Origin of the sequence: Erwinia sp. MYb416 (genome assembly GCF_037479575.1) — a bacterium.
GTDB classification, from domain to species: Bacteria; Pseudomonadota; Gammaproteobacteria; order Enterobacterales; family Enterobacteriaceae; genus Erwinia; species Erwinia rhapontici.
Map to the genome: position 1 here is coordinate 1832808 of NZ_JBBGYT010000438.1, position 56719 is coordinate 1889526.

The 56719-nt window shown below is 54.9% G+C and carries 56 protein-coding genes, 6 pseudogenes and 1 riboswitch (2 of these 63 only partly in view); of the genes and pseudogenes, 32 read left to right on the plus strand and 30 right to left on the minus strand.

All coding sequences use genetic code 11. The annotated features are described in order from the left end of the window. The 3 genes in view from WH277_RS18320 to WH277_RS18330 are tightly spaced (at most 24 nt apart) and all read right to left on the minus strand, a layout consistent with a single transcriptional unit that may run on beyond the window. Nucleotides 1-697, minus strand: partial view of an ABC transporter ATP-binding protein gene (locus WH277_RS18320; protein WP_133842057.1) — the 5' portion only. Its footprint begins 122 nt before the window's first position; only the first 697 of its 819 coding nucleotides appear in the window; its start codon is at nucleotides 695-697; its stop codon lies off the left edge, out of view. Beyond that, nucleotides 694-1509 (minus strand): ABC transporter permease, encoded by an 816-nt coding sequence (locus tag WH277_RS18325; RefSeq protein ID WP_339506220.1) that lies wholly within the window; start codon nucleotides 1507-1509, stop codon nucleotides 694-696. Before WH277_RS18325 ends, WH277_RS18320 begins: the two co-directional genes overlap by 4 nt. 24 nt (nucleotides 1510-1533) lie before the next feature. Then, complete coding sequence (locus WH277_RS18330; RefSeq protein WP_339506222.1) at nucleotides 1534-2592, minus strand: putative urea ABC transporter substrate-binding protein; 1059 nt, start codon at nucleotides 2590-2592, stop codon at nucleotides 1534-1536. Nucleotides 2593-2647: 55 nt separating this feature from the next. After that, nucleotides 2648-2746, minus strand: a riboswitch (guanidine-I (ykkC/yxkD leader). Between the two features lie 271 nt (nucleotides 2747-3017). Between WH277_RS18330 and WH277_RS18335 the strand changes: the two genes are divergently transcribed. After that, nucleotides 3018-4292 carry an MFS transporter gene (locus WH277_RS18335; protein WP_339506224.1) on the plus strand — a complete coding sequence of 425 codons (1275 nt, stop codon included), beginning with the start codon at nucleotides 3018-3020 and terminating at the stop codon, nucleotides 4290-4292. A 118-nt stretch (nucleotides 4293-4410) separates the two neighbouring features. On the opposite strand, the gene WH277_RS18340 is transcribed toward WH277_RS18335, so the two are convergent. From WH277_RS18340 to WH277_RS18350, 3 genes are read right to left on the minus strand one after another with little or no spacing between them, the layout of a single operon-like run. After that, a complete protein-coding gene (locus tag WH277_RS18340) occupies nucleotides 4411-4806 on the minus strand; it encodes a hypothetical protein (RefSeq protein WP_212815410.1) in 396 nt (131 codons plus the stop codon). Between the two features lie 31 nt (nucleotides 4807-4837). Beyond that, nucleotides 4838-5470, minus strand: a complete 633-nt coding sequence (locus tag WH277_RS18345) for an NAD-dependent dehydratase (protein WP_339506227.1) — start codon at nucleotides 5468-5470, stop codon at nucleotides 4838-4840. 1 nt (nucleotide 5471) lies between these two features. Then, entirely contained in the window at nucleotides 5472-6134 is a 663-nt protein-coding gene (locus WH277_RS18350) for an NAD(P)H-binding protein (protein WP_133842051.1), read from the minus strand. Between the two features lie 154 nt (nucleotides 6135-6288). On the opposite strand from WH277_RS18350, the pseudogene WH277_RS18355 reads away from it, so the two are divergent. The 4 genes and pseudogenes from WH277_RS18355 to WH277_RS18370 form a co-directional block, all read left to right on the plus strand. Then, nucleotides 6289-7521: pseudogene (locus WH277_RS18355) on the plus strand (MFS transporter); the annotation flags it as partial. A gap of 3 nt (nucleotides 7522-7524) precedes the next feature. Then, nucleotides 7525-8526 carry a sugar phosphate isomerase/epimerase family protein gene (locus tag WH277_RS18360; protein ID WP_339506418.1) on the plus strand — a complete coding sequence of 334 codons (1002 nt, stop codon included), beginning with the start codon at nucleotides 7525-7527 and terminating at the stop codon, nucleotides 8524-8526. Further along, nucleotides 8519-9670, plus strand: coding sequence for a Gfo/Idh/MocA family protein (locus WH277_RS18365; protein ID WP_212812709.1), 1152 nt, complete (start codon nucleotides 8519-8521; stop codon nucleotides 9668-9670). Before WH277_RS18360 ends, WH277_RS18365 begins: the two co-directional genes overlap by 8 nt. A 124-nt stretch (nucleotides 9671-9794) precedes the next feature. Continuing rightward, entirely contained in the window at nucleotides 9795-10772 is a 978-nt protein-coding gene (locus WH277_RS18370; RefSeq protein WP_159336650.1) for a LacI family DNA-binding transcriptional regulator, read from the plus strand. A 426-nt stretch (nucleotides 10773-11198) separates the two neighbouring features. Here the strand turns inward: WH277_RS18370 and WH277_RS18375 are convergent, their stop codons facing one another. The 3 genes and pseudogenes from WH277_RS18375 to WH277_RS18385 all read right to left on the minus strand — a co-directional run. Then, nucleotides 11199-12059 carry a sugar phosphate isomerase/epimerase family protein gene (locus tag WH277_RS18375; protein WP_374760121.1) on the minus strand — a complete coding sequence of 287 codons (861 nt, stop codon included), beginning with the start codon at nucleotides 12057-12059 and terminating at the stop codon, nucleotides 11199-11201. A 223-nt stretch (nucleotides 12060-12282) separates the two neighbouring features. Beyond that, nucleotides 12283-13470: an aminotransferase-like domain-containing protein gene (locus tag WH277_RS18380; RefSeq protein WP_133842045.1), complete on the minus strand. Its 1188-nt coding sequence runs from the start codon at nucleotides 13468-13470 to the stop codon at nucleotides 12283-12285. Between the two features lie 125 nt (nucleotides 13471-13595). Continuing rightward, nucleotides 13596-14638: pseudogene (locus tag WH277_RS18385) on the minus strand (MFS transporter); the annotation flags it as partial. Nucleotides 14639-14734: 96 nt separating this feature from the next. Between WH277_RS18385 and WH277_RS18390 the strand changes: the two are divergent. Then, nucleotides 14735-14944 carry a YdgH/BhsA/McbA-like domain containing protein gene (locus WH277_RS18390; RefSeq protein WP_133842043.1) on the plus strand — a complete coding sequence of 70 codons (210 nt, stop codon included), beginning with the start codon at nucleotides 14735-14737 and terminating at the stop codon, nucleotides 14942-14944. A gap of 72 nt (nucleotides 14945-15016) precedes the next feature. Here WH277_RS18390 and WH277_RS18395 read toward each other — a convergent pair whose 3' ends face one another. The 3 genes from WH277_RS18395 to WH277_RS18405 form a co-directional block, all read right to left on the minus strand. Next, on the minus strand, nucleotides 15017-16978 hold the full coding sequence (locus tag WH277_RS18395) for a methyl-accepting chemotaxis protein (RefSeq protein ID WP_339506232.1): 1962 nt from the start codon (nucleotides 16976-16978) through the stop codon (nucleotides 15017-15019). Between the two features lie 190 nt (nucleotides 16979-17168). Further along, nucleotides 17169-18422 (minus strand): enolase C-terminal domain-like protein, encoded by a 1254-nt coding sequence (locus WH277_RS18400; protein ID WP_339506234.1) that lies wholly within the window; start codon nucleotides 18420-18422, stop codon nucleotides 17169-17171. 88 nt (nucleotides 18423-18510) lie between these two features. Further along, a complete protein-coding gene (locus WH277_RS18405; RefSeq protein ID WP_171148474.1) occupies nucleotides 18511-19218 on the minus strand; it encodes a FadR/GntR family transcriptional regulator in 708 nt (235 codons plus the stop codon). 260 nt (nucleotides 19219-19478) lie between these two features. Here WH277_RS18405 and WH277_RS18410 point away from each other — a divergent pair, with 260 nt between their 5' ends. The 6 genes and pseudogenes from WH277_RS18410 to WH277_RS18430 all read left to right on the plus strand — a co-directional run bounded on the left by WH277_RS18410 (nucleotide 19479) and on the right by WH277_RS18430 (nucleotide 25189). Next, a complete protein-coding gene (locus WH277_RS18410; RefSeq protein WP_339506236.1) occupies nucleotides 19479-20246 on the plus strand; it encodes an SDR family oxidoreductase in 768 nt (255 codons plus the stop codon). A gap of 62 nt (nucleotides 20247-20308) precedes the next feature. Continuing rightward, nucleotides 20309-21610, plus strand: coding sequence for an MFS transporter (locus WH277_RS18415; protein WP_133842038.1), 1302 nt, complete (start codon nucleotides 20309-20311; stop codon nucleotides 21608-21610). After that, complete coding sequence (locus WH277_RS18420; RefSeq protein ID WP_339506238.1) at nucleotides 21607-22977, plus strand: MFS transporter; 1371 nt, start codon at nucleotides 21607-21609, stop codon at nucleotides 22975-22977. Before WH277_RS18415 ends, WH277_RS18420 begins: the two co-directional genes overlap by 4 nt. Then, nucleotides 22964-24010, plus strand: coding sequence for an L-idonate 5-dehydrogenase (gene idnD / locus WH277_RS18425; protein WP_212812717.1), 1047 nt, complete (start codon nucleotides 22964-22966; stop codon nucleotides 24008-24010). Before WH277_RS18420 ends, idnD begins: the two co-directional genes overlap by 14 nt. Before the next feature lie 115 nt (nucleotides 24011-24125). Continuing rightward, nucleotides 24126-24611 (plus strand): annotated as a pseudogene (locus WH277_RS28780) (TetR/AcrR family transcriptional regulator); the annotation flags it as partial. A 101-nt stretch (nucleotides 24612-24712) separates the two neighbouring features. After that, nucleotides 24713-25189 (plus strand): nuclear transport factor 2 family protein, encoded by a 477-nt coding sequence (locus WH277_RS18430; RefSeq protein ID WP_133842034.1) that lies wholly within the window; start codon nucleotides 24713-24715, stop codon nucleotides 25187-25189. A 72-nt stretch (nucleotides 25190-25261) separates the two neighbouring features. Here WH277_RS18430 and WH277_RS18435 read toward each other — a convergent pair whose 3' ends face one another. After that, entirely contained in the window at nucleotides 25262-26110 is an 849-nt protein-coding gene (locus WH277_RS18435) for a DMT family transporter (RefSeq protein WP_339506241.1), read from the minus strand. Between the two features lie 178 nt (nucleotides 26111-26288). Further along, nucleotides 26289-26750 (minus strand): GNAT family N-acetyltransferase, encoded by a 462-nt coding sequence (locus tag WH277_RS18440; RefSeq protein WP_339506421.1) that lies wholly within the window; start codon nucleotides 26748-26750, stop codon nucleotides 26289-26291. Between the two features lie 111 nt (nucleotides 26751-26861). Here WH277_RS18440 and WH277_RS18445 point away from each other — a divergent pair, with 111 nt between their 5' ends. The 5 genes from WH277_RS18445 to WH277_RS18465 all read left to right on the plus strand — a co-directional run bounded on the left by WH277_RS18445 (nucleotide 26862) and on the right by WH277_RS18465 (nucleotide 30829). Then, on the plus strand, nucleotides 26862-27440 hold the full coding sequence (locus WH277_RS18445) for a helix-turn-helix domain-containing protein (protein WP_133842031.1): 579 nt from the start codon (nucleotides 26862-26864) through the stop codon (nucleotides 27438-27440). A gap of 76 nt (nucleotides 27441-27516) precedes the next feature. After that, on the plus strand, nucleotides 27517-29289 hold the full coding sequence (locus WH277_RS18450; RefSeq protein WP_339506245.1) for a DUF2157 domain-containing protein: 1773 nt from the start codon (nucleotides 27517-27519) through the stop codon (nucleotides 29287-29289). A gap of 35 nt (nucleotides 29290-29324) precedes the next feature. Continuing rightward, entirely contained in the window at nucleotides 29325-29720 is a 396-nt protein-coding gene (locus WH277_RS18455) for a DUF4401 domain-containing protein (RefSeq protein ID WP_339506247.1), read from the plus strand. After that, nucleotides 29713-30243 carry a GDYXXLXY domain-containing protein gene (locus WH277_RS18460; protein ID WP_339506249.1) on the plus strand — a complete coding sequence of 177 codons (531 nt, stop codon included), beginning with the start codon at nucleotides 29713-29715 and terminating at the stop codon, nucleotides 30241-30243. The genes WH277_RS18455 and WH277_RS18460 overlap by 8 nt, the downstream gene beginning before the upstream one ends. A 52-nt stretch (nucleotides 30244-30295) precedes the next feature. Beyond that, nucleotides 30296-30829, plus strand: coding sequence for a hypothetical protein (locus WH277_RS18465; protein WP_249412495.1), 534 nt, complete (start codon nucleotides 30296-30298; stop codon nucleotides 30827-30829). Nucleotides 30830-31014: 185 nt separating this feature from the next. Here the strand turns inward: WH277_RS18465 and WH277_RS18470 are convergent, their stop codons facing one another. Next, a complete protein-coding gene (locus tag WH277_RS18470) occupies nucleotides 31015-32223 on the minus strand; it encodes an MFS transporter (RefSeq protein ID WP_339506253.1) in 1209 nt (402 codons plus the stop codon). Between the two features lie 103 nt (nucleotides 32224-32326). Here WH277_RS18470 and WH277_RS18475 point away from each other — a divergent pair, with 103 nt between their 5' ends. After that, nucleotides 32327-33235, plus strand: coding sequence for a LysR family transcriptional regulator (locus WH277_RS18475; protein ID WP_339506255.1), 909 nt, complete (start codon nucleotides 32327-32329; stop codon nucleotides 33233-33235). A 75-nt stretch (nucleotides 33236-33310) separates the two neighbouring features. Here WH277_RS18475 and WH277_RS28785 read toward each other — a convergent pair. Beyond that, nucleotides 33311-33442, minus strand: a pseudogene (locus WH277_RS28785) (pyridoxamine 5'-phosphate oxidase family protein); the annotation flags it as partial. A 280-nt stretch (nucleotides 33443-33722) separates the two neighbouring features. Beyond that, nucleotides 33723-34325 (minus strand): LysE family translocator, encoded by a 603-nt coding sequence (locus WH277_RS18480; RefSeq protein ID WP_159336640.1) that lies wholly within the window; start codon nucleotides 34323-34325, stop codon nucleotides 33723-33725. 400 nt (nucleotides 34326-34725) lie between these two features. Here WH277_RS18480 and WH277_RS18485 point away from each other — a divergent pair, with 400 nt between their 5' ends. Next, nucleotides 34726-35109, plus strand: coding sequence for a SecDF P1 head subdomain-containing protein (locus WH277_RS18485; protein ID WP_339506258.1), 384 nt, complete (start codon nucleotides 34726-34728; stop codon nucleotides 35107-35109). A 164-nt stretch (nucleotides 35110-35273) separates the two neighbouring features. On the opposite strand, the gene WH277_RS18490 is transcribed toward WH277_RS18485, so the two are convergent. The 4 genes and pseudogenes from WH277_RS18490 to WH277_RS18505 form a co-directional block, all read right to left on the minus strand. Further along, nucleotides 35274-35882: a flavin reductase family protein gene (locus tag WH277_RS18490; protein WP_212812725.1), complete on the minus strand. Its 609-nt coding sequence runs from the start codon at nucleotides 35880-35882 to the stop codon at nucleotides 35274-35276. Between the two features lie 22 nt (nucleotides 35883-35904). Then, nucleotides 35905-36345 (minus strand): SRPBCC family protein, encoded by a 441-nt coding sequence (locus WH277_RS18495; protein WP_133842023.1) that lies wholly within the window; start codon nucleotides 36343-36345, stop codon nucleotides 35905-35907. Nucleotides 36346-36386: 41 nt separating this feature from the next. Continuing rightward, nucleotides 36387-36866, minus strand: a pseudogene (locus WH277_RS18500) (nuclear transport factor 2 family protein); the annotation flags it as partial. Nucleotides 36867-36920: 54 nt separating this feature from the next. After that, entirely contained in the window at nucleotides 36921-37304 is a 384-nt protein-coding gene (locus WH277_RS18505; protein WP_339506260.1) for a nuclear transport factor 2 family protein, read from the minus strand. Between the two features lie 239 nt (nucleotides 37305-37543). Here WH277_RS18505 and WH277_RS18510 point away from each other — a divergent pair, with 239 nt between their 5' ends. From WH277_RS18510 to WH277_RS18525, 4 genes are all read left to right on the plus strand, one after another. Beyond that, complete coding sequence (locus WH277_RS18510; protein ID WP_339506423.1) at nucleotides 37544-38083, plus strand: TetR/AcrR family transcriptional regulator; 540 nt, start codon at nucleotides 37544-37546, stop codon at nucleotides 38081-38083. A 64-nt stretch (nucleotides 38084-38147) separates the two neighbouring features. Continuing rightward, on the plus strand, nucleotides 38148-38729 hold the full coding sequence (locus WH277_RS18515) for a TetR/AcrR family transcriptional regulator (RefSeq protein WP_339506262.1): 582 nt from the start codon (nucleotides 38148-38150) through the stop codon (nucleotides 38727-38729). A 54-nt stretch (nucleotides 38730-38783) separates the two neighbouring features. After that, on the plus strand, nucleotides 38784-39887 hold the full coding sequence (locus tag WH277_RS18520) for an alkene reductase (protein ID WP_339506264.1): 1104 nt from the start codon (nucleotides 38784-38786) through the stop codon (nucleotides 39885-39887). A gap of 54 nt (nucleotides 39888-39941) precedes the next feature. Beyond that, nucleotides 39942-40685 (plus strand): SDR family oxidoreductase, encoded by a 744-nt coding sequence (locus WH277_RS18525; protein ID WP_159336629.1) that lies wholly within the window; start codon nucleotides 39942-39944, stop codon nucleotides 40683-40685. Nucleotides 40686-40839: 154 nt separating this feature from the next. Here WH277_RS18525 and WH277_RS18530 read toward each other — a convergent pair whose 3' ends face one another. Further along, nucleotides 40840-41427, minus strand: coding sequence for a TetR/AcrR family transcriptional regulator (locus WH277_RS18530; protein WP_133842017.1), 588 nt, complete (start codon nucleotides 41425-41427; stop codon nucleotides 40840-40842). 134 nt (nucleotides 41428-41561) lie between these two features. Between WH277_RS18530 and WH277_RS18535 the strand changes: the two genes are divergently transcribed. Next, nucleotides 41562-42758, plus strand: a complete 1197-nt coding sequence (locus WH277_RS18535) for an MFS transporter (protein WP_339506267.1) — start codon at nucleotides 41562-41564, stop codon at nucleotides 42756-42758. A 48-nt stretch (nucleotides 42759-42806) separates the two neighbouring features. On the opposite strand, the gene WH277_RS18540 is transcribed toward WH277_RS18535, so the two are convergent. Continuing rightward, a complete protein-coding gene (locus WH277_RS18540) occupies nucleotides 42807-43637 on the minus strand; it encodes an MBL fold metallo-hydrolase (RefSeq protein ID WP_167864915.1) in 831 nt (276 codons plus the stop codon). 161 nt (nucleotides 43638-43798) lie between these two features. On the opposite strand from WH277_RS18540, the pseudogene WH277_RS18545 reads away from it, so the two are divergent. Continuing rightward, nucleotides 43799-44437: pseudogene (locus WH277_RS18545) on the plus strand (LysR family transcriptional regulator). 120 nt (nucleotides 44438-44557) lie between these two features. Here the strand turns inward: WH277_RS18545 and WH277_RS18550 are convergent. Next, entirely contained in the window at nucleotides 44558-44860 is a 303-nt protein-coding gene (locus tag WH277_RS18550) for a putative quinol monooxygenase (protein WP_227534522.1), read from the minus strand. A gap of 466 nt (nucleotides 44861-45326) precedes the next feature. Between WH277_RS18550 and WH277_RS18555 the strand changes: the two genes are divergently transcribed. Further along, on the plus strand, nucleotides 45327-45512 hold the full coding sequence (locus tag WH277_RS18555; RefSeq protein WP_171148455.1) for a hypothetical protein: 186 nt from the start codon (nucleotides 45327-45329) through the stop codon (nucleotides 45510-45512). A gap of 18 nt (nucleotides 45513-45530) precedes the next feature. Here the strand turns inward: WH277_RS18555 and WH277_RS18560 are convergent, their stop codons facing one another. Continuing rightward, nucleotides 45531-45992, minus strand: a complete 462-nt coding sequence (locus WH277_RS18560) for a DUF1295 domain-containing protein (RefSeq protein WP_339506273.1) — start codon at nucleotides 45990-45992, stop codon at nucleotides 45531-45533. A 140-nt stretch (nucleotides 45993-46132) separates the two neighbouring features. Here WH277_RS18560 and WH277_RS18565 point away from each other — a divergent pair, with 140 nt between their 5' ends. Next, nucleotides 46133-46474: a TetR/AcrR family transcriptional regulator gene (locus WH277_RS18565; protein ID WP_339506275.1), complete on the plus strand. Its 342-nt coding sequence runs from the start codon at nucleotides 46133-46135 to the stop codon at nucleotides 46472-46474. Nucleotides 46475-46499: 25 nt separating this feature from the next. Here the strand turns inward: WH277_RS18565 and WH277_RS18570 are convergent, their stop codons facing one another. From WH277_RS18570 to WH277_RS18590, 5 genes are read right to left on the minus strand one after another with little or no spacing between them, the layout of a single operon-like run. Continuing rightward, nucleotides 46500-47288, minus strand: coding sequence for an ABC transporter ATP-binding protein (locus tag WH277_RS18570; protein WP_339506276.1), 789 nt, complete (start codon nucleotides 47286-47288; stop codon nucleotides 46500-46502). Nucleotides 47289-47300: 12 nt separating this feature from the next. Continuing rightward, nucleotides 47301-48332, minus strand: coding sequence for a FecCD family ABC transporter permease (locus WH277_RS18575; RefSeq protein WP_166653695.1), 1032 nt, complete (start codon nucleotides 48330-48332; stop codon nucleotides 47301-47303). Then, nucleotides 48325-49314 (minus strand): FecCD family ABC transporter permease, encoded by a 990-nt coding sequence (locus WH277_RS18580; protein ID WP_159336623.1) that lies wholly within the window; start codon nucleotides 49312-49314, stop codon nucleotides 48325-48327. Before WH277_RS18580 ends, WH277_RS18575 begins: the two co-directional genes overlap by 8 nt. Next, nucleotides 49311-50228: an ABC transporter substrate-binding protein gene (locus WH277_RS18585; RefSeq protein WP_227534525.1), complete on the minus strand. Its 918-nt coding sequence runs from the start codon at nucleotides 50226-50228 to the stop codon at nucleotides 49311-49313. The genes WH277_RS18580 and WH277_RS18585 overlap by 4 nt, the downstream gene beginning before the upstream one ends. After that, a complete protein-coding gene (locus WH277_RS18590; protein ID WP_192933168.1) occupies nucleotides 50218-52314 on the minus strand; it encodes a TonB-dependent receptor in 2097 nt (698 codons plus the stop codon). The genes WH277_RS18585 and WH277_RS18590 overlap by 11 nt, the downstream gene beginning before the upstream one ends. Before the next feature lie 457 nt (nucleotides 52315-52771). On the opposite strand from WH277_RS18590, the gene WH277_RS18595 reads away from it, so the two are divergent. The 5 genes from WH277_RS18595 to WH277_RS18615 all read left to right on the plus strand — a co-directional run. Beyond that, nucleotides 52772-53167, plus strand: a complete 396-nt coding sequence (locus WH277_RS18595; RefSeq protein ID WP_208868825.1) for a (R)-mandelonitrile lyase — start codon at nucleotides 52772-52774, stop codon at nucleotides 53165-53167. 125 nt (nucleotides 53168-53292) lie between these two features. Then, nucleotides 53293-54222 (plus strand): LysR family transcriptional regulator, encoded by a 930-nt coding sequence (locus WH277_RS18600; RefSeq protein WP_339506280.1) that lies wholly within the window; start codon nucleotides 53293-53295, stop codon nucleotides 54220-54222. A gap of 203 nt (nucleotides 54223-54425) precedes the next feature. After that, complete coding sequence (locus WH277_RS18605; protein ID WP_133842008.1) at nucleotides 54426-55496, plus strand: Gfo/Idh/MocA family protein; 1071 nt, start codon at nucleotides 54426-54428, stop codon at nucleotides 55494-55496. Further along, the gene (locus WH277_RS18610; RefSeq protein WP_171148448.1) at nucleotides 55496-56338 is read left to right on the plus strand and encodes a sugar phosphate isomerase/epimerase family protein; all 843 of its coding nucleotides are present in this window, start codon (nucleotides 55496-55498) and stop codon (nucleotides 56336-56338) included. Before WH277_RS18605 ends, WH277_RS18610 begins: the two co-directional genes overlap by 1 nt. Next, a protein-coding gene (locus WH277_RS18615; RefSeq protein ID WP_339506283.1) for an alpha/beta fold hydrolase crosses the window boundary here: on the plus strand, nucleotides 56331-56719 show its 5' end (the start). It continues 397 nt past the right edge of the window; only the first 389 of its 786 coding nucleotides appear in the window; its start codon is at nucleotides 56331-56333; the stop codon falls past the right edge of the window. Before WH277_RS18610 ends, WH277_RS18615 begins: the two co-directional genes overlap by 8 nt.

Here is a 56719-nt window from a genome sequence, read left to right on the forward strand (position 1 = left end):
AGGTCACGCGCGCTCCCCATGCGTTGGGCTCATGGGGGTCGATGCGGACTTTGTCGAACACCAGCAGGCGGGTGCCGAGGTTGAAGCCTTCTGACAGGTCGTGGGTGACCATAAACACCGTCAGCTGAGTTTCCTGCCACAGCGAGAGCAGCAGACTGTGCATATCCTTGCGAATGCCGGGATCGAGCGCGCCGAACGGTTCATCCAGCAACAGAATGCGCGGGCGCATAATAAAGGCCTGGGCGATCGCCAGCCGCTGTTGCATGCCGCCGGAGAGCTGGGCCGGATACTTCTCCAGTGCATGCCCCAGTCCAACCCGCTCCAGCATCTCAGCGGCCTGTTCACGTGCCGCTTTTTTACGCCGTCCAAACAGACGCCCGAGAAACGCTGCCTGCGGCAGTTCCAGCCCGATGGCGACGTTATCCAGCACATTCAGATGGGGGAACACGGAGTAGCGCTGAAACACGACGCCACGGCTGGCGTCCGGCTCTGGCGTCAGCGGCTGGCCTTCCAGCAGGATGGTGCCTCGACTCGGTTTCTCCTGGCCCAGTAGCAGGCGCAGAAACGTCGATTTCCCGCAGCCAGAGGCCCCGACCATGGTGCAGAACTCCCCTTCGTTAATGCTCAGGTTGAGGTTCTCCAGCACCACGTGGTTGCCGTACTCCTGCCAGATATGGTTGATATCGATAAAACTCATGATTTTTCTCCCTGTGCCCAGGGCAAGCACAGCCGGTTAAGGTGGCGCAGCCCGAGGTCCATCAGCCACGCCAGCAGCGTGATCCAGATGACGTACGGCAGAATGACGTCCATTGCCATGTACCTGCGCACCAGGAAGATGCGGTAGCCCAGCCCGGCGGTGGATGAGATGGCTTCTGCGGAGATCAGGAACAACCAGGCCGATCCCAGCAGCAGGCGCAGTGAGGTCAGCAACCGGGTTAACAGCTGCGGTAAGACCACCCGCAGCACCACTGTCCAGCTGTTGGCCCCGAGGGTCTGCGCCTTAATCAGGATCTCCACCGGAATTTCCCGCGCCCGCTGCTCAAGGTCACGCGCCAGCATGGGTGTAATCCCAATGACGATCAGCATAATTTTCGACAGTTCATCGAGGCCGAAGACGATAAACAGCACCGGGAGGATCGCCAGCGGCGGGACCATCGAGACCACCGTCATAAACGACGACAGCGGCGATCGCCACATAGGGAAAACCCCGGAGGCGATACCAAAGCACAGCCCCAGCAGTGAGGCGATGCCCAGCCCGATCAGCAGCCTGCCGAGACTGACGGCGGTGTCCATCCACAACAGGTATTCGCCACTGCGTTTATCCGGGGTAAATGCCATCCGCCAAACCGCATCGGCCATCTGCCCCAGTCCCGGTAACAGCTTGTCGTGGGGGTTGGCCTCCAGCCGCACCGCAGAACCGATAAAGTACGCGGCGATCACCAGCACAAAGGGCAGCAGAATCAGCATCAGGTGCAGGCCCTTTTCAGGGTGTCGATTAATTTGCCGCATCGTTTGGCCTCCTCAGAGTGATGATCACAGCGTGCCGGCAGCCGCCATCTTCAGATAGCTGTCGTCGAAACGCAGTTTGATATTGCTGTTGTCGCCCAGGGTCACGTTGCCGGGGAAGCTCATGCCGATGAAATCCGCACTCTGCGCGCCATCGCCGAGCAGGCCTTTTTCAAAGGAGAAGTTCGCCACACGCTGCATGGTTTTCGCCAGTTCGGCATCGGTGACAAACTTCAGGTTGTCGGCCGGGGTGTAAAACAGATGGGTGGTTTTGAGCTGGGCCTGATAGCCGCTGAGATCGGTACCGGAGGCGACGGCCATCGCGCTCAGCGCGTCTTTATCGCCCGCTTTCATCTGCGCCATCATTTCATACCAGGCACCCGTCAGTGCTTTACCCAGTGCCGGGTTATCTTTCAGTACTGCGCTGTTCACCACCATCATGTCGATCAGCTCGCCGGGCACCTGTGAAGACTCAAACACTTCGCTGGTGTTGGGGGTGTTTTTGATCACCGACAGCTGCGGGTTCCAGGCGACAGCGGCCTGCACGCCCTTGGTGGCGAAAGCAGAGACAATATCGGCATCCGAGGTGTTAACCACCGTAACGTCTTTTTCCTGCAATCCGGCTTTTTCCAGGCCGCGTACCAGCAGGTAATGCGATACCGACAGCTCAGGCAGATAGACCTTCATGCCTTTCAGGTCGTTCAGCGTTTTGCCTTTCCCCTTCAGCACCACACCGTCGTTGCCTTCGGAATAGCTGCCCAGGATCAGCGCGGTGGAGTCCACGCCACCGGCGGCGGGAATGGTCAGCGCATCCATATTGGTCATCGTGCAGCCGTCAAACTGTCCGGCGGTGTACTGATTGATGGATTCGATATAGTCGTTGAGCTGAGTGACGTGGATTTTAATGCCGTATTTCGCCGCCCACTTATCGATGATGCCGGAAGAGGCAATCTGGCCCCATGGCATCCAGCCTGCGTAAATGGTCCAGCAGACATTGAACTCTTTCTTAGGGGCGGCCTGGGTAGGAACGCTAACCAGCGCGGTGACGCTGAGAAGGCAAATGCTGAGGATGTGGGAAAATTTCATTGTAACCTCGGTGTTGGCGGATAATACGGGGCAGCGCTACACCAGTGGTGTTGCTGTCTCCCGGGCTTTTATCCCGCCGTGTAACCCCAACCGAGGTCGCCAGCTCTCGGACCAGTCATCCACGTCGTGGACCGGAACCCTAGCCTGCTATTGTGTTCAGTGATCGGTATAACGCTGCTGCTTGGAAAAGATAAAGCAAGAGTTATGCCAGGAGGGTTTTCACTGCAAAACAAGAGGTTATTAATAACGCGTGAACGCTCACGTTCGTTTATGGGGCATCATTTTCTGGCAGACTGCATCAGAAGTGTGCATCCCGATACTGACACCCGGTCATCACTTCCCGTTAAAACAATGCATTGTCGGTAACGGTTTGCCTGTCTACCCTTGCAGTACGCTGTTTTATTCATCATAAGGTGCTGAGAACCATGACACAGTCTGAATCTGTCCGCAGAAAGGCGCTGATTGCCGGTGCCGTCGGCAACTTTATCGAGTGGTATGAGTTTGCCGTGTATGGCTTTCTCGCCACGGTGATTGCCCGTAACTTTTTTACCTTACAGGGCGAATCTGAACTGACCGGGATCATCCTCACCTGGGCCTCCTTCGCTATTGCCTTTTTCTTCCGGCCGCTGGGGGCGATTGTTTTTGGTCGCATCGGCGACAGAATTGGCCGGAAACCCACGCTGATCGCGGTGCTGATACTGATGACGCTGGCGACAGCGGCGATAGGCCTGGTGCCTGTTTATGCCTCTGTCGGTCTGGCTGCTCCACTGATTATTACTCTATTGCGCATTCTTCAGGGCCTGTTTGCCGGGGGTGAGTACGGCGGCGCCGTGTCACTGATGACCGAGTTTGCGCCAAAAGGGAAAAGAGGGTTATACGGTGCATGGCAGTCGCTGACCGTGGCCTTTGGCCTGCTGGCCGGGGCGGCGATGGTGGCGGTGCTGACGGCAACCCTGAGCAGTGAGGCGCTGCACAGCTGGGGCTGGCGCATTCCCTTCCTGACGGCGCTGCCGCTGGGCCTGGTGGCGCTCTGGCTGCGGATGCAGCTGGAAGAAACACCCACCTTCAGCAAGGCCAGCGTTGAGCACCGCGCGCCAGGCGGCCGACTGGTGTTACGGGTGATCCTGCTCGGTATCGGCCGGGTAATGGTGTGGTCAGCAGCGGGCTACACCTATCTGGTGGTGATGCCAACCTATTTACAGTCAGTGTTGCATACCGGGCTGAATCAGGCGCTGGTGATTGCCGTGCTCTCCAATATCGGCTTTGCCCTGACGATTTTACCCGCCGGGATGCTCAGCGACCACCTCGGTCGTCGTAACGTGATGGTGTTTGCCAGCGTGATGTTACTGATTTTCGCCTGGCCTTTGCTGAAGGTATTGCAGATGCCCGATATCGGCTTGTGGGTGAAGTGCCTGGTGGTGCTGTTTGCCGGAGGACTGGTGGGACTGCTGGCCGGGCCGGGGCCTGCGATGTTGTCTGAGATGTTCCCTACCCGGGTGCGCTATACCGGACTGGGGCTGGCCTATTCGCTCTCCAATGCAATCTTCTCCGGTTGCGCCGGGTTGATTATCAGCGGCTTGATCAAGCAGACCGGCAACAACGACATCCCGGCATTTTATGTGATGGCGACTGCGGTGATCAGCATCGCTGCGCTGATGACACTGCGGGGGGACGATCACCGGCGAGAGCTGGATGAGTGACTGACGGGCAGATTTTTTTGATGGCGCCACGGAAGGAACTCCGGGGGTGCCATCCAGCCCATCTCTCCTCTGGAAATATCATGATAATGACGCTGACCGGTTTCAAACGTTTTACTGATTACTTATCTTTAAGAAACCACCTGGATAGTTTTTTCTTTTCAAACAAAACACATAGCAGGATAAAACCATAGCCAGCCAACCCTGAAATGAACATCAATAATACCCGGAGAGGGTTAGTTTCGTACCAGGCATAAAACATCAATATAAAAATAAAAGTCATAACGGCAAGTGAAAACGTAACTTTCAAGAAAGATGAGACGAAAATAAACGGCATAACAGCATATTGCATATAAAACTTAACAAATCCCAAAGTCACACCTCGGCTTCGCGGCCGATAATGTTCCATATACCACTGATACCCCAGTTGATGGACGACAACGACAACCAGGCAGCCAGTCAGTGAGAAAAGAATTTTAAAAGCGAGGATTTTGTTTTTTCCAGTGACTAAATTCATATTTCCATTTCCATTTTTTCTCACCCTGCCCTCAGTCCGATAATGCCGCCGCCGGGACAATATGCACGCCTTTCCGTGGTGTCAGCGCCGCGTCCAGCAGCGCACGCGCAATATTCTGTGCCGGATTAAGGCGCATCCGTTTTGGCAGCAGCGGCCCCGCCACCCGCAGGAAGCTCATCATCAGTGCCTCCATCGTCCGCGCTTCCTCACGCTCTCCGCCAATCAGGCCCGGGCGCACCAGCGTCAGTGAATCAAACCCGAGCTGCGCAAGATCGCGCTCCAGCTCCCCTTTGACCCGATTGTAAAAAAAGCACGACGCGATAGAAGCACCGGTAGCCGAGTTCAGTACACAGGTCTGAACACCCTGCGCTTTTGCCTGACGCGCAATCGCCAGCGGGTAATGGTAATCAACCCGCTTAAATGCCTCACGCGTTTGTGCCTTTTTCATGGTGGTACCTAACGTGCAGACCATTGCATCGGCCTGCCACCAGGGTTCGTTCCACGGCAGGCTGTCAAAATTGACCACCGGGGCCAGCAGTTTAGGATGTGCAGGCAGCGCCCGCCGTACCGGAGCCACTACCGATGTGACGCGTTCATCTTGCAGTGCCAGGCGTAAAACCTGTCCGCCTACCAGTCCCGTTGCTCCTGCCAGCAATAACTTCATTTTATGCTTCCCCGGCCAGACGTCCGATAGCCGGATCCACCGGCGTATCGCCGTCGGTCAGTTCAATAAGCTTGTGCGACACCTGCGGCTGTTCAACCAGCGCCACCAGCGCGGCGGCGACGTTATCGCGCGATATATTCCCGTAAGGGATCGCCAGCCCGGCATTCACGCGGCCCGTTCCGGCCTCGTCAGTCAGCGTGCCAGGGCGCAGGATCACCCAGTCAAGGTCGCTGGCGGCGAGATGGACATCGGCCTGTTTCTTCACTGCCATGTAATATTCAAAGGTCTCTGAAATTGTCTTAGCGCGCCCGGCTTCAGGAAAAGCGGACACCAGCAGAAAACGTGAAACGCCCGCCTGCTGCGCCGCCGCCACGGCCAGCTCCAGTCCTTTACCATCGATGGCCTGCGTGGTTTCCTTCCCTCCTTTCCCCCCCGCACCGGCGGTAAATATCACGCTGTCGCAGCCGCGCAGTAACTCGCTGAGCCCGGCCACGGTCAGCCGTGTCAGGTCCCCCGGCGCGCTTTGGGCACCGAGCTTTTGCAGTTCTTCACCCTGTTCGGGATGGCGGTGAAGTGCCACCGGCTGATGCCCGCGCTGTGCCAGCTGGCTGACCAGACGGCGGCCCACATTGCCTGCCGCACCAATAATAAATACCTTACTCATTGCGATCTCCAGATCATGAACCAGCCTCAATCTTAGCTGATTGATTGTGACTCGCCTCGCACTTCGCAGCAATGCCACAGGAAAGCATAAAAGTAATCGATTACATTGTGCGTGAGATTAATTGTAATCGATTACTTTATGAAGGGGTCTGACGATGGTTTCTTCCGTTGAGCATGCAGGCGTTGCGGGCAGTAAACAGGTTTTACTGGTGCCACGCCTGGCATTAATGATGTTTTTACAGTTCTTTATCTGGGGCACCTGGTCGGTGACGCTGGGCCTGGTGATGACCCAACATAACCTTGGGACGATCATTGGCGATGCCTTCTCCGCCGGGCCGATTGCCTCGATCCTCTCGCCGTTTGTCCTGGGGATGATCGTTGACCGTTTCTTCCCCTCGCAGAAAGTGATGGCGCTGCTGCATCTGGCGGGTGCTGTGATCCTGTGGTTTGTGCCCGGCGCGCTGGAAGCACAAAACGGTTCGCTGCTGATTGTGCTGCTGTTCGCTTATACGCTGTGCTACATGCCGACGCTGGCACTCACCAACAATATTGCGTTTCACAGTCTGAGCAACAGTGAGAAAAGTTTCCCTGTGGTGCGTGTGTTCGGCACCATCGGCTGGATTGTTGCCGGGATCTGCATTGGCGTCAGTGGGATTTCCGCTAGCGTGATGATCTTCCAGCTGGCTGCCGCCTGTTCGGTGCTGCTGGCTGCCTACAGCCTGACGCTGCCGCACACCCCTGCTCCGGCCAAAGGCCTGCCGTTCCGGGTACGGGACCTGTTCTGTGCGGATGCCTTCAGCCTGCTGAAGCAGAGTCACTTCCTGATTTTCGCTCTCTGCGCCACGCTGATCTCTATCCCGCTGGGCACCTATTACGCCTTTACCGCCACCTTCCTTTCCGATGTCGGTATCCAGGATGTCAGCAGCGCGATGTCCTTCGGTCAGATGTCGGAAATCGTCTTTATGCTGATTATCCCGCTGCTGTTCCGCCGGCTGGGGGTGAAATACATGCTGCTGATCGGCATGGTGGCGTGGTTCGTGCGCTACATGATGTTTGCTTATGGCGTGAGCGATGAAGCGCGCTGGCTGTTGTACGCCGGGATCCTGCTGCACGGGGTCTGCTACGACTTCTTCTTTGTTATCGGTTTTATCTACACCGACCGCGTGGCCGGCACCCAGGTGAAAGGCCAGGCGCAGAGCCTGATTGTGATGTTCACCTACGGCATCGGCATGCTGCTGGGTTCGCAAATCTCCGGCGCGCTGTACAACCATCTGTTCACGGCGGGGAGCCCGCATGCACTGAGTGACTGGACGACGTTCTGGTTAATCCCGGCCGTTGCCGCGCTGGTGATCGCCGTGATCTTCCTGTTCTCGTTCCGCTACAAAGAACCAATGAAGACATTAAAAGGCCCGGGTTTGTTCCTGTCACAGTTTATCGGCCAGGATGCGCCCTTTAATACGCTGGATAACCTCGCACAGTGGGCGGCGGATTTAGGTTTCAAGGCGTTGCAGATCCCCTGTAATCACCCGCACATTTTCGATGTGGAAAAAGCGGCGAACAGCCAGAGCTATTGCGATGATATTCGTGAACGCCTGGCGGCATACGGGCTGACGATCAGCGAGCTGTCCACCCATCTGGAAGATCCCCGCGCCCGCCAGCAGTGGGCCACTGGGGTACTGATGCAGGCGGCGCAGGCGTCTGCCCGCCTGGGGCTGACGGCGCACGCCACCTTTTCCGGTGCACTGGCCTGGCCCTATTTCTATCCGTGGCCACCGCGTAAAGCCGCACTGATTGATACCGCGTTCAGCGAGCTGGCCGTGCGCTGGAAGCCGATCCTCGACGTTTTCGACCATCACGGAGTGGACGTCTGCTACGAGCTGCATCCGTCAGAAGATCTGCACGATGGCATCAGTTTTGAGCGTTTCCTCGCCGCAGTGGACCACCATCCGCGCTGCAATATCCTGTTTGATCCCAGCCATATGCTGCTGCAACAGATGGATTATCTGGCCTTTATCGATATTTATCACAGCAGAATTAAAGCTTTTCACGTCAAGGATGCGGAGTTTACCCCATCAGGGCGCAGCGGCGTTTATGGCGGCTACCAGACATGGATTGAGCGCGCCGGGCGCTTCCGTTCACCTGGCGACGGGCAGATCGATTTCAAGGCCATTTTCAGCAAACTGGCGCAGTACGGCTATGACGGCTGGGCGGTGCTGGAGTGGGAGTGCTGCCTGAAAGACGCCGCCACGGGCGCCCGCGAAGGGGCCCAGTTTATTGCTCAGAATATTATTCCGGTCGCCGACCGCGCGTTTGATGATTTCGCCGCTACCGGCGAGTCCGATACCGCCATTCGTTCGATGCTGGGCATCACAGGAGTCAACTCACATGATTAAAGTGGGCATTGTCGGGTCGGGCTTCATTGGCCCGGCGCATATTGAGGCGATCCGTCGCCTTGGTTTCGTTGAGGTGGTCGCACTGTGCGACAGTTCACTGGTGGTAGCGCAGGAGAAAGCACAGCAGTACAACGTGCCTTTTGCCTATGGCGATGTGGCCGAACTGCTCCAGCATCCGGGGCTGTCGGTGGTGCACAACTGCACGCCAAACCATCTGCATGCGGCAATCAACCGGCAGATTCTGCTGGCGGGAAAACACGTCTTCTCCGAGAAGCCACTCTGTATGACGGCCGCCGAAGCACGCGAACTGGTGACGCTGGCAGAACAGGCGGGCGTGGTGCATGCGGTGAGTTTTGTCTATCGACAGTTCGCGATGGTGCAGCAGGCGGCCAGTATGATCCGTCATCAGCAGGCCGGGCGTATTTTTGCGGTTCACGGCAGCTATTTACAGGACTGGATGCTGCATGACACGGACTTTAACTGGCGTATTCTGCCGGATAAAGGGGGCGTGTCGCGCACCGTGGCGGATATTGGTTCGCACTGGTGCGATACCCTGCAATTTGTCACCGGGCGTAAAATCAGCGCCGTTATGGCGGATTTCGCCATCGTTCATCCAAGCCGGAAAGCCAGCCTTAGCGACGGCAGCACCTTCACCTCGGGCAAGGCAGCGGAAGACTATCAGGAGGTGGCGGTGGAAACCGAAGATTTTGCTTCTGTCCTGCTGCGTTTCGACGACGGCAGCAAAGGCAGCATGACGGTATCGCAGGTCAGCGCCGGACGTAAAAATCGCCTGGCGTTTGAGATCAACGCCAGCAAACTCTCCCTGGGCTGGGATCAGGAAGCCCCGCAAACGTTATGGCTCGGCCAGCGCGACGGGCCGAATCAGCGTCTGTCGGACGACCCCTCTTTGCTGAACCCGGATGTCGCCGCGACGGCGCATTTCCCCGGTGGGCATATCGAAGGCTGGCCAGATGCCTTTAAAAACATGATGCTTAACTTCTACCGTTACATTCAGGCGGGCAAGCAGCCGGGCACCGATGTCGGCAACTTTGCCACCTTCCACGATGGCGCGAATATCATGTTCATTATTGACGCGATGGTTCAAAGCCATCAACAGCAGCGCTGGATCACCGTCCAGGACTGACGCTCTCCCGGTCACGGTTTCCCGTGGCCGTTCATCCGTTGAATTCAGCCGTTTCCCGAAGTGTGTTACCCTGTTTTTTCAATAGTCAACATGGTCAACATGGTCAGCAGGAAGGCTTATCAGGATGTCGATCCAAAAAATTGCCCGCCTCGCCGGGGTGTCTGTCGCCACGGTATCACGCGTGATGAACAACCTCGGCTCGGTGAAACCGCAGAATCGGGAGCGCGTGCTCAACGCGATCAAAGAGAGTAACTATCAGCCGAATCTGCTCGCCAGACAACTGCGTACTGCACGCAGTAATATGCTGCTGGTGATGGTGTCGAATATTGCCAACCCGTTCTGTGCCGACGTGGTAAAGGGCATTGAAGCCGAAGCGGAGCGCAACGGCTACCGCATTTTGTTGTGCAACTCCGGCTCCGATATCGCCCGCTCCCAGTCCAGCCTGAGACTGCTTTCCGGCAAGATGGTTGACGGCGTGATCACGATGGATGCCCTTTCCGCCCTGCCTGAGCTGACCACCCTGATTGGTGATTCACCGTGGGTGCAGTGTGCGGAGTACGACGAGGCATCCGCGGTATCGAGCGTGGGCATTGATGATCATCAGGCATCCCGCTTTGTCGCCGGAGAGTTTATCCGCCGCGAACGTCAGCATCTGGCGATGATTAATCACGATCTTACGTATAAATACGCTAAACAGCGTGAACAGGGCTACCGCGCGGTGCTGGAAGAACAGCATCTCGCGCCTCCCGCCGTGGAATACGCCAGTGAGTTAAGCTATCAGGCAGGGAAAGAGGCCATGACTCGCCTGCTGCAACAGTCACCGCGTCCTGATGCGGTGTTCGCCGTCTCCGATACGCTGGCCGCCGGGGCTATCCGTGCGCTGGATGAAGCCGGTCTGCGGGTGCCGCAGGATGTGGCGGTAATGGGATTTGATGGCACGGAGCTGGGGCATATGACCTCGCCGCCGTTGTCGACGATTGAGCTGCCCTCACAGGACATTGGCCGCGAGGCGGTGAGTTTGCTGCTGAAGAAGATTAATGAGCCGCTAAGCCCGGCGCAGAAGACCACGTTACAGTGGCGGTATGTGGCGCGGGGATCGTAAATTTCAGCCCAACGTCTTAAGGTCAAGGGCATTTCGCTTTTGTTTTTTGGTCTGTCTTTGATTTTTCTTTTGATGTTGACCTTTTGAGCGGCAATTAAGCCTCGCCGAAGGAGAGCGGATTTCCAGGATGAGCCAACAGGACGTTGGCGAGAGGGCGTGCCGGGACAGGGATGTCACGTCACACCCGCTCCGGCCGGAAAGTCGATTGACTGAGGGAACCCGCTGTAAGCGGGCGATGCGCCTGCCGCAAGCCCGGGTCCCCAGGGTGGTGGCGATTGACCACCCTGGGTCGCTCAGCCCGCGAAGCGGGAAAGCGAAACGCCCTGGACCTGGACCTGGACCTGGACCTGGACCTGGACAATAGTACAAATCAACTCCGTGTGACGGGTCGACCTAAACGGATGGTCGACCAAAAAAAGATAAAAACTACTTCTCCAGCGGAGACAGCGCCCCCACCAGATACTGATTCGCCTGACGGATAATCGACTGCGGATCCTTCGGCAAATCATGCTCTACAATAAACCAGCGCGTATCGGCTTTCACCGCTGCGGGCAGTACCTCGTTCCACGCCAGCAGACCTTCCCCCGCCGGGGCAAAATTCATCTCGTCGTTACGAATGCCGATACCGGCATTATCCTTGGCATGAATGGCGTAAATACGCCCCTGATATTTCTTCAGCAGACGCACCGGATCCTGACCGCCGCGTGATATCCATGCCACATCGAGTTCAATTTGCAGGTTTGCTGGTGTGCTGTTATCAAACAGAATTTCCAGCGCGGTCTTACCACCATACTTTTTCATTTCGAAGTCATGGTTATGGTAAGCCAGCACCATGCCCTGCTTTCTCACCTGACTGCCGAGCGCATCCAGCTCGTGCGCCAGCTTTTTCCAGCCTGCGGCAGAGTCCGGGCGATCCGGGATTTGCAGGTACGGCACCACCAGCACCTTATTGCCCACCGCTTTATTAAACGCGATGATTTCAGCGGCGTTGCTGCGCAAATCGGCTAATTGAACATGGTCAGATGTGACCTTAAGCTGATATTTCTCCAGCAGCGTTTTCATCTCATCGGCGCTGACGCCCTGCGTTCCCACCAGCTCCACCGCGCTGAACCCTGATGTCTGCGCCACAGCAAATTGCTGCTCCAGCGTACCCACGTTTCTCAACGTGTACATTTGCAGCGCGAGATGCTTTTTGGCTGCGGCGTCATCGGCCAGCACAGGATGAATCGCGCCCAGCGTCAGTGCGCCAATGAATAACGTAGAAGTCACTGCTTTTACCAGCTTCATAACGGTTCCTTAGTGGTCAGTAATCGGAATGTCAGTCTCTTTTCTGTGTGTAATCGATTACTTTATCTATTAACCATTTTGTAATCGATTACTTATGCTAACGAGTATTCTGATAACAGAGCAAGTGGCACCGGTTGCAGACCGCTAAATTAGACGGGATTTATGAAGCAGATCACAGATAATGCGGAGCCAAACCCTGTTCAGCTCCGCATTCAACAGCAGATTAGAGGTGTTTCTTCAGCAGATCGGCCAGCGCCGTCATACCTTTGATGATCTTCTCATCACTGTGGGTGGAATAGCTGAAGCGGGCAAAATTGTCACGCTGCACGGTCGGGAAGAACGTTGCGCCCGGCACCCAGACCACTTTGGCTTCCGGCACCGCGTGTTCCAGCATAAATTTCGCCGTATCAAACCCGTCCGGGAACTCCATCCAGGTAAACAGGCCACCGTCAGGATCGGTCCAGCTGATCCCCTGCGGGAATTCGCTTCTGACCACCGAGAGCATGGTTTCCTTTTTACGCAAATACTGCGCTTTGATGGTCTGGATATGGTCATCAATATTGTGTCTTTCCAGATACATCGACACCGCCGCCATATTCAGCGTGCTGCACTGCGTATCGGCGGCCAGCTTCAGCAGCCCCAGCTTTTCAGTGATCTCAGCAGAAGCCACCGACCAGCCCAGGCGCAGACCCGGTGCAAGGATCTTCGAGAAGCTACCGAAGTAGATCACCCGTCCTTCCGTATCCATGCTTTTCAGCGTGGCGACTTTGTCGCCCTGGTAACGCACTTCGCGGTACGGCGAATCTTCGAGGATAATAAAGTCATACTGATTCGCCAGCTGGATCAGATGCTGACGACGTGCCAGTGACAGGGTGATCCCGGTTGGGTTATGGAAGTCCGGCACGGTATACAGCAGCTTAATCCGCTGCCCGGCCTTGAGTTTTTCTTCCAGCACCTCGGTCATCAGCCCCTGCTCATCCATCGGGATGGCCAGATAATCTGGCTGACAGGTATTAAAGGCGATCAGCGCCCCGAGGAAGGTGGGTGCTTCGGTAGCCACCAGGTCGCCAGGGTTGATCAGCAGTCTGGCCGCCAGATCCAGCCCCTGCTGGCTTCCCTGCAGGATCAGAACATTGTCTTCTTCACAAACGATGCCGTCTGCTGCCATACGCTGCGCGATCTGCTGACGCAGCCTGGGCATCCCGGTGGAATGGGTGTATTGCAGAGACACTTCGCCAGGCCCTGACAGCAGTTCAGCAAAAATATCCTGCAATGCCTTTGCCGGGAACAGGCTGGAATCCGGGTAACCGCCGCCGAATGAAATAATCGACGGATCTGCACCGAACTGGAGCAGTTGCCTGATTGCCGAAGGCTTCACGCCCTCCATTCTGTCAGCGTAACGCGTGGTCATGTTCCGTATTCTCTTTATTGGTATTGGGCTGGAAATCACGTTATGAGAAATTGGCATAAGCTGTCAATTAATTAACTTTTTATTTCAATCTGATGCCGGCGTTTAACACGCAATATTCCAAAAGTTTAGCCGTGACCGGCATCAGGATCGCTTTCCAGCTTCTGCCTGCGTCTTAAATGCGGGAACAGCGTCATCCAAAGCCCCACCACCACCAGCGTGCCGACACCGCCCAGCACCGCAGCGGGAACTGCCCCCATCAGCGCGGCCAACATCCCGGACTCAAACTCGCCAAGCTGGTTTGAGGTGTTAATAAAGATACTGTTCACCGCATTGACGCGGCCACGCATATCATCAGGGGTATCCAGCTGCACCAGCGCCCCACGGATCACCATGCTGACCATATCAAACCCACCCAGCGCGGCCAGTGCCAACAGCGAGAGCCATAGCTGGCTGGAGAGTGCAAAAATCAGCGTGGCGACGCCAAATCCAGCCACCGAACCAAACATGATCATGCCGACGTTTTTCTCCAGCTTGTTACGGCTGAGCCAGATACCGACCAGCAGCGCACCCACTGACGGCGCACCGCGCAGCATTCCCAGTCCCCAGGGGCCGGTATGCAGAATATCTTTGGCGAAAATCGGCAGCAGCGCGGTCGCACCACCCAGCAGCACGGCAAAAAGATCGAGGGAAATCACCCCCAGCACATCGCGCCGCTCACGGATAAACTTCACCCCGGCAAACAGCGTCTTGATATTGGCGGGCAGGCGCGGCTGCGGCGCACGAATAAAGCGGATGTAAGCAATCATCACAATCGACAGCAGATAGAACGCAGCGGCCACGCTGTATACCACATCCGGCCCGGCAACATACAGCAGCCCGCCCAGCGTAGGACCAATAATCACCGCACTTTGCCCGCTAACGGCCGCCGCCGCCGTGGCGCGTGCCAGCATCGCAGGCGGCACCAGCGAAGGCAGCATTGACTGCATCGCCGGGCCTTCAATGGCTTTTGCCACAGCTCCAGCACCTGCCCGAACAGCACAATCCGGCGACGGTCGTACTGATCCGCCAGATGCCCGGCCGGTAATGCCAGCAGCACCGAGGGCAGAAACTGCATCAGACCGATCATCCCCAGCGCCATTGCACTGTTAGTGATGGCATAGATTTGGCAATAAATTCCGATTTAAGTTTATTATTAGCAGGCGTAGTATTTATCACATCGAGACAGAACGTCTCAACTTACATAAAATACTCTGAGGAATTAACCATGAAATCCATCAAAACTTTCGTAGCAGTTGCCGCTCTTTCACTGATCTCTTTCGGTAGCTTTGCACAGAGCGTGACCGCCACTGGCTCTACCCTGTCGGCCGCTGAAGCGCAGATTGCCGCTCAGGCACAGCAGACAGGCAGCAGCTACAAAATCATCGAAGCCAACTTCAACAACGGCGTGCATATGACCGCCGAACTGACTAAATAAGTCACGCACCACTGAATTAAGCCCATAAAAAAGCCCCTTTCGGGGCTTTTTGTCGTTATTAAGGTGACACTGTCACGCTTTCGTTACCACCAGTTTCTGCAACACCTTCAGTTGGGCCACGGCTTCCTGCATGGCATCAATACCGGAGGTCATCTCGCTCAGTTTGTCCAGATTTTCGCTGATGCTTTTACGCTCATTGGCCGTCTGGCTGCTCATCTCCGCAATGGCGTTAGCCGCGTCGATACTCTCCTGCGCCATCTGCCTGGCACTTTCTACCGTATCCACCGCGACCTTTCTGATGTGCAAAATGGTACTGACGGCATCGCTGATGCTGTGTGAGGTGGCATCAGCCTGATCTTTCGATGACTGTGCCAGACGGCGAACCTCGCTTGCCACCACGGCAAAACCGCGCCCAGCCTCCCCGGCGCGTGCGGCTTCCACTGCGGCATTCAGCGCCAGAATATTGGTCTGGAAGGCAATATTGCTGATGCCGCTGTTAATCGTGGTAATGCCGGAAGAGATGGTTTCCAGCTCATCCAGCCCGGCGCTGAGCTGGTGCTGGGCCTGCTGGCTGTGCAGCGCGGCATCACTGATGGAGCGGATATTACTTTCCGCCGCCTTCAGCGCATCGCTCTGACTGCGGGTGGCATTTTCCAGCAACGGTAGCGATTTCATCAACGGGTCCAGCTTTTGCTGATACTCCACCACCTGGTTCACAATGCGCGTTTGCAGCGTATTCAGCGCTTCCCAGCGACGCAGCGCGCGCTGGGCATAATGGCTGGCGTACGCGGCATACTGCACCGGGAAGTTACGCATCGCATCGGACGGACGGTTAAAGAACGCCAGTGCCGACAGCGTCTGGTTAATCGGAACACCGAGGATTTCACCGAAACTGGAGAACCCGGCAGACGGGATCCCGCTGAAGAAGTGCGACTGCGGCAGGCGGGCCTGATTACCGACGCGGCGCAGAACGCAGTCGTTCAGCAGCATGGCTGCGGGCTGGCCGTATTGTGCGGTGAACGTCTCCCAGTCGGTGCGCGTGGCGCTGGCAAAATCGGTCTCTTTCAACAGATGCAGGCGGTCACCAAACTCCAGATCGCAGAAGAACTGAATGCGGTCCGGCAAGATTTTGGCGATGGAGCGAATAAAGAACTCCTCCTCCACTTTTACGGCAAACGTCAGTCCCTGAAGACGGGCCTGTAAATCAGCGGGAGCGCACTGCAAACGTGCGCACAGGGCTTCAATCACATTATGCTGACGGCCCTGGGCATCAAACAGCGACGAGAGGGTGCGTGCCACGGGATCGGCTTCGGCCACCAGCCAGCTCTGCTGAGTGGGCTCAAAGTTCTGGCTTTTAAACGGGGCAAACGACTTTCCTTCCGCCATCTGGCAAAAGACGATCACCGCCTTGCCCTGCAATATCCGCCCGCCATTGCCAATCCAGGTGCCGTCGAAATCCAGCGTTCCGCCCGCGGAGCCGCCAATCGCCAGGCACGGGAAACGCCCTGACGCGTACCAGGCCTGCATCAGGAACCCTTCGGAAGCGGATAAGCCATCACAGAAAATGAGCGCAAAGGTACGATCGGCCGAGAGCGGCATATTCACCACAACCCGCTCCAGCTCGTGCTGGATCGCGCTCACGCGCTGCTGGGCGGTCTGCGTATCCTGCACATGCAGGTCGACTTCATGTACTTCATGCCGGGCGATCAGAGATTCCGGCAGCCAGAGCCAGCTCCCCTGCTGGCTTGCGCCATCACAATAGGTGCTCTGCCCGCGACCGCTGCACAATGCACCGTTGGAAGAGAGGGTCACCACGCTGCGGCGCGTACCGTTAAGGCTCTGCCACGCCTGACTGACACGGCTGAATTCCGCAAAAGGGGGAACAAAGCTTAACAGCAGGCCGGCGCTGTTACGGCTCAACCCCAGCGCATTCATACTCACCGGGGGTTGGCTGGAATCAAAGACACCCGCGCGCGGCTGACTGCCGCTTCTTTTCAGCCGGGCGGCCGTGTTCCAGAAAGAAGATTGACTCATTGTTGCCTACTTAAGTGCTGACGATAGTTTATTGATCTACGTAATCCGTCACAGGTGATGCGGCAGAACGGCGATGTTACCTCCGCTGCCATGCGGGGGAGTTATCGGCACAAGGAGGGAAAAGTCTTAACGGCAAGGGTAACAAAGGATGACAGGACGGCAGCCTCGCCGCCGCCCCGTTGAGGTGGGGTCAGGGGCGTGCAGCGCTACCGTCCGGCAGACGCGCATTGGTCCAGTCCGGCAGGCCACCGCTCACCGGATACCGTTTCGCTTTTTCTTCATCAATATCAATGCCCAGCCCCGGACGGTCGCTGAGATAAGCGTAACCGCGATCGATTTCCGGGCATCCCGGGAACACCTCCGTCAACGCATCATTCATCGGGGTATATTCCTGAATTCCCAGATTGGTCACGCTCATATCCAGGTGCATATTGGCCGCCACGCCAACCGGAGAAATATCGCCAGGGCCGTGCCATGCGGTGCGCACGCCGTGCAGCTCGGCGTAGGTCGCCAGCTTTTTCGCCGGGGTAATGCCGCCAATGGTGCTGACGTGACAGCGAATAAAGTCGATCAGTTGCTGCTGGATCAGCGGTTTCCACTCATTGATATTTGTGAAGAGTTCACCCATCGAAATCGGCGTACTGCTCTGTGCCCGGATCATTTTCAGCCAGTCGAGATTTTCCGGTGCCACCGGATCTTCCAGGAAGAACAGCTGATATGGCTCAAGGCTTTTCGCCATCTGCACAGAGGCAATCGGCGCGATACGCTCGTGCACATCATGAATAAATTCAACGCCGAAACCCAGCTTATTGCGCAGATGGTCAAACAGACGCGGCACCGCGCGCGCGTAGGCATCGGGGTCGAAGTAGATCCCCGGCGTCTGGCTGCGTGGTGACACCTTCAGCTGAATATTCCGTGCTTTGGCCAGCTTCCCGGCAATCAGCCGCAGATCGTCGGTGCCTGCGCCGCCGTACATCCCCATCTGGCAACGCACATATTGATAGCCCTCTTCCATCCGCGCCCGAATGTTGTCTTCCACTTCCACCTCATCGGCCCCGTCGCAATGACGGTAGAGCGGAATAGCATCACGACATTTTCCGCCGAGCAGTTGATACACCGGCAGCCCCGCAACTTTGCCTTTTATATCCCACAGCGCCATATCAATCCCGGACAGCGCGTTGTTCATCACCGGACCACTGCGCCAGTAGCCGCTGACCGCCGCAGACTGCCAGATATCTTCAATACGCAGCGGATCTTTGCCCAGCAAGAATGGACGCATGTAGTTTTCGATAGCGGCTTCCACGGCGAATATGCGCTGGGTAAAGGTGGCGCAGCCCAGTCCGTACAGGCCTGGCTGGTTGGTTTCAACTTTGACCACGACCAGATCGATGCCGCCCGGTGCGGTCAGCAGGGTTCTGATATTGGTTATTTTCAACGTTTCCATAAATGTCTCCAAATCACCGCAATGATGTATGATGTCCTACAAGTGTAAGATTTAAAAAAGCCCCGGCTAAGAGGCTTTATGCGGGCGCTTATTTCTCGCCGGATTTCACTCCCTCGATGGCGTTGACGTTATGCGCCATCGCACTGTTCAGCGTATCGCTGGCGGTGGCCGCATCGCGGTTTTTCAGCGCCATAAACACTTTAATATGCGCTTCCACGCTCTCCAGCGTAATGCCCAGCACCCGGTTCAGCTCCTCCAGGTAGTGGATATAAATGTTTTTGAGCGACTCCATCACATGGATAAACACCTTGTTATGGGACGCTTTTACAATGGCCAGGTGAAAATCGTAGTCAGCCTGCGAGTATTTTTTGTAGTCATCTTTACTCACCAGCATCCGATTCAGCGCCTGTTCCAGCCGCTGAATATCTTCATCGTTGGCATTCACCACCGCCAGATCCATACAGCGAAACTCGACGGTTTGGCGGAAAACCCGCATATCATCAAACTCTTCCTGTGACAGATGCAGGATCGGCTGATTGTCGCTGAATGCCCCGTAGCGCGCCACGTCCCGCGTGACATAGGTGCCCTTCCCCTGATGGGTGATGACCACGCCGAGGTCGCGTAACTTCTGCACGGCACTGCGCACGCTGACGCGGCTAACGTTAAAGGTGGCGGTCAGCTCTGCCTCTGATGGCAATTTGCAGCCCGGTTCCCACACGCCATCCTGAATATTTTGCTTCATCTGTTCGTAAATCAAATTCACGACATTGTGCTTTTGCACGCTTTCCAGAGTCACCGGCTTCCTCTCTTCATAACCTGTCCTACAAGCTGGATCTAGTTTTAACATTGTCCCACCATAATTGGCAAGGCGTTGGTGATAAATAATTAAGCCGCTGTTTTTAATGAATTTAGGTTGTTTTAGGCTAAAAAGTTACGCCGATGTTGTGACATGGCCGACATTTTTATTATCAGTTTATTGCCGATTTCCGCGCCATCACGTAGATCTTATCCCACAACTTGTTAGTCATGTTACATATCACGTTATCTGGAGCCATTATGTCTTCCCTCTTCTCTCTTCACGGTAAAACAGCACTGATCACTGGATCAACCCGCGGACTTGGGCTGGCGTATGCCCAGGGACTCGCGGCGGCCGGGGCATCAGTGATCGTTAATGGCACACAGCAAGAGCATCTGCAAAACGCCCTCGACACGCTGGCGTCTCAGGGTGCTCAGGCCAGAGGTTTTCTGTTTAATGTGGCCGATGAAACCGCCGTCGAAGCGATGTTCAGCCAGCTCGACCAGGAGCAGGTCGCGGTGGATATCGTGATCAATAACGCCGGGATTCAGTTTCGTAAACCGATGCTGGAACTGGCACTCAGCGACTGGCAGCGCGTGCTGGATATCAATCTCACCAGCGCCTTTATTGTCTCACGCGCAGCGGCCACGCGAATGGTGGCGCGCAACCAGGGCGGCAAGATTATCAATATCGGATCGCTCACCAGCGAAGCGGCCCGCGCCACCGTCGCCCCTTACACCGCGGCCAAGGGCGGCATCAAGCTGCTGACAAAATCAATGGCGGCGGAGTGGGCGCAATACAACATCCAGACCAATGGCATTGGCCCGGGCTACATCCTCACCGATATGAATCAGGCGCTGGCGGATAACAAAGAGTTTGACCAGTGGGTGCGCAGCAGTAATCCATCTGGCCGCTGGGGCCTGCCGGAAGAGTTGATCGGCACCGCCGTGTACCTCTCCTCTTCCGCGTCCAACTACGTTAACGGCCAGATGATTTACGTCGATGGCGGCTGGCTCGCCACACTGTAGCGGCACCTTACCCGGAGTTGAGCGTTAAGACTCAACCCATCCTTACAACAGAGGTCAGCAATATGAATCAGGCAATTGCAGGGGCATTACCCACCAGTCGCTGGGGGAAACTGATCCCCATTGCGTTTATTACCTACAGCCTCGCCTATCTCGACCGTGCCAATTACGGCTTCGGTGCGGCGGCGGGTCTGGCGGAGGATCTGAATATCACGCCGGGTATCTCTTCCCTGCTCGGCGCACTGTTTTTTCTCGGCTACTTTTTCTTCCAGGTGCCCGGTGGCATTTATGCGGAAAAACACTCCGCCAAACGGCTGATCTTCTGGAGCCTGATCCTCTGGGGGGCACTTGCTACCGCCACTGGGATGGTGCACAGCGTGTTAGCGCTGGCAGTAATCCGCTTCCTGCTGGGCGTGGCCGAAAGCGTGGTCATGCCCGCCATGCTGATTTTTCTCAGTCACTGGTTTACCCGCGAAGAGCGCTCAAAAGCCAACACTTTCTTATTCCTCGGTAACCCGATCACGGTGCTGTGGATGTCCATTCTCTCCGGCTATCTGGTTAACGCCTTTGGCTGGCGTGGGATGTTTATTATCGAAGGCGTACCCGCCATTCTGTGGGCCGGGATCTGGTGGCTGGTATACGCCGACCGTCCGCGCGATGCAAAATGGCTGAATGATGCGGAAAAACGCGCCATCGAACAGGCGCTGGCGGCTGAGCAACAGGCAATCAAGCCGGTGAAAAACTACCGTGAAGCCTTCCGTTCACCGAAGGTGCTTGCACTGGCGTTTATTCACTTCTTCTGGAACATCGGCATGTACGGCTTCATTATGTGGCTGCCGTCAATGTTGAAAACCGCCTCCGGCATGGGCATTGTCGCCACGGGCTGGCTCTCCGCAGCCCCTTACCTGCTGGCCGTACCGCTGATGCTCACTGCCTCGTGGTTCTCGGATAAATATCAGCAACGTAAAGCGATTGTGCTGGTGTTTCTCGGCCTGGGTGCCGTGTGCTTTATCGCCTCATTCACGCTGGGTGCCACCCACTTCTGGCTCTCCTGGGGACTGCTGGTGATTGCCGGGGGGGCGATGTACACCCCGTACGGTCCATTCTTTGCGGCGATCCCTGAGATGATCCCACGTAACGTGGTCGCCGGAGCGATGTCCTTTGTGGTCTGTTTTGGCGCACTCGGCTCCTTCGTGGGTGCCTGGATCGTCGGCTACCTCAATGGCCTGACCGGAAGCCCGGCGGCCTCCTACATCTTTATGGGCGGTTCGCTGGTCGTCGCCGTGCTGCTGGCGGCACTGACCACGTTCAGTAGCCTCTCCCCGTCATCAGGCGCTGCCCTGCCTGCCGCGAAGGGGGCTGAATGACTGTCAAACCCACCCGTTCACGCCTGTCGATCCTGCTGATGCTGTTTGTGGTCACGGCAATAAACTACATGGACCGCGCCAATTTGTCGGTGGCCGGTTCCCATATTCAGGGCGAGTTCGCCCTGACACCCACTCAGCTTGGTCTGCTGTTTTCAATGTTTACCTGGTTCTACGCCATGAGCCAGATCCCGGTGGGTTATATTCTTGACCGCGTCGGATCGCGCATTCTCTACGGTAGCGCTATTGTGCTGTGGAGCCTGTTCACCTTCGTGATGGGGTTTGCTTCGCATCATCTGTTTGCCACCGCCAGCGCCTCATTCGCCATGCTGCTGGTTTGCCGGGCGCTGATCGGCGTAGCGGAAGCGCCGTCGTTCCCTTCCAATACCAAGATCATTGCCACCTGGTTCCCGGACCATGAACGCGCCCGTGCCACCGCGTTCTACTCCAGTGCGCAATATATTGGCCTGGCGCTGCTGACGCCCCTGCTCTCCTTTATTGTCGCGGAATACGGCTGGGAAATGTCATTTTATCTCTCCGGCGCTATCGGCATTGTGTTCGGCATCTACTGGCTGATTGCCTATCGCGACCCGCAGCACAGCAAAACGGTGAATCAGGCGGAGCTGGATTACATTCGCGATGGCGGCGGCTATGATTCACAGAATCAGCAGGGCAGCAGCGGCAAGGTGAACTGGGCCAGCGTGAAGCATATCCTGCGCCAGCGCACGGTATGGGGACTGTTTATCGCACAGTTCGCCGCCTCATCCACCCTCTACTTCTTCCTCACCTGGTTTATCGTTTATCTGGAGAAAGGGCTGGGACTGTCAATTGCTAAGGCCGGGATCGGCGCGATGTTCCCCTATCTGATGGCGATGGCAGGTGTACTGTGCGGCGGCACCTTAAGCGATATGCTGCTGAAAAAAGGCTACTCGCGCACCTTTGCCCGCAAGCTGCCGGTCATGTCCGGTTTACTGGTGACCACCTCCATCGCACTGGTCAACTTCTTCCAGGACAGCCCGACGATTGCTATTGCCATTTTGTCAGTGGCGTTCTTCGCCAACGCCTTCTCTAACCTCGGTTGGGTGGTGTGCAGTGATGTTATCCCGCGCCATCTGATTGGCACGCTCGGCGGTTTCCTCAATATCTTTGGCAACCTGTCGGGGATTATCAGCCCGATTGTGATCGGAGTGATTCTCGAACGCACCCATAACTTCCAGTACGCCATGTGGTACATCGCCGCCGTGGCGCTGATGGGCTTCCTGGCGTACCTGTTCCTGGTCGGCAAAATCGACGTGATTGCGTTGCCGGATGACGACACGCCATCCACTAAACGAGTCAACACATTGAGGGAAAATCATGCAGAACAGTAAAGCGATCCTGGCCAGCGTCGTCAGCGCGGCTCATCACGTCAGTAATGAAACCCGTTCACTGACGTGGGACGATCATCAGGTGCTGGTGAAGGTTGAACGCGGCGGCATTTGTGGTTCCGATATCCACTATTACCAACACGGGCGCGCGGGCATGTCGGTTCTCAAACAGCCGCTGATCCTGGGGCATGAGTTTGTCGGCCGCATTGAACAGGCCCCCGCAGACAGTGGCCTGCACGCCGGGCAATGTGTGGCGATCAATCCGTCGCAGCCCTGCAATCGCTGCGTGCTGTGCCTGGAGGGTAAGCAAAACCTGTGCCGCACGATGAAATTTATGGGCAGCGCGCAGTTCTTCCCGCATGTGAGCGGCGGCTTTGCCAGCTATGTGGCGGTCAGCCCCGCGCAGTGCATCCCCTTCTCCGACCATGTGGATCCTAAAGTGGTGGCTTTTGCCGAACCGCTGGCTGTCGCGCTGCATGCCATTCATCAGGCTGGCGATCTGGTGGGAAAAAAAGTGCTGGTGACAGGCTCTGGCCCCATCGGCTGCCTGGTGATTGCGGCGGCTTTTGCCGCTGGCGCCGGAGAAATTGTTGCCACCGATATGAGCACCCGCTGCCGCGAGCTGGCACTGGAGATGGGCGCAACGCGCGCCATTGACCCGACGGATAGCGCCTTGACGGCAGGCTGGCAGGAGGATGGCGGCTATTTCGATCTGTGCTTCGAGGCCTCTGGCGCCCCGGCGGCGATTGCTTCCACCGTCGGTTTCACTCGCCCTAAAGGGCGCATTGTGCAGTTGGGCATGGGGGCAGCCTCGCTGGACTTCCCGCTCGGCCCGCTGCTGGTGAAGGAGATTACGCTGGCAGGATCGTTCCGCTTTATCGATGAGTTCCGCCTGGCGGTGCAATGGCTGGAGAGCGGCCGTATCAATCCCCTGCCGCTGCTCTCTGCCGAGTTCCCGCAGCAGCAAATTGTCGAGGCGCTGGAGATGGCCGCCGATAAATCCCGGGCGGCCAAAGTTCAGGTGATATTTTCCTGATGCCACGGGCGGCCCGATCCGGGCCGCTTGCGGTTACAGCACGTTGAGCGACTCTCCGCTGGCATAAAACTGCCCGCCCGCCACATAGTGCAGACTGCGTAAGGATCCTCATCTCATGAATAAGAAGCCAACAGATACCCGAGAAAAAATTCTCACTACCGCCGAGCATTTGATCTATCGGAACGGGATTCATGCCACAGGGATGGACCTCCTGGTCAAGACCTCAGGCGTAGCAAGAAAAAGTATTTACCGCCATTTCGCGACCAAGGATGACGTGGCAGCAGCCGCGTTGAAAGAACGAGATGAACGCTGGATGCACTGGTTCAGAACGGAATCGGATAAAGGTGATACTCCTCAGGAACGCATTTTGATGATGTTCAGTGTGCTCAGGGGCTGGTTTGAGTCGGAAGGTTTTCGTGGCTGTGCATTTATCAATCCCGCCGGAGAAGTGGGTGATCATCACCACCCCGTTCGTCAGATAGCAAAACTGCATAAACAAACACTACTGGATTACACGCTCGAACTCACTGAGCAATTAAACATTGAGCAACCCGCCGTTCTGGCCAGGCAGTTGCTGATTCTTATAGAGGGCGCTATCAGCAAGGGACGTTGCGAAACATTTGCTGGAACAGGTCTCTCCTTAGTTCCTGAGTACCTAAAACGGTTTCTACTGATCTATCCATATTTACGGGAGGCTTTATCATGTCCGATACACACACTCGCCCGCCACTTCCTCCGTTCACATGCGAATCCGCGACGGAGAAAGTTCGGCTCGCCGAAGATGGCTGGAACAGTCGCGATGCCGAAAAAGTATCGCTGGCGTACTCACTGGAAACCCAATGGCGTAATCGAACCGAGTTCGCAAATAATCGTGAAGAAGCCAAAGCATTCCTCACTCGTAAGTGGAAAAAAGAACTTGAGTATCGTCTCATTAAAGAGTTGTGGGCATTTGATAGCAACCGAATCGCTGTCCGGTACGCTTATGAATGGCGTGATGATTCAGGTAACTGGTTCCGTTCTTACGGGAATGAAAACTGGGAATTTGAAGCAGATGGCCTGATGCTCCGTCGCTTCGCCTGTATCAATGACATGCCGATTAAGGAAAGTGAACGCAAGTTCCACTGGCCTCTGGGACGTCGCCCGGATGACCATCCGGGTCTGTCAGCGTTGGGTCTGTAAATTCGAAAAGCCCACGACGACTGTCTTCGCCGGGGCTTTTTCTCAACTCAAAAGGCATATCAATTAAACCTGTCACATATGCCCTCTGCATTGATGGGCAGCCATTTTTCTTTTAAGATAATATTCACTCGCAAGATAAAGAGTGACAGCAATGAAGGTTATGCTCCCGCCCAGTAACGTGTATCGGGTTGGCAGTTCGCTGACAAATAGCCAGACCCAGAAGGGGCCCAGCACGATGTCGACCTGGGCAATCAAGCTCGCCTCTGCCGAGGCGACATACCGGCTTCCAACCATAAACAGCAGATAACTCAAACTTTGAGTGGCAAGCGCAAAAACCAGCAGCCATCCCATATCCTTCAGACCAGGAAGGGGGAGACCGCGAGGCATCATGATAAAACAGAATGCGCCACAAAGTGCGCAGGCCAGGGCAGTTACGGCTGGCAGGTTCATCTCTGGCCACTTGCCTGACATCACTATGCTTGCAGCAAAGCCCGCCGTCATCGTCAGAGCCAACAGATTACCCTGGATGTCGCCCGGCCCCACCGCTGAAGTGGCCATCAGGATGACACCCGACAGGCTCACCATCGCAGCCAGTAGCGCACGTTTTGTGATTTTTTCCCGGAGCATGAGCCAGCCAAGTCCCATAGCAAAGAAAGGAATGGTGGCATAGACCGTCATCACACCGGCCACGCTGGTCAGTTTCAACGCCGCCACGTAACAAAACATTGATGAAGCCATAACCGCAGCGGTTATCAAGCCTGGTAACCCTAAATCGCGCCGGAATGAAAAGTGGCGCAGGTTACCGCATACCACCAGTAACAGGCCAAGTGACAGGAAAGCAAACAGGGAGCGCCAGGCGACCATAGCCCAGGTGTTCATATCGAGTTGTCTCACGAAAATACCTGCCGCATTTACGGACATGAGAGCAGCAACGCTTTATAACCGCAATCTGACTCCGTGCGAACGCCTGAAAGCCTGGCTTATGAGACACAGGGAATATATTGAACATCATCCTGATATGCCTCTTGAATGCGGTTCTGGATCAACCCGTCAATCCAGAAACCTTAAAACGACGGATGATACTCATGACACATGCCCTTCAGGGGGCTTCGCGCGCATCCAGACGCAATTGCAAAAAGGTCAGGTCCAGCCATCTGCCAAATTTGCTCCCGACCTCAGAAACACGGCCTGCTTCGGAGAAGCCCAGTTTTTTGTGTAGCGCGATAGATGCCCTGTTTTCAGACTCAATCCCTGCCACCATGACATGCTTACCCTGCTCTGTCGCCAGTCTGACGAGTTCCTGCATCAGCACTGTGCCTGCCCCTTTTCCACGGGCACTTTTATGAACATAGACAGAGTGCTCAACGGTATGTCTGTAACCGTCCCAGGGACGCCAGTCACCATATGAAGCATATCCCTGCACGATATCGGTTTCATCCACCACCACGACGACAGGAAAACCGGCATCATGCCGGTCATTAAGCCACTTAATCCGGTTTAGCGGATCGACGGTTTTTTCATTCCAGATCGCGGTGGTGTTCAGTACCGCGTCGTTATAAATTTACGCAATCATTTCAGCGTCACTTTCTCGGGCAGAACGAATAAGCATGGTAGACACCCCTCTTGTCATTCACTAAAGTAGATGAATCGTACACTATTGTAGTTATCCACTATGTCAGATGAAATGTCCAATAAAGAAGACAGCCTTAATGCACGCATCGGTCAGAAAGTGCGGCAGGAAAGAGAAATCAGAGGATGGTCGCTCACGGAGCTGGCTGAGAGTTCCGGCGTCTCGCGCGCCATGATCCATAAAATAGAACGCGGAGAAAGCAGCCCCACAGCGACGCTGCTGGCACGACTTTCAGGCGCATTCGATATGTCAATGTCGCATCTCATTGCCCTGACAGAAGTACGTCCGGGTACGCTGGTCACGTTTGAAAATCAGCCTGTCTGGCAGGATCCCGAAACCGGTTATGTTCGCCGCCACGTATCACCGGGTCATATTCCTGTCGACCTGGTCAGCATCGATCTTCCGGCCAATACTGCGGTGCCCATGCCGGCCATTGCCTACCTTTCCCGGCATCAGCTCATATGGGTGCTCGAAGGCAGGCTGACGTTTGAAGAAGGCACGCATACATTTAAAATGTCCACGGGGGATTGTCTGGAGGTAGGCGATCCGGCTGATTGTGTTTTCAAAAATGAGACTGATGAGATATGCCGATATGCGGTGGTGGTGCTAAAGCCTGCCTGAACAGAACCCATTGAGCACCACAGCGGTTTAATGACACACTCATCAAATTCATACCGTAAACAGAGGCAGGGAAAGTATGAGGGAGCTTGCACCCGTTGGCATCACCGGCATGCCGTCACGCACGGCAGAGTATCTTTGCCGCCAGATCGCACGCCTGGTGAGAGGAGGAAGCCTGACCCCGGAGACCTGCCAGCGTATCTATGCTTTTTGTGGAATCAGACCGTCAGATGCTCAGTGGCGTCAGTTTCTTATTACGGTTCTTTCCTGTCTGGGATTATTGTCGCTGGTTGCCGGAGCGGTGTTCTTTGTTGCCTGGAACTGGGCCTGGCTGCCGAAAATGGCGAAATTTGCCCTGGCCGAACTGCTGATCGTCGCGCTGGCGGCGGTGGTCTGGTGGCGCTGGTACAGCACGCTGGCACGCAGCGCATTGCTGGCGACAGGGTTAAGCTTCGGTGCCCTGTTTGCACTGTATGGACAGATTTATCAGACCGGTGCTGACAGCTGGGAGCTATTCCGGGCCTGGTTATGCGTTCTTCTGCCGCTGGCGCTGATTGCCCGGCAAAACAGCCTGTGGTTTTGCAGCTGGCTGGTCGCTAACCTGGCGTTCCAGCTCTATTACAACACGCTGCCGACGTCACTGCTGGATCTCGCCGTGTCTGACAGTTTCACCAGGCTCCCGTCGGTTATGCTCCACGGGTATCTGGCGGTGCTGGCAGCCTGCCTGATTGTCAGGGAAGCGCTGGCCTGGCGGGCGATAACGCATCACCCCGAGAGCTGGCTGGCAAGCCGCTGGTTCTCGCGAGTCATGGCGGGATTTTTACTGCTGCTGCTGACCGGCATCGTGGCCGGGAACCTCTCTGACTGGGGCGGCGATATTCCCCTTCCTTATATCACGGGCGGCTGGGTGATCGCCCTGCTGGCAGGTTATTACCTGTACCGTTACCGCTATCAGGATCTCTGCATACTGACGCTGGGCATCGCCAGCCTGACCGTTGTTGGCTGTGCGCTAATCATGCAGTTATTTCTTTCAGCCTACGATACGGGTGATCTGTTTTTGACCGGCGCCCTGATGGCATTCTGGATGGGGGTAAATGGTTCGATCCTGCTGAAGTGGCAACGCAAACTGGTTGATAAAGGGCCGATCGATCGGGTTCCGGCCAGGCTGACCTTACTGACAGACACGTTGCGTCAGCAGGGTTTGCTGAGCGCCTCGCAGGTTGAAGAAATTCAGCAACACGGTCACGCGTCCGACCTGCCCTGGTATCTGAGGCTGGCGCTAAGCGTCGGAGGCTGGGTCGCAGCGGTCATCATTCTGTTACTGATGATACTGATGCTCTATGTCGCTGATCTGCTCGAAGACCCGAATGCTGCCACCCTTATTATTCCTTCGCTGCTGCTCGCCGCCATTGCGCATGTCCTGTTAAGCAGTCAGCGTGACGGTCATCATCACCTCGGACTGGCATGGGCGATTGCGGCAACGTGCGGGCTGATATCCGGCGTTCTGCTGCAAATTCAGAGCAATGATGTCAGCTTTATTATGCTGAGTTCACTCACTGCATTGCCGATCCTGGCCGCGATGGCGGTGGCTATGCCCAACCGCACTTATCGGTTTATGGCCATCACTGCCCTGACCTTTTTTCTGGTGCTGGCGGGCCATTCTCTGGCCCGGCTTTACCTGTCCCCGACGGGGGGACACCTTGCTGTGTCCGTACTGGTGGCGGCGGTCGTATTTTTGTGGCTTTGGACTGTCAGTCATCAGTTGAGGTTACAGGCAGGAACGTATGCTGAGGCGTTACATCCGCTGCTGTATGGCATCCCGGGGGGGCTGATATTGCTGAGTTTCCTATAAACGCGGCCTATCTCACGGATTTCTTCTGGGAAGAATTGCAATTTTCCACGCTTCAGTCTGCAACAGGCACAGGGATCGCGGCAGGTTTAGTGTTGAGTGCGCTCTTTCACAAAAAAAGCAGCCGGCTGCTATTTTCGATCATCACACTGCCCGCTGCGCTTATCTGCGGGGCTGCCGCCCTCTATGCACCGGGTATTGGGCTGGGACTGTGGTTAATTCTGATGGCGCGTTATCAGGGAAGTCTGGGGTTACTGGTGGTAAGTGGCGGTTTCATGGTGCTGTATGTTATTGGCTGGTATTACTTCCTGGAGGTCATTCTGCTGCAGAAATCCCTGCTGCTGCTGGTCAGCGGTCTGGTTTTACTGGGGCTGGCGTGGGGAGTCAAAAAAGTATTACCCGCACAGATCGGAGGTGCAAGTGAGAATGCATAAACAGAGCCGATGGCTGGTTGGCGCTCTGGTAGCGCTGGCGCTGGTGGCCGTCAATGTCAGCATCTGGCAAAAAGAGCAGTTGCTGAAGCAAGGCGTGATCATGATTTTACCCCTTGCCCCGGTTGACCCGCGCTCCCTGATGCAGGGTGATTACATGGCGCTCAATTATGCCCTTACCCGCCCTCTGGATCTGACGTTATATCAACAGGCTGAGTCCTGCGGTGCGACCCTGTCAGCGCCATGCCTGCCGACCAGCGGAACCCTGATTGTTGACCTTGATGCTCAGCGTCATGCGACTCAGGCCCGCTTTGATCAGGGTGAGCCTTTGCAGCCGAATCAGCTTCGGGTGAAATACCATCAGCATGACGGCTCGCTGACCGTCGGCACCAACGCCTGGTTCTTTCAGGAGAGCCATGGCGAGCGTTTTGCTCAGGCACGTTACGGAGCATTCCGGGTGGGGAGTGATGGCACGGCACTCCTGACGGACCTGCTTGATGAGCAGGTAAAGGCAATTCAGCCTTAACGATGCGAGACACTCACTGGTCTGCCCACAAAAAAACCTGACGGCTGCCTTAATGTCCTGCGACTATGCAGAGGATGTCGTGCCTGAAGCCTGTTTTTTGATCAAACCTCATGCCGAAAAATTCAAGCGGGTACGCCGCATGAAATATAGCTGCTCAGACGTAGAGAAAATTATGCCGAAAATTATTGACGACAACTTGATTAGGGAATCTACGATATCAGCAATATTTAGTAGTATAGTGGGTTCATTGCTGGTTTTAATCTATCTTTCCTGGGGAAATAGCAGCACATCCGTACCGGGTCTGATTGTAACTTATTTGTTCATCGTGATGACGAGTATTATTGGAACCACGATGGGTTCATTAATAATCGGCATGCCATTAGCCATGGTTGCAAAGCGATTTGCTCCTGACGCTTCCTTAAAGGGGAGCTTTTTTATCGTGTTCTCTACGCTCTTCATGTGGCTGGTTGTACTGGCATGGCCAGTTACCCGGATATTTGAAACGCCTTATTCGGATGTTTTGCTTTTAAGCCCCTATGCTTTATGTTCAGCTGCCGCACTGACTTATCTGGTTTACTGGAATTGATACGCATGGCATAAATCAGGTTCGAGGTATGCGGATAGTTAAAGAAATCGGCTAGTAGCGTCGTTTTTCGTCCAGATAAAAATAAACAGTTACCGGATGTTTACAAGGCACTTTTACCGTCCATTTCTCGCTCAACGCTGCCCTTTGTCATCACGGGCAGCTCAGTGCAAGGAGCGGACGTTATGCTAATCAGTGATGAGATGATCTGGCCGGATCTTACGTTTAGCCAGTTTCTTTTGCAGAATGATCACGATGATTGGGAACCCTGATGCGGAAATTGCACATACCGCCAACAACGTATTCAGATTTTGGGGTGCCATGCCGTAATCGGGTAATAGAAAAGCAGACAGGAAAAATGCGACGGTGGTAATCAGATACATTATCGATGTCTGTAATGAAGAAAATCCAGCGCGTTGCCTGTCATCAGGATACTGAATAGACACTGCCGAAGATGAAACCAGACGGCTGTATGATGCACCGAGAAATAAAGTAATAAACAACGCCGCATGCTGATAGCCCAGGAATGGTAATAACAGACTCAATATAAAGACTATTGTTGACCCTGTCGCCAGAATCAAAGCAGAAAAACGCAAGGTTAACACACCAGTCATTTTTGTGGACAGGTAACCTGTAACCCCCCCGCCGAAGAACAACCAGGGCAACAGGTCTTGCGAAGCGCCCAACTGCTGTGTCAGTAAGGGCACCATAATAGGAATAACCAGCATTGGACTAAACTGCACAAGCGCATTACTGGAGGCGAACAGCAAAGTATCCACATCGATAGGTTGCGCGTGGAACCTGTCTAAAGAGACGGGTTCGTGGGGGATGATGGATACAATCAGTGGCAACGCCAACAAACACAGAATGCTTATTAACCACAAAGCGACATGCCAACCATAATGTGCACACAAAAATAATATAGTGGGCATTCCTACAATGCTTACCATCGAAAATGACGCAATTACCGTCGCCAACATTTTCCCGCGCACGTTAGTCGGTGCGTTGTTTATCAAGATACTGATACCCACCCCCATTGTCGTACCGCCAACCAATCCTGCACAGAATCGTAGCGTAAGCAGGACATTAAAACTGGAGGTAAATGTCGCAAAAAGCGTCAGTAGGCCTAAGAGTGCCATATTGGCGATTAAAAAATGTTTCTTATTGAAACGACCAATCCAGTAAAAGGCGATTATTCCCGAAATGACAGCACCCGATGTGTACATACCGGATACATAACCTGAGAATGATACGGGAACGGCGAAATCTGCCGCCATAAAAGCAAAAACAGGATTGAACATCATATATTCCAGCGCATTCGTGAACTGGATAAAAGCCATTACAAAGGCTATCCGCATAAGGGCTTTATGATTAAACATCTGTGTGACCAGTGGCATAGCAAGCAACCTGTAGTTGAAAGATATCCGAGTTTAACTGCTATCATTGTTGTTCATTAGATGGTAAAAATGGCATTGATTGTTATCATATGTGGGATAGTTAATGCGTTCAGCTCTTGATTTTAATACCCTGAAAGTGTTCATTGCTGTGGTTGAAAGAGAAAGTTTTGTTGGGGCAGCGAAAGTCCTTGAAATGCCGACATCAAATGTGAGTCGTTGTATTTATCAGTTAGAAGAAAAACTGAATCTTCAGCTCATTGAACGCAGTACCCGACATATGAAACTCACCCAGGCGGGGCACTTACTCTATATCCGGGCAAAACCATTACTGGAGGCCCTGGAGCAAACTGAGACAGAATTAACCTTGAGGCAGATGCAATTCAAGGGTCCACTACGTCTCTGTATCCCCAATGAAGTCGGTCCTGCATTACTGGGTTCTGTTATTGCCGATTTTGCCTGCCAGTATCCGGACCTGGAGATCAGCTGCGTCACAAATTTGTCAGGTTTCGAATCCCTGCGAGATGATCTGGATTTAGCGATCATTATTACCCGTGGTCAGATGGATGACAGTGACTACATAGCCCGTCATCTGGTGACTATCCCTTGCACCATTGTCGCAGCCCCCTCCGTCATTCAGCGTTATGGCACCCCTACCCAGATCCAGCAATTTGAAGAATTACCCTGTATTACAACAGTAAGTGCACTGAAGGGTGCACCCTGGCAGTTTGTCAATAAAAAGGGGGGATTCGAGACAATCAAGGTTAAAGCGCATTATCGGGTAAACAGTGGAGAGATGGCAGGACGAGCGGCGGTATCAGGTGTCGGTTTTGCCATTCTATCGAAACAAGCCTGCCAGCCCTACATTAACGATGGACGGTTAATTGAGATTGCGTTTGAACAATCGGTAGCCCCATTGCAATTGTTTGCACTTTATTCAGATCGACGTTACTTGCCCGCTAAAACACGAGCGCTCATTGATTACATGCATCAGAAATTGAGTGATATATCATGACCAGTTCATTATTTAACAGTCCCGGTGCGATTGCACTCATGCAGTTTGATGATGGCAGAGCTATCGAGTTCAGAATGAGCGGTAGATAAAGGGTCGGTAGGCAGGATGAATATGGTCTGTCACCTTCGTTAAAGAAGATTTTGCGACCGCACCGTAAAGTTTCTCAAGCTCATGACTGTCCGTAATTCGCATGTTTTCATCAACCATCTCATTCACCTCCGCTGTTTTCTGCTAAAAGCAGAACTTGTACTCTCAAAGGACTCGTGGCCGGGCATTATGAACGCTTGTTATGTTTACTTTTGACTGTAGTTGTAGATATCAGGCCGGGCAATCGCCCACGCGTAGTTTTTCTGATCGCGCTGACTGATATGAAGTGTGAACCGTTAGCGCTCAGGCATAACTTCCGCTCCTCGCTCTCCGCTGCCCTTCAAGCCTTACCCTCGGCATCCAGGTGACAGGAGCGGCCGTTGTCGCTATAAGTGATGAATTACGGGATCAGGCTGTGCAGAGAAAAAACAATAAGCAACATTCCGCCGGCAATGTTGACGTATTTTTTGAGCATTGTTGGGTTGGCTTTTTTAACTGAAAAGATCAGTGTTTGACTGACGGCGTAAAGCCAAATGCACATAACCACGACATGTACTGACGCCAGTGTCAGATAGTTGCAAACGCCTCCCTGTATCCCTGCGAACTGCGAAACGACAGTCAGATAGAAAATAATGGCTTTAGGATTCAAAACATTGGCTATCCAGGCCTCTCTTAACGTCACAGAATGCTTTGCATCAGCAAACCCTCCTGGATTTGCCCTTATGCCGTTGCGAATGAGCATCACCCCTAACCAAAGCAGATAGGCGGTACCAAAAACGTTCAACACAGCAAAAGTTTCTGGAGACGAGATGAGCACAGCGGTTATCCCAAGGCCTATTAGAACTGCATGGGTGTAAATGCCCAAAGCCGTTCCGGCAAGAGTCCTGAACAATCCTCTTTGACCACCTGCCAGAGCACCACTCATAACAAGAGTGAAGCTTGCTCCGGGGGACAGTGCAACAGGGAGTAACGCTGGCATAAAGCCAAGAAGGTTTATATCCATAGATTTTTGTTAGTCATTGACGCTCTAGTGTATTGCCCGTCAAGGCGCTTTGGAGATGTTATATTTCAACCTATCCTTGGCGTATTGGGTGCTCAGTTGGCACTGCTCTGTGCCAAAGCATGATCTTGCGGCCTGCGATAGCGGCCAGACGGCAAATGTTTAACGCCCTTCAATAGCCCTTCTTCAGATATCACCACGGCTAACCTCGACATCTTATCCTACTCTAAGTAGCAACCAGAACCTTTGCTTCTCGCTCACCGCGGACCTTGATGTCTCCGAGACTGTTCACCGTGTCAGGAGCGGGTGTTGCTTACATTGCGATAGGCTAATTTATGGGAAGCCGCCAGGCTGTGTTTCATAAGGATTCATGTATAATCCTTACCAAAACAAGGAGATGAGAATGTATATCAAATCTGGGGCGTTGTTAATCGTAGCACTCATCCCATTGACATCGGTTGCAGCAAAAGGAGATTTTGATTTTTCGGTCTCAGGGGAAAATACTTCCTTCGACTCTGAATGTGTAGAGTCCATTCAGTATGTTGAGACGGATGAAGTGGATAATGAGAATATAATCATGAAATTCACCGATGAATGTGGGAAGAAATTATCGACCCTGACCCGACAGAACATCGGCAAGCAGATGACCATCGCCTATAACGGTAACAAACTTACATCCGCTGTGATTGCCTCGCGCCTGAGCACTCGTTTCAGAATCTCTGCAAAGGAAATACCAAGGGTCCTGTTGATGAAAATATTTAATGATTATGAAACAGTTATTAATTGACTGGGACAGAGTGGAAAACAAATAATTGAGCTCACGACCATCCTCACTCAACGAATACTCTACTTTAGGCGGAACATCACCCGCATCGAAAAACGTATTCTTTGGCCATGCATGAACCGCGTGGCCAGAAGAGAGGTAAGTTGTGACGGATATCACATGCATTTTCAGCCCTGAGGGGCGCCTGGGGTAACTGAGGGTACATCCGGCACCTCAAGCACCTCGCCGGTGGTGTAGAAATGTCCGCCGGCGATGTAGTGCAGGCTTCGCCAGTCTGAAGAGGCGTGCTCAAACTGCCAGTGTCCGTCCCTGAAAATGCGCGTGTCAGCCCACGCAGCCTTGATTTCGCCAATAAACAAATCATAGGCCTGCTGGTTATGCTCTTCGGGGATAAGCTCGCAATAAAGCCAGGCGGCGCATCCTGAAACCAGTGGTGCATCTACGTCAGGAAGGTGAAAAAGCGTCACGCCTGAACGGGCCAGTTTGTCCTTATCGCTGAACAGGGATTGTGAGCCCAGTTGATACACCAGCGGAGCCTGTGATGCGATCGGTACCTGAATCATAAAGTGCCCGCTCTGCTCAATCAGCCCGCGGGTGAAGGTCGCCTTATCAAGGACAACGGTCAATCGCGCTGGCCCATAATCCAGCGCACATACCCATGACGCAGCCATGACGTTTTCCGTTCCGTCATGCTGCGCCGAAACCAGCGTTGTCGGGCCATGATTAATCAGACGATATGCCTTTGCCAGTTCAACAGGCTGGATGTAATCGTTCATTTTCAGACGGTCTCCTCAGGATTCACTGTTGCTGTAGATAATCGGCCAGGCTGTTATGCCCTGACATGATGAGATGCATAACGACGTCTTCCATCTTTTGCGTTTCATCGCGCGAGCGGGCTTCAAAACTGGCCTGCCACACGATCACTGTTTCCTCTTTTCCCGTCAGCGGAATCAGGCTCACCGAAGCGACATAATTGTCCACTGCCAGCGGTGACTCAATAAACCTGTATGAAAAAGCCTGGCTGCCTTCATCAAGCATAAGCAGCTGTTCACGCAGTACAGCGCCATTGTCCAGCACCAGACGGCGCTTACAGCCCGGAAGGCCGTCTGGCTGGTTTTCTTCAATCTCACTGCTGCGAATGGCCGGATGCCATTCACTGATGCGGCCGAACTGGCTGAGCGTTTGCCATACGCGGTGAGTATCTGCCTTTACAATGGCGTTAAATTTTACAACTGACATCACTGTTTCCTTATCAATAAATTCAGCGTTTACCCGTCATTTCAATCGGGCGAACATCCTTTCTTGCACCACCAATAACACCGGGCCGGACGAGAGTAAGAGAAGTAAACTGCTCGTGCACCAGCGCCTCCTCGAGCCCAACGGGAGGACGGATCGGCACCGGTTGCGGACGTCAGTGCAAACACGGTCGCGCCGTGCGTTCTGGCAAGCCTGGCAAACATCAGCGGGTAGTCATAATCGACCTGGCGAAATGCCTCGCGGCTGCCCGATTGTTTGATGGTGGTACCGAGCGCACAGATAACGGCGTCCACATGCCACAGCGGGTCATCCTGGTCAGGTATATCGACCCGCACAACGGCGGTGGTCGGCGTGATAGCAAGTACATCGAGCCGGGTCACGATATCCGGCGCGCTGCCGTTCTGGCGGACAAAATCGTACAGATTTTCTACCGGGCCGCCCAGCAGCCTGCCGTTGGTAAAACCATACATCACGGCGTCTTTATGGAAGGCTTCAGCCACCGTTTCAGCGTTACCGACCTGCTTGCGGGCTGCATCAGTGAGCTGACCAAATGGATATCAGGGTGCGACGTGGGTGTGGTAAATCTTGCTGACCACGGTCCAGCTGCCGTTCACCTTCAGGAGATTGAAAAAGTCGGTGAAGCGAAAGCCTGAAATGTCATCGGTATCAATGCGTGCGCTGGCTGCGGTTCCGACGATATCCACGCGTACGATAGCGGCCTTCGCCTCAGGAGAAGGACGGAAATCGCGGTCAATAACGTCGAACAACCCCTGGATGGGGCCGCCGGTGAGGTTACCGTCGCCGTCAGTGCCAAAAATGGTGGCCTGTTCACTAAAAGCGGGCTTCATGATCTCGCTCTTAGCCTGTTTACCGCCTTCGTTGTACTGGTTAAGTACAGCCACAATGGCGCTGTATTCCTGCACGTAAGTTTTGTCGCTCATCTTTTTTCTCCGTAGTAATAAACCGGGTATCCGCTCAGATCCCCTCTTTCACTTGTTGGTACCATTTTGTAGTGACCACTAAGTAATGTTATTATTGTATAGTGATCACTATGTAAAGTGTCAAGCGATAGATTGAGAACCCATAAATTAAAACGCCAGGTGTAAACACAGCCAGCGGAAAGCCCAAGGGCAGACCGAGAAGTTTTGATCGTGATAAAGCCCTGCTCCGCGCACTGGATATCTTCTGGCGAAAAGGATTTGAGCCAGCATCAGTCGCCGAGCTATGTGAAGCGATGGAGATCAATCCGCCCAGCCTCTACTCCGCCTTCGGTAACAAAGCAAAACTGTTTATGGAAGCCGTGAGCTATTACGAAAAGGTTTACTGGAAAGCGACCTGGGAACGGCTGGAAGAGGTTGAGAATATTCACCAGGCCATTGATAACTTCTTCAGTGAATCGGCCGATATACTGCTGTCACCCTCCGCGCCGTGCGGTTGCATGGTGGTGCTTGCTGCCATCAATGTCTCGCAGGAGTCCGCCGATGTTGTCAAGGCGGTCAGCGTGCTCAGGCAGGAAGGCAAAGATCTGTTTGATAAGCGACTCACCAGGGCCGTACGGGAAAAGCAACTGCCGGTAGACACAAATACCGCCGCGCTGGCGACCGTTCTCAACACCTTGCTGGAAGGGATGTCGATTGAAGCTAAAGACGGTGCGACGCTGCAGAGTCTCAAAACAACCGGACAGTATGCCACCGGACTGCTGCCGGCGAACAAAAGATGATCGCACAAAATGCTACTCACAAAACTAGACGACTGGTCAGTTTTTAATTTACAGTAACCGGACTATGAAAAAACAAGCGACTAACGTGCGTCAGCACATCATTGATGTAGCCAGAACGCTGATTACTCACAAAGGCTACAGCGCCGTCGGCCTGGCTGAAATTGTTAAAGCCGCCGGGATCCCCAAAGGATCGTTTTATTACTACTTCCAGTCCAAGGAAGAGTTTGCTCAGGCGCTGTTAGAGCACTATTTCAGCAACTACCTTATTCAGGTGGATGAACAACTGCGCGGTGCCGAACCCGCCCGCGAGCGGCTGCTGCGTTATTTTTCCTTCTGGAAAACGACACAGGGTGCCGACCTGCCGGAAAGTAAGTGCCTTGTCGTTAAGCTTGGCGCGGAAGTGTGCGACCAATATGACAGCATGCGAAGTGTACTGGCGAGAGGAACCCTCGACATCGTGGCGAGAATTTCGGCATGCATTCGCCAGGGCCAGCAGGATGGCTCATTATCCGGTGATGATGATGCACAAGATCTCGCTGAAGAGCTCTACCAGCTCTGGCTGGGTGCTTCACTTATGGCAAAAATTCACGACCCGGATACGTCATTCGACAAAGCAATGAGTGCGACAAAGCGGCTGCTCAGATAGCCGCATTTTTTTTTACCAATAAACTAGACGACTGGTCAACTACTTGGAGTATTTATGACTGATAACACCACCCGTACCGATTTATTTTCACCCGTTGCCATGGGGAAACTTCAGCTGTCGAATCGTATTGTCATGGCGCCGGTAACCCGCAGCCGTTATGGCGAAGAGGGTATTCCTGATGAACTGCATGCGACTTACTATGCGCAGCGTGCCAGCGCTGGCCTGATTATTTCAGAAGCGACCAACATCTCTGCTCAGGGCCGTGGCTATGCGGCTACGCCTGGGATCTGGAGTGAAGAACAGGTTGCAGGCTGGAAGAAAGTCACCGATGCCGTTCATGCTGAAGGCGGAAAAATTGTCTGCCAGCTCTGGCACGTGGGCCGTTTCTCCAGCGTTGAGCTTCAGCCTGATGGGGAACGTCCGGTGGCCCCGTCGGCCATCAAAGCTGAAGGCCAGACCTACACCGTTAACGGCTTTGTTCCGGTTTCCACGCCGCGCGCGCTCGAAACAGACGAAATTCCCGGCATTATCGAGCAGTACAAGCATGCGGCAGAAAACGCCCTGCGCGCCGGGTTTGACGGTGTTGAAGTACACTCTGCCAATAGTTACCTGCTCGATCAGTTCCTGCGCGATTCCACTAACCACCGTACCGATGACTGGGGCGGCTCAATTGAAAACCGTGCCCGCCTGACGCTGGAAGTGACGAAAGCTATCGTCAACATCTGGGGCAATGAACGCGTTGGCATCCGCCTGTCACCGGTGACCCCTGATGCGGGTAACACGCCGCCGGACAGCAATGTGATGGCGATGTATGGCTATCTGATCCAGCAGCTGAATCGCTTTAATCTGGCGTATCTGCACTTTGTTGAGGGTGCAACGGCAACCTCGCGTGAAGTTCCTGCTGATGTGGATATGGATGCGCTGAGCGCCCAGTTCGACGGCCCGTTCATCGGTAACAACAACTATGACCTGGAGATGGCCATCAGTCGTCGTAATGCCGGGATCATTGATGCCGTCGCCTTCGGCCGCCTGTTTATTTCCAACCCGGACCTGGTGAAGCGCCTGCGTTATGGTGCCGAACTGACCATCGCGCCGAAAGAAGCCTATTACGGCGGTGGCGCGAAGGGCTACACCGACTGGCCAGAAGCGAATCATTGATAAACATTGATGGCGGGTATTCGTCCCGCCGCTGTTACAGAAAGGAAAGATAAAATGAATTACCTGCAAAACAAAACGGCGGTGATTACCGGCGCATCATCCGGTATCGGTGCTGCTACCGCGCTGGAACTTGCACGTCACGGTGTGAATATTGTCGCGGCAGCGCTGGATCAGAGCGGCCTGGATAAGCTGGTCAGTGATATTGAAGCTGGAGGTGGCCGCGCTGCTGGTCTGGTCACTGATGTCACCCGTCCGGAAGACACCCGGGCTTTGGTTAAGCACGCCACTGACACATACGGATCGGTAGATATCCTGATTAACAACGCTGGCCTGATGCTGTTTTCAAGCTGGAGCGACGTTGCCTGGGACGACTGGAACAAGATGGTCGACGTCAATATCAAAGGCTATCTGAACGCCATCGCGGCCGTACTGCCCGTTATGCTTAGCAAAAATGACGGTCAGATCCTGAATATGGCATCCGTGGCAGGACACCAGGTTGACGCCGGTGCGGGCGTTTATAGCGCCACTAAATTCTTTGTTCATGCTATGACGGAGTCCATGCGCAAGGATTTAGGTGTCAATAAAGGGATCAGAGTGAATACCATCAGTCCCGGCGTAATTAATACCGGATGGGCGGACAAGGTAGCCGATCCTGAAGGCCGTAAAGTGGCTCAGGAACTGAATAAGTTAGCCATCAGCCCGCAGGATGTGGCTAATGCGGTGGTGTATGCGCTTAATCAACCGCAGAACGTCATCGTCAATGACCTTATCGTTTCGCCTGCTAAGCAAAACTGGTAGAAATTTGAGCTATGGCATGAAGAAGAGCACCTGATTTTCTCAATGCCCTACTGTGGCGCTACAGCGTTATTCCTGAACCCTGTGCGCCATGCTTGCTTAGCGCCAGCAAAGTTTTCCCGTAGCATCCCCCCTACCCGCGCGTGCCAGCATGCTCTCAGCCCGCCCGTCGCAATCCGCGAAGTAGCAGGTTCAGCGCGGTAATGCCTTGTGTCAGCCGCGTATTGCTCTCATCACCCTCGGCAATCCAGAATGCCGCTTCTGCCAGGCTACCGTAAATCAGCGAAGCCAGTCCCTCAGGGTCGACGTCGTCTACGACACCTTGCTGAATCAGATTGCGAATCAGGCCGCGCATGGATTCCACGCAATGACGTTGCGATTCAGGTGAAGAACCGCCCAGCACCGCTTTGGCATCACGCAGCACAATGCGCTGAAATTCAGGTTCCAGCGCCATCTCAAGGTAAGCCCGACAGCGGTTGCAAAAGCCCTCCCACGGATCATTTGCATGAGTGGAAATCGCGTGCAGACGCTGATCCATCTCGTCATCAATCTGCTCCACCACTGCCACCAGCAATCCTTTCTTGTCACCAAAGTGATGATAAAGCGCGCCACGGGTCAACCCTGCCTGCGCAGTCAGATCATCCATTGAGGTATCAGCGTAGCCATATTCACAAAAAACCCTTCGGGCAGTGGCTAACAATGTGGCTCTTGTCTCTTCCATCTCGGCACGGGTGCGGCGAACCATAATTTTCTCCTTACATACGACATGAATGATTATTTACAAACACTCCGTATGAATATAGGATTGGATTCATACGCGTTGTATGTATTGTCGCTGTGTCACCTCGTTGTGGCAAGCAAATGCTACCGGAGATGATGATGGCTAATCTGTATCGAGACCTTTTTACTGCCCCTGGCACGGCACATTTTGCCGTTGCGGGCCTGTTAGCGCGCATCCCGTTGCCGATGGCCGGCATCGGAATTATCACGCTATTTTCGCAGCAATACGGAGGCTATGCGCTGGCGGGAGCCATTTCCGCGACCTTTGTTCTGACCTACGCCCTGCTGTCACCGCAGATCTCCCGATATGTGGATCGCTATGGGCAGCACCGCGTTTTGCCTGCGGCTACGGCGATCAGTGTCACGGGTTTTGTTATCCTCATCGCCTGTTCCTTTTGGAGTGTTGCCAGCTGGGCTCTGTTTTTTGGTGCATTCCTGGCGGGGTTTATGCCCAGCATGTCGGCCATGGTACGGGCACGCTGGACGGCACTTTACCGGGGCCAGCCGCGTTTGCAGACTGCCTATTCGCTTGAAACGGTGCTCGATGAGCTGACGTTTATTGTTGGCCCGCCCCTCTCGATTGGCCTTTCCATCGCGCTGTTTCCCCAGGCGGGTCTGCTGCTCACGGCACTTTTGCTGTTTTCAGGCGTGTTTGCACTGGTGATACAGCGCGGAACGGAACCTCCGGTCATGGCCGTCTCCTGCAGCAAGACTGGCTCAGGTTCGGTCATCCGGATAACCAGCGTGCGGCTATTGGCGCTGCTGATGGTAGCGATGGGCGTTATCGTCGGCACGATTGATATCGTGAGTGTCGCCTGGGCCGAAGCGCTGGGGCACCCGGCGGCGGCCAGCCTGGTGTTATCAGCCTATGCCGTGGGTTCGTGTGTATCCGGATTACTGTATGGCTCACTCAAGCTGAAAACCCCACTCCATCGGCTGTTGTGGCTGGGCGGGCTGGCCACTGCCACAACCACTGTCCCTCTGATACTGGTCACCCATCTTACCGCGCTGGCGGCCGCCGTCCTGGTGGCGGGCCTCTTTTTCGCCCCAACCCTGATCGTGGCCATGTCGCTCGTTGAACGTCAGGTTTCTGAAAGTCAGTTAACAGAAGGCATGACCTGGCTGCTGGCCGGGCTGAATGTGGGCGTTGCACTGGGCGCCGCCCTCGCGGGTCAGGTGGTTGATAGCAATGGGTCACCCGCTGGATTCTACGTCGCCTTAGGTGCCGGAGTGCTGGTACTGCTCATGGCACTGTTAAGTCATTTAACCCTGCACAAGCAGGATAATCGCGCCTGAGTTCGGTGCATTCTTTAGGATCTGAGTGACCCCCCATTCATTTTCCGGTCAGGCAATACGGTATCCCTCACCCGCCTTAAACACCCTGGCAAATCCCGTACTGTCTAAGTGCATTCCGGCGATAAGCAGATTTTCTCTTACCGCCTGAGCCATGATTTTTTCCCGTGTTTCTCTGGCCTGAAGGGGGTCACAGTCAAAGACAATTGAAACGTCGGGGCGTGCTGACTGGATATGGGGGAAATGGACGATGTCTCCCCAAATCAATAAGCATTCATCGCCTGAAGTGATGCGAAAACCCGTATGCCCTGGCGTGTGACCCGGCAACCATTCCGGAAGAATGCCCTCAGCCACCTCGCCCTTACCAATCAGGCGCACTTTACGGGCATAGGCGTCTAACGTTCGGCGGGCCAGATCAAAATTGCGCTGCCCACGTTCATTCGCCATTTTTCGTTTTTCATCATCCTGCCAGTATCTCGCTTCAAGCGGATGGAGATGAAGTTCTGCCTGATTAAATACCGGTTGCCCTTCAGCATCCAACAGACCCCCAATATGGTCAGGATGACCGTGCGTCAGTAATACGGTATCCACGTCATCGGGGCTGACGCCAGCAGTAGCAAGCGTCTCTTTAAGCTGCCCGCCGACGTTGTTCAGACCTCCCGCACCAGCATCGACCAGGAGGGTCCGCCCCCTGCCCTGAATAAGGTACCCGTTGATATGGATATTGCCGGGTTCAGCGATCCGGGCGTTATGCTGAATAGCCGCCGCTTCTGCGGTCTCAATACCTGACAGTAACTCCAGGCTCGCTGACATCGTGCCATCGCTGAGGGCTGTCACCCAAAAATCCCCAATCTGACGGCATGGTAATGACGGATTGCTCATAGTGACCTCGGCATGAATAAATAACAGGTGCTCATTAGCCTGCTTAGTGACTTTTACTCATCCTACAAGCCGCCAGTTCGGTAATAAATCGATATTTACTCAACCATTAGTGACATTATATCACTGACAGTTCATCACCCTTTTTGGAGAAGGTCATATTCATGCGCAGAAAAATTCCCAGCAGTGCTTCACTTCAGGCATTTGAGGCCGCCGCCAGGCACGGTAATTTTGCGCGGGCCGCAGAGGAATTGTCATTAACGGAAGGCGCCATCAGCCGTCAGATTGCCCGCCTGGAGTCTCTGCTCGATTGCAGACTGTTTGACCGTACGGGAACCCGGGTAAAGCTCAATCCAGTGGGGGCTCGCTATGCCCATCACGTGCGGCAAATACTGGAACGGCTCGAACGCGATACTCAGTACGTTATGGGAATGCCCGAAGGCAGCAGAACGCTGGAAATTGCCGTCCTGCCGACGTTTTGCAGCCGCTGGCTTATCCCCCGCCTCAGTGGCTTCCAGTCTTTATACCCGGACATCACCTTGAATATCGCGGCCAGAACCGATCCCTTCATTCTCACCGGGAGTGGCTTTGACGCAGCCATTCATTGGACAAGGGGTCGCCATGGTGCCTCGCATCTATATCGAAAAAGAGCTTAACAGCGGGTCGCTTGTTCGCCCTGGCCGCAATCAGAACAACTGAGAAAGACATTTTGTTTAGTCAAATCGGTTGAAACCGCAGTCAATGAATCTGCATTGCACGATTTTGAGCACTGGTTGCAGGCAGAATCATTGCTGATGACATAATGGTGGGCAGCTTTGTGCCGGGAGTAGACATAATCTCACATCAAAAAGAGAGGGGCGGCACAGGACAATAGTTGAAAAGATGTGTTACCAATTCGGCATAACATATTGATCGTATAGACTTTATAAAATATGTGGGGTTACGTGGCAATTCATCAGAATGTATTGAGCATCTTTGCGCTTATGTAGGTCAATTAATGGCACAATCCGTCTGAAATGCTCACTTGCACAGTGCAATTCAAGCGCTGCACGATCCGGCCATTCCTCTATAAAAATGAAATGCCCCGGATCCTTTTCATCGATATACAGATCATAAGCGATGCAAAGAGGTTCCTTTTTTGTGGCCGATATTAGCTCACGGTACAAAGGCATAACTTTTTCAACCCCATCAGGTTTTATAAAATCTTCGGCAATGACTTTCAGCATTACAACCTCTAAAGATAAAAAGAATATACATAAAATGGCGAAAAAAAATGTTTTGGAAAAATAGCTCAGCGCTGCGCCTGAGAAATATCAAAAATCATTATCCAACATAACTGTTTCTATCCATCCTTGTGTTCGCTTCTCGCTGATAGCCGCCAGTCCCATCCTACCACTATATCAGGCGTTTTCTTAACACCGACCCACCGGAAAGATGTCAATCCCACAGGAGATCGCCGTCGTGGTTTAAAAACCACCGCGAGCACCAAGCTGGCCTTAGCCCGGTTGCCAATGATGTCAGCAACACCTGCCGTTGACCTGAGTCAGTGTGCAGACCATCACGCACAGATTGGCCCATTGTGTTATGGTTCCGACGAGCAAACATGCGTGGTATCGGCCTTTATGCATAGCCCTCTTTCCGTAATGGCATACGTGGATTACGCTGAGAGTAAAACCCCAACGGAGTCACATCATGCCACTCTTTATTGCGTTACTGGTTGCCCTGCTCACTCCCGGCACCCACGCTATTGCCGCCCGTGACAACAGCGCCTGCCAGCAAAGCTGCTATGTGCAGAACAGCCGCTGCGATCGGGATAAAAACAGTGGCTGTAGCGGCGCATTGCAACGCTGCGTGCAGGCGTGCCAGAACACAAAGTAACCTTTCTGGGGGGCTGACTTAGAGTAAACGGCTGCGTTGGCGGTATTGTTCAAATTCTGGATAACGTGATAATGAACGATCCTTGAGTCGCATATTCCTGATAAAGAAAATGCACCATCCTGCCAGGACGATAAAAGGTAACCCGTGCATTGCCAGTAATGAGAACGACAGATAAATAATAATCTCACCCAGATAGTTTGGATTCCGGCTATAGGCGAATAACCCCTCTGTAATTAACCCTTTCTTTACTTTTAACGTATAAAACTTCTGTGCATCACTGACATAGTGTAAATAAATACCCGTAATGTAGAGTGCCAACACCAGGCAAACCAGCCACGGTGGCGCGATAACATGACGGCTGATGAGCAGATACGGCGTGGCATAATAAGCCGCCAGAGGGACAAAAATGAATAACCATCCTGCCCATGCAGGAGGGATCTGCCTGGCAAAACGCTGATCGGGAAACGTCGCTTCCTTCACCAGCCATAAGACTGAATAGGTTCCGTGCAATGCCAGATAAATATACGCGGTAATAAAACGGCTGAGATAAAGCCTTAATCTTGTCGGTGACAAGATGAAATTTACACTCTATCTTGTCACTGTCAAGATATTCTGATTAAATGGCATCCGCACTGGAGATTGTTGAAAAGGAAGGCGTTGAGATGCTCTCTCTGCGCGCATGTGCACGAAAAGCAGACGTGTCACATGCCGCACCTGCTCACCATTTTGGCAATATGACGGGCCTGCTTCATGAACTGGCAGCAGAAGGCTACCACCGCTTAACCCGGCACATGCGCGAACCTGCACAGCATCGGGCGGATGATGCTCTGTTGAATGCCGGGGTGGGCTATATTCGATTTGCCGTCAATCACCCCGGGCTTTTTCGCGTCATGACCCGGATGAAAGCCAGTGAGGGCGCTTCACAGAATGCTTCAACAGCTCAGAATTGCCTTACTCGCTAAAGCGGAATAACCGGCCTTTACCCCGCTAGTCGTGTTCTTTACTGAGCGGGATCACCAGCGGTGTACCGTAGAATGGATCATCGATAATGCGGCAGTTCAGGTCAAACACGGTTTTTACCAACGCTTCACTGAGGATCGCCTGCGGCGCCCCTGCCGCCACCACGCCGCGCTGATGCACAGCGACCAGATGGTCGGCATAACGACAGGCCAGATTGAGGTCGTGGAGTACCATCACAATGGTTTTATTCTGCTGGCGATTCAGGTCACGCAGCAGATCCAGCACCTCAATCTGGTGGGCAACATCAAGAAAGGTCGTCGGCTCATCCAGCAGCAGAATATCGGTGCCCTGCGCCAGCGTCATGGCAATCCACACCCGCTGACGCTGCCCACCCGACAGCGCCTCAACCGGACGATCGGCAAGCCCTGCAACATGGGTAGCGTGCAGAGCAGCATTAACCTCGTCTTCATCCCGGGCTGACCACTGCTGCAACCAGTTCTGCCAGGGGTAACGCCCCAGGCTCACCAGCTGGCGCACGTTAATGCCTTCCGGGGCTACCGGGTTCTGCGGCAGGATCGCCAGCTCACGGGCCACCGCAACGGTCGACTGCTGCTGAATATCCTGACCGTTGACGCGGACCGATCCGGACTGCGGCTTCAGAAGGCGCGCGAATGATCGCAGCAACGTGCTTTTTCCGCTGCCGTTGCTGCCGATCAGCACCGTGATTTTCCCCTGCGGTAGGTCAATATCCAGACCGTCAATAATGGTCTGATTCTGGTAACTCAGGGTCAGATCGCGGGCGGCAATGGCCGTCATAGTTCAGCTTCCTTAGTGACGTTGGGTGATCAGCAGAGTTAAAAAGAACGGTGTGCCGAGTACCGCGACAAAAATCCCGGCAGGCAGATCGGCGGGCAGAAACAGCACGCGGCCGATCAGATCGGCCAGTATCAGCACCATGGCACCGACCATCGCACTCATCAGCGCCTGCCCGGCAAATCCGGCGGCAACCAGACGCTTGCCGATATGCGGGGCAATCAGCCCGACAAACGCCATCGCCCCGCCCCAGGCAATCGCCACGCCCGCCAGCGCCACGCTCACCAGTAACAGCCCGCCGCGCTGCCACTGCACGCGCACGCCAATGCCGCCTGCCAACCCCTCATCCAGCTGTTGCACCATTACCTGACGGGCCAGCCAGATCAATAAGGGCAGGATCGCCAGCAGCCACTGCGCCAGGGCAACGGCCTGCGACCAGGTGGCACCGTATACGCTGCCGGTCAGCCAGACGTAGGCCGATAGCGTGGTGGTCAGCGGGCTGAACACCAGGATCAGCGTGGTCACCGCCCCGAGCAGCGCCGACACACCCACGCCGATCAGCACCAGTCGCAGCGGTGATGCCCCCTGCTTCCAGGCCAGCAGCCAGACGCTGGCGGTGGCCAGCCCGGCACCCGCAATAACCGCCAGCGGCAACAGACTGTCGCCCAGCGTCATACTGAAGAAGGCCAGGTAGATCACGGCGGCCGTCCCGGCACCGCTGGTGATCCCCAGGAGATCGGGCGAGGCTAACGGATTGCGAATAATGTTTTGCAGGATCAGACCCGATACCGCCAGCGCCCCACCCACCAGCCCCGCCAGTACGATGCGCGGCAGGCGGAGCTGCTGCACAATAAACGTCAGCCCGCCGGAGTCATCGCTAAACAGCAGCCGCAACACGGTTATGGGTGACATTGTCACTTTCCCCTGCGCCAGCGACAGCAGCATCACCAGCAGCAGAATACCCAACGCCAGCAACAGCCGTAACACGGTGTTCAGATTGATCTGGCGTGAAAAAGCGCCCCAGCGTAGCGCGATAATTTTATCCATAGCGCCCTCCACGCCTCGCCAGCCAGATAAAGAAAGGCGCACCAAACAGCGCGGTCATCACCCCCACCGGCACCTCCTGGGGCAGGATCACCACGCGGGCCAGGATATCGGCCAACAGCAACAGTAATCCGCCTCCCAGCGCGCAGCCTGGCAACAGCCAGCGATGATCGATGGAGAGGCCTTTGCGTACCATATGCGGCACCACCAGGCCGATAAAACCAATGCTGCCGGCCAGCGCCACGGCGCTCCCTGCCAGCAGCACAATCAGCCCCGCCAGCAGCAGGCGAACAGGCCCGGCACGCTGGCCCAGCGCGGTGGCTATATCGTCCCCGGCATTCAGCACGTTCACCTGCCCGGCAAACAGGAGCGTCACCGCCAGCCCAACAGCGCTGAGCGTCAGGATCGGCCATGCAGCAGCCAGTTCACGCTCACTGAGCGATCCGGCCAGCCAGAACAGCAGCGTATCCAGCCCCTGCTGGTCGATCACCAGCATCGCCTGGCTAAAGGCGGTAAACAACGCGGTGATCGATGCCCCGGCCAGCACAATGCGCAGCGGATTAAGACGTCCACGCCCGGCCGTACCGATCAGCCACACCAGCGTTCCCGCCACGGCGGCGCCGGCAAAGGCGCACCAGACCAACGCGTTGAGGGAAGCCAGTGAGAATACGGCGCTGCACAGGATAATACAGAAGGTGGCTCCGGCATTGATGCCGAACAGGCCAGGTGACGCCAGCGGGTTGCGCGTCAGCGCCTGCATCAGCGCGCCCGCAACGGCCAGACTGGCCCCCACGGCCAGCGCCATCAGCGTACGCGGCAATCGGGAGGTGGTCACCAGAATATGCTGGAGGTTCATACTATCGTGCCGGGTCAGCGCCGCCAGCACCTGCGGCAGTGATATCCAGTTGGCCCCTGCCATCAGGCTGAGCAACACGGCCATCAGGAGGAGTAACGCCAGGATGCACAGTTTTATCGCTGGCGTCATGTTGGCTGCCCCACAATCAGCAGGCGTTCGATATCTTCCAGCACCGCATTCGCGGCAATAATCCCGCCGGAGAGTACCCAGGTCACGCTGTCCACCTGCCACACCTGGTGGTGTTGCGGCGCCTGCATCTGTTTCCAGAGTGGATGACTGACCAGCGCACGGTAGTTATCCCGCACCACGGACTTTTCCGCGTGCAGCATGACAAAAAACAGATCGGCATTGACCACTGGCAGGCTTTCGCGGCCGCTGAGTTTGATCGACACACCTGTTGCCTGGCGTGCGGCCTCATTCCAGTGAAAGCCGAGTTCGCTGAGGATCATGCCGGGAAAACTCTGCGGCAGATAGCTACGCAGATGGTCCGCACGGATATCCAGCACGGAGACCGTCAGCGGCCAGCGTGCTGCATAGTGCTGTTCCAGTAACTGACGCAGGCGATTAACGCGCTGTTGCCAGCGGAGTAGCAACGCGGCAGCTATCTGCTGACGATTGACCGCCCGGCCCACCGCCTCAACGGTCTGCTTAAATTCGTAGACGTTATCGAGCATCACCAGCGGCGCGATCTGCTTCAGCAGCGGCGCGATCGCCTGGTGGCGAAAGCGCGAGGCAATAATCACATCTGGCCGCAGCAGCACGATATCTTCAAGGCTGGGCTGGGTTTCCAGCCCGACGTGCGGCACACCGTTTAATGCCGTGCGCAGATAGCGGTAGGTGGGCTTTTCACTCCAGGAATCCACCACGGCGCAGGGGGTAATCCCCAGCGCCACGAGGGCATCGGTCGCCCCCTGAAACAGGGTGATCACGCGCAAGGATGCGGTGCCCTGCGCCCTGAGCGGCAACAGCGCACCGGCGGCCAATATGCCAAGGCCTAGTCGCAGCACCCTGCGGCGGTCATTATGGGTGACATCAGAAATCAACGTTGTAACCCAGCGTCACCGTACGGCCACGGCCGGAGAAGTAGCGGTCCGGCTCCACCAGGGCACTCTGCGAATAATAGGTGATGTACTGCTTATCAAACAGGTTCGAGATTGCCAGGTTGACCCGTCCACGCGGCAGTTTATAGCCTACGGCGGCATCCACCAGCGCGTAACCGCTGAAGTCTTTATCCTCTTCATCAAACTCGCGGCTTAACGCCCAGTTGGCCTGAATAAAGGAGCTCCACTGCGGCGTCCAGTTCGCCGACCAGCTGGCAATAATGCGGTCCGGTGAAACATTCAGACCATCGAGTTTGGCATCCAGGCTACCGTTTTCATCACTGTCATAGCGGCCGCGCATATGCGAATAGCTGAGTTTCAGGCGGTGATCATCATTGACCGCATAACCCAGGGTGCCTTCGAAGCCGTCGATTTCGGTTTTCTCACGGCGCGTTACGTAGACATCCCCCACGCGGTCAACACGGCTACCCAGCTTTGAGCGGGACTGGTAGTAGCTCAGTTCAAAATCAAACGGCTGCTGATCGATGCGGAAACCGTATTCGGTATTCTCGGTCACAATCGGTTGCAGGTTCAGGAAGGTCCCTGCACTCATCCCCGGCTGGTTAATGCCGCGCAGCACACGGCCGACATCCGGCATGGCAAAGCCCTGAGAGTAGTTGGCAAACAGGCTGAGTGGCTCAACGGGCGTCCATACCGCGCCAACGTTATACAGCGTTTTATCGAAACTCGGTTTCCCGCCGCCGACCGTCACACTGTTGGCGCTGGCGATGGTCTGGTAGCTGTCGATATCCAGGCGTGCATATTCATAGCGCACGCCACCGGACAGTTTGAGTGAGTCCACGGGGGCGACTTCAAGCTGCACAAACGGCGACAGATCGGTGTATTTAATTTCCGGTACATAGGTGCGATGTGTGCCCCACAGATCCTGCTTAGACTGGTCGAACAGCGTATCGAAGCCCAGGGTGACTTTCAGGTAGTCGTCCCAGATATCGTCTTTGGTCAGCGCCATTTTGGTGCCGTACTTGGTGGTGACCGCGCGCGACTGATCGTACAGCGTCCCCACCGGGGCAATGTTGGCATCCTGGAAGGAGCCGGACAGCGTTGATCCGAACAGGGCTTCATACTGCTGGTAATACGCCAGCGCCGACAGTTTCATGCCGGCCAGATTGTAGTTGTCGTAGGTTATCGCCGTGCTCCAGACCTCATTATGTGGCGCTTCGCCTTCCGGCGTGCCCTTGATCGAGGTGGTCGGGATGCCGCGTTCGCGGTCGCCGGTGACGCTGAGATAATCATTTTTGCCTTTGAGCTGGTAGTAGCTGGCGCTGAGCTGAATGCGCTGATCGTCATCCAGCCAGTAACCGACTTTGCCTAACAGATCATAAGCGCGGGAGTTCATCAGATCGCCCTGGGTGTTATCCACCCCCACCGGGCGGTTATTGCCATCCAGATACAGCCCCTGATCTTCATAGCTTACCGAGAACAGGTAATCGAGATACTCTTCGCGCCCGTCAACGCCATAGGTGGTTTTGTACCCCATGGTGTCGCCTTTGAGCTGCGAGGTCGGAGATGAGGCTTCCACGCCAAAATGCTGATTAAACGCCCCCGGTTCCGGCCGTTTGGTGATCAGGTTAATCACCCCGCCCGCGGCACCAATGCCGTTGCTGGCGTTGGCACCGTGGATCACCTCAATACGTTCGATCATTGAGGCATCAATGGTGTGCATTTCGCGCCCGGTAGGACGCAGCGGGTTCGACTGGGGAATACCATCAATCATCACCAGCGGGATGCGGCCGCGCAGGGTTTCGCCGCTGCCGCTCATTTTCTGACGGCTGGGGGAAAACGACGGTAACAGGTTGCTTAAAATCTGTGAAGTATCAGAGGTGATCTGCCGCTGCTGTTCAATCTGCTGTTGGGTAATGATGGTGATGACCTGCGGGGAATCTTTCTTCTCACTGGCGGTACGGCTGGCGCTGACCACCATATCTCCCCCGCTATCGGCTGTTTCTTCAGCATAAAGTGGCCCTGCCATTAATAACGGCATCAGCGAACATAGCGCCCTGACTTTCATCTCACGATCCTTTTTACCTGGAGGAAAACCCGCTTTGGTGCAGGTTAAATGTGCCAAAGGGCACCAGTGGGAATGCGAATGCGATTATTATCATTATCATTTACGGTAACAATAGGAATAATTAGACATTCTTCCTTACATATTCCTTACACCAAAAGTGAAAAGCTGCTTTAATTTGACTTAACAGACTGATGAAAAACAGAAAATATCGGTTTTCGCCTCTGCTGATGTGTCTCTGAACGAACGCTGTTTTTTGCCGATAAATGTGACGCAGATCACCTTCACCCGTCTCAAAAAAACAGAACTGGCGCGTAAACAGGACCAAAAAATGCCCGTGTTACCGTCTTAAAAGACGATTTATGAATTTTTTTCATCACTTCTATACACCAGACGTTCTCAATCGTATGGCGCTAATCCCCTATGATGGACAGATATCAATGTAGAGGAAAATAAGATGATCGAGATTATTAAACACGGCAGTAAACCTGCGGCAGCTGGCCCGGCAGACTATTTCACCGGTAAGGTGGAAATCAACGCACCGTTCAGCGCTACTGAACCGGCCCGCGTGGGCGGTGCGACCGTGACGTTTTCCGCCGGGGCGCGCACGGCGTGGCACACTCACCCGCTGGGACAAACGCTGATTGTCACTGCAGGCCAGGGCTGGGTGCAGGAGTGGGATAAGGAAGCACAGGCGATTACCACCGGGGATATTGTCTGGATCCGCCCGGGTGTGAAGCACTGGCACGGTGCAGGAGCGGATACCACCATGACGCATATTGCGATTGCTGAGGCGCAGGACGGTAAAGCGGTCGACTGGCTGGAGCATGTGAGTGAGGCGCAGTATCAGCGCTAATGGCTGACTTTGATGGCTGACCTTCTCCGGTCAGCCCCGCCCGACCTGAACACAAGCCCCCTACCCGTGAATGCCGTCAGGCGCTACACTGCCTGCCTTCCCCCTGAGATGTGCCGAGGACTCGCGTGTTAAAAGATAATTTCAACGATCTTATTTCCCTGATTGTGGTGGCGCGCGAACGCAGTTTCACCAAAGCGGCCGCGAAACTCGGGGTCTCTCAGTCGGCGCTCAGCCACTCGATTCGGGCGCTGGAAGAGCGGCTTGCCCTGCGCTTGCTCACGCGCACCACTCGCAGTGTGGCCCCCACCGAAGCCGGTGAGCGCTTGATTAATTCCATTGGCCCGCGTTTGACAGAAATAGAGTCTGAGCTGATCGCCATTACAGAAATGCGCGACAAACCCGCCGGTAATATTCGACTGACGGCCGGAGAGCACGCGGCGCAATCCACCATCTGGCCTGCCCTGCAACCGTTTCTGCACCAGTACCCCGATGTGAATGTGGAAATCACCGTCGATAATACCCTGACGGATATTGTCAGCGGCCGCTACGATGCCGGAGTGCGTTTAGGTGAGCAGGTGGCGAAAGATATGATCGCAGTGCGTATCGGGCCTGACTGGAGTATGGCGGTGGTCGGTTCACCGGATTATTTCGCCCGCTATGGTCGCCCGCAAATACCGCAGGATTTGCAGCAGCACAACTGTATTAATATGCGCCTGCCGACCATGGGCGGGTTATATGCGTGGGAATTTAAGAAGGATCAGCGGGAAATACGCGTGCGGGTTGAAGGGCAGCTGATTGTGAATTCGCTGGTGCCACGCATTGATGCCGCCCTCTCCGGCCTGGGACTGGCCTGCTTACCGGAAGATACCGTCGCCGATCACCTTGCCAGCGGCACACTTGAGCGTGTGCTGCTCGACTGGAGCGAACCCTTTGCGGGCTATTATCTCTATTATCCCAGCCGTAAGCAGCATACAGCGGCTTTTTCACGCATGATTGAGGCATTGCGCTATCCGCGCCAGCACGCGTTTGCCGCCCCCGCTGCACCCTCCCTTTAAACACGCAGTTTCCGCTTTTACTGCCTCTTACAGCAGTAAACTGTGACCTCCCCCGCGATAAATGACCGGTTTTGGCTAAAACCGGAAAAAATCCCCGCGTTGATGTTCAGTTTTCCGGTTTTCTTTCCCTGACGATAATCACTCCATCAGGCTGCGGCTGCCGCCGTAGCTCAACTATCCCTGTAGGGGTAAAGGAGAGCGTGATGGAAACTTCGGGTAAAATTAACGTCGGTGTACTGGGCTGCGGGCCGATCTCGCAGGCGGGTCATTTTGAATCCTGTATCAAAGCCAGTAACGCCCGGTTGTATGCCATTTGCGACAGCGCCGATGACCTGCGCCAGCGCATGGCCGCGATGTGGGCGCCGGAAGTGGCGTATGCCGATTATCAGCAGATGCTGGATGATGAAAAGGTCGATGCGATTATTATCGCCACCGCCGATGCGTTCCACGTGCCCCTGGCGATTAAAGCGTTAAAAGCGGGCAAACACGTGCTGTGTGAAAAACCCCTCGGGATCACGGTAGAAGAGAGCGAAGAGCTGGTACACATTGCGCAGACCAGCGGCAAATTATTGCAGGTCGGCCATATGAAACGCTTCGATGGCGGCATTCAGGCGGCGCGTGATTTCGTTCAACAGGAGATGGGCCAGGCGGTGGCGTATAAAGGCTGGTATGGCGATAACAGCCACCGTTACACTGTCACTGATGCAGTGCAGCCAAAAATGATTACCAGCGCGGCAAAACGCAAACCCAGCGTCGATCCGAAAGCGGACTTGCAGCAATACTATCTGCTGGCACACGGCAGCCATCTGGTGGATACCGCCTTTTACATTAATGGCACCATCACCGATGTAGAAGCGCGTTTCCTGCATCGCGGCGGGGTCCACTGCTGGTTTATTGATATCGGTTTTGCCAACGGCGCGCTTGGCCAGCTTGATCTGAGCGTTGGTGTACGCATGGACTGGCATGAAGGTTTCCAGCTTTATGGCGAAAACGGCAGCGTGCTGGCAAAAACCTATAACCCGTGGCTGTTCAAATCCAGCGATGTCGATATTTTCCATGAAAAAACGGCATGCTGGCAGCGCCCGTTAGCCGCCGATGGTCATTTTTATCGCCGCCAGCTGGAGGCCTTTGCCCACGCTATCCTGACTGAACAACCGGTGACCGGTACCAGCGTGGAGGAAGGTCTGCATGTGGTTCAGGTGCTGGCCGCTATCCAGCAGTCGGTACGGGAAGGTCGCAGTGTATCGGTCACCAGCGCGCGGGGGTCTGTCTGATGTATAGCGGCATATTCTCGAAAACGTTCGCCACCGCCAGCGTGGATGAAAACTTCGCCCTGATAAAACAGTGTGGCTTTCAGGCCACCCAGTTTAACTACGCCAGCGCCGGGCTGCCCTCCCTGCCCACGGCCGTCCCGGAAAACATCCTCAACGAGATCAACGCAGCACGCGTTAAACATCAGATAAAAATGGAAGCCATCTCAGCGACCTTTAATCTGACGCATCCCGACGCGGCGGTGATTGCACGGGGGATGGCATCACTGGAGACCATTGCGGCATCGGCCGCCCGTCTGCACTGCCCGCTGTTAACACTGTGCAGCGGCACGCTGGACGCCGATGACCAGTGGCGCGCGCACCCGGAGAACAACAGCCCCGCCGCCTGGCGCACACTGTTACGCTCGATGGAACAGGCGCTGGCGATAGCCGACCAGTACCAGGTCAACCTCGGTATTGAGCCGGAGCTGGCCAATATTGTGAATTCCGCTGCCCGGGCGCGTCAGCTGATCGATGAACTTCAGCACCCGCGCCTGAAAATTATTTTTGACCCGGCAAACCTGTTTGAACAGGCAGATGCGGCCCAGCAGCAGCGCGTGATGGGTGAGGCCCTGGATCTGCTCGCCCCGGCCATTGCCATTGCCCATGCTAAAGACCGTGATGCCCGCGGTGAGTTTGTTACCGCCGGGCACGGGGTACTCGATTATCCCTGGTATATCAACGCGCTGCATACCGCCGGGTTTGACGGCTGTGTGGTCACGCACGGCCTGCCAGCGGACGATGCCGCTGGCGTCAGTGCTCTGCTGGCGCGCCTGATACCGCAGACGGGAGGGGTTCATGCTTAGTACCTTTACGCATCAGGGGCTGGCGCTAACTTACAGCGATAATCGTGCGGCGGGCCCGGTGCTGGTGTTCCAGCACGGTCTGACCGGGGACCACCAGCAGACACGTCAAAGTTATACAGCCGAAGACTGCCGCCTGATCACTCTCGAATGCCGCAGTCATGGCGGTTCTGCGCAGGGGGATGAAGCGCAACTGGGCATTATCCCGTTCGCCAGCGATCTGAGCGCGTTGCTCGATCACCTGGAGATTGAACAGGCGCATTTTGCCGGTATTTCAATGGGGGCGGCCATCGTTGCCCGGTTGGCCGCACAGCAGCCGCAGCGCGTGAGCAGCCTGACGCTGGTGCGCCCGGCCTGGCATCAGCGGCGCAGCCCCGCCAATAT

Coding starts and splice junctions, on each gene's coding strand:
- WH277_RS18450 (WP_339506245.1), top strand. CDS start 27,517: ATGAGGGAGCTTGCACCCGTTGGCATCACCGGCATGCCGTCACGCACG.
- WH277_RS18375 (WP_374760121.1), bottom strand. CDS start 12,059: ATGAAGCTGGTAAAAGCAGTGACTTCTACGTTATTCATTGGCGCACTG.
- WH277_RS18530 (WP_133842017.1), bottom strand. CDS start 41,427: ATGGTTCGCCGCACCCGTGCCGAGATGGAAGAGACAAGAGCCACATTG.
- WH277_RS18610 (WP_171148448.1), top strand. CDS start 55,496: ATGTATAGCGGCATATTCTCGAAAACGTTCGCCACCGCCAGCGTGGAT.
- WH277_RS18570 (WP_339506276.1), bottom strand. CDS start 47,288: ATGACGGCCATTGCCGCCCGCGATCTGACCCTGAGTTACCAGAATCAG.
- WH277_RS18555 (WP_171148455.1), top strand. CDS start 45,327: ATGCCACTCTTTATTGCGTTACTGGTTGCCCTGCTCACTCCCGGCACC.
- WH277_RS18445 (WP_133842031.1), top strand. CDS start 26,862: ATGTCAGATGAAATGTCCAATAAAGAAGACAGCCTTAATGCACGCATC.
- WH277_RS18605 (WP_133842008.1), top strand. CDS start 54,426: ATGGAAACTTCGGGTAAAATTAACGTCGGTGTACTGGGCTGCGGGCCG.
- WH277_RS18345 (WP_339506227.1), bottom strand. CDS start 5,470: ATGAAGTTATTGCTGGCAGGAGCAACGGGACTGGTAGGCGGACAGGTT.
- WH277_RS18430 (WP_133842034.1), top strand. CDS start 24,713: ATGTCCGATACACACACTCGCCCGCCACTTCCTCCGTTCACATGCGAA.
- WH277_RS18575 (WP_166653695.1), bottom strand. CDS start 48,332: ATGGATAAAATTATCGCGCTACGCTGGGGCGCTTTTTCACGCCAGATC.
- WH277_RS18540 (WP_167864915.1), bottom strand. CDS start 43,637: ATGAGCAATCCGTCATTACCATGCCGTCAGATTGGGGATTTTTGGGTG.
- WH277_RS18335 (WP_339506224.1), top strand. CDS start 3,018: ATGACACAGTCTGAATCTGTCCGCAGAAAGGCGCTGATTGCCGGTGCC.
- WH277_RS18380 (WP_133842045.1), bottom strand. CDS start 13,470: ATGACCACGCGTTACGCTGACAGAATGGAGGGCGTGAAGCCTTCGGCA.
- WH277_RS18565 (WP_339506275.1), top strand. CDS start 46,133: ATGGCATCCGCACTGGAGATTGTTGAAAAGGAAGGCGTTGAGATGCTC.
- WH277_RS18590 (WP_192933168.1), bottom strand. CDS start 52,314: ATGAAAGTCAGGGCGCTATGTTCGCTGATGCCGTTATTAATGGCAGGG.
- WH277_RS18475 (WP_339506255.1), top strand. CDS start 32,327: ATGCGTTCAGCTCTTGATTTTAATACCCTGAAAGTGTTCATTGCTGTG.
- WH277_RS18370 (WP_159336650.1), top strand. CDS start 9,795: ATGTCGATCCAAAAAATTGCCCGCCTCGCCGGGGTGTCTGTCGCCACG.
- idnD (WP_212812717.1), top strand. CDS start 22,964: ATGCAGAACAGTAAAGCGATCCTGGCCAGCGTCGTCAGCGCGGCTCAT.
- WH277_RS18460 (WP_339506249.1), top strand. CDS start 29,713: ATGCATAAACAGAGCCGATGGCTGGTTGGCGCTCTGGTAGCGCTGGCG.
- WH277_RS18465 (WP_249412495.1), top strand. CDS start 30,296: ATGTCCTGCGACTATGCAGAGGATGTCGTGCCTGAAGCCTGTTTTTTG.
- WH277_RS18420 (WP_339506238.1), top strand. CDS start 21,607: ATGACTGTCAAACCCACCCGTTCACGCCTGTCGATCCTGCTGATGCTG.
- WH277_RS18535 (WP_339506267.1), top strand. CDS start 41,562: ATGGCTAATCTGTATCGAGACCTTTTTACTGCCCCTGGCACGGCACAT.
- WH277_RS18490 (WP_212812725.1), bottom strand. CDS start 35,882: ATGAACGATTACATCCAGCCTGTTGAACTGGCAAAGGCATATCGTCTG.
- WH277_RS18365 (WP_212812709.1), top strand. CDS start 8,519: ATGATTAAAGTGGGCATTGTCGGGTCGGGCTTCATTGGCCCGGCGCAT.
- WH277_RS18325 (WP_339506220.1), bottom strand. CDS start 1,509: ATGCGGCAAATTAATCGACACCCTGAAAAGGGCCTGCACCTGATGCTG.
- WH277_RS18520 (WP_339506264.1), top strand. CDS start 38,784: ATGACTGATAACACCACCCGTACCGATTTATTTTCACCCGTTGCCATG.
- WH277_RS18580 (WP_159336623.1), bottom strand. CDS start 49,314: ATGACGCCAGCGATAAAACTGTGCATCCTGGCGTTACTCCTCCTGATG.
- WH277_RS18470 (WP_339506253.1), bottom strand. CDS start 32,223: ATGCCACTGGTCACACAGATGTTTAATCATAAAGCCCTTATGCGGATA.
- WH277_RS18415 (WP_133842038.1), top strand. CDS start 20,309: ATGAATCAGGCAATTGCAGGGGCATTACCCACCAGTCGCTGGGGGAAA.
- WH277_RS18495 (WP_133842023.1), bottom strand. CDS start 36,345: ATGTCAGTTGTAAAATTTAACGCCATTGTAAAGGCAGATACTCACCGC.
- WH277_RS18400 (WP_339506234.1), bottom strand. CDS start 18,422: ATGGAAACGTTGAAAATAACCAATATCAGAACCCTGCTGACCGCACCG.
- WH277_RS18550 (WP_227534522.1), bottom strand. CDS start 44,860: ATGCTGAAAGTCATTGCCGAAGATTTTATAAAACCTGATGGGGTTGAA.
- WH277_RS18360 (WP_339506418.1), top strand. CDS start 7,525: ATGAAGACATTAAAAGGCCCGGGTTTGTTCCTGTCACAGTTTATCGGC.
- WH277_RS18330 (WP_339506222.1), bottom strand. CDS start 2,592: ATGAAATTTTCCCACATCCTCAGCATTTGCCTTCTCAGCGTCACCGCG.
- WH277_RS18410 (WP_339506236.1), top strand. CDS start 19,479: ATGTCTTCCCTCTTCTCTCTTCACGGTAAAACAGCACTGATCACTGGA.
- WH277_RS18340 (WP_212815410.1), bottom strand. CDS start 4,806: ATGAATTTAGTCACTGGAAAAAACAAAATCCTCGCTTTTAAAATTCTT.
- WH277_RS18480 (WP_159336640.1), bottom strand. CDS start 34,325: ATGGATATAAACCTTCTTGGCTTTATGCCAGCGTTACTCCCTGTTGCA.
- WH277_RS18390 (WP_133842043.1), top strand. CDS start 14,735: ATGAAATCCATCAAAACTTTCGTAGCAGTTGCCGCTCTTTCACTGATC.
- WH277_RS18395 (WP_339506232.1), bottom strand. CDS start 16,978: ATGAGTCAATCTTCTTTCTGGAACACGGCCGCCCGGCTGAAAAGAAGC.
- WH277_RS18515 (WP_339506262.1), top strand. CDS start 38,148: ATGAAAAAACAAGCGACTAACGTGCGTCAGCACATCATTGATGTAGCC.
- WH277_RS18485 (WP_339506258.1), top strand. CDS start 34,726: ATGTATATCAAATCTGGGGCGTTGTTAATCGTAGCACTCATCCCATTG.
- WH277_RS18525 (WP_159336629.1), top strand. CDS start 39,942: ATGAATTACCTGCAAAACAAAACGGCGGTGATTACCGGCGCATCATCC.
- WH277_RS18435 (WP_339506241.1), bottom strand. CDS start 26,110: ATGTCCGTAAATGCGGCAGGTATTTTCGTGAGACAACTCGATATGAAC.
- WH277_RS18505 (WP_339506260.1), bottom strand. CDS start 37,304: ATGAGCGACAAAACTTACGTGCAGGAATACAGCGCCATTGTGGCTGTA.
- WH277_RS18350 (WP_133842051.1), bottom strand. CDS start 6,134: ATGAGTAAGGTATTTATTATTGGTGCGGCAGGCAATGTGGGCCGCCGT.